Here is a 45,457-nt window from a genome sequence, read left to right as displayed (position 1 = left end):
CACGCGGCCCGCACCACAACGTCCACCTCCCCCACAGACGCCTCCACCCCGACCCGCTCCCGCCGCTTCCCGCTACGGGGGTCGACACTCCAGACAGGCGTGGTAGTCACGTGCGTGCCTCCAAGACGATGAATGATGCCCGATGTGTTCGGTATTTCGGACAGCGTTCCCTATTTCGGACGCCTGCAGGCTATGCTTCTACGGAAAAGCGGTCAAGCACGCCTGCGCCCCATTGACATGCGTTCACCTCCGTCCCTACTGTCGCGGCAGAATTTCGAACGTCTGTCGAAATATCGAACACGACTGGAGCAACCGCCTTGCGCATCACGGGAATCAGCACACATGTGATCGGCACGCCCTGGCGCAATCTCACCTACGTCCAGGTGCACACCGACGAGGGGCTCACCGGCATCGGGGAGACCCGCATGCTGGGCCACACCGACGCGCTGTTGGGGTATCTGCGCGAGGCCGAGGCCAACCACATCACCGGATCCGACCCCTTCGCCGTCGAAGACCTCGTGCGCCGCATGAAGTACGGCGACTACGGGCGCGCCGGCGAGATCGTGATGTCCGGCATCGCGTGCGTCGAGATGGCGTGCTGGGACATCAAGGGCAAGGCCCTCGGCGTGCCTGTCTGGCAGTTGCTCGGCGGCAAGGTCCACGACCGCGTCAAGGCGTACGCCAACGGCTGGTACACCACGGAGCGGACCCCGGAGGCCTATCACAAGGCCGCGCGCACGGTCATGGAGCGCGGCTACCGCGCGCTGAAGATCGACCCGTTCGGCACCGGACACTACGAGCTGTCCCACGAGGAGACCCTCTACTCCGTGTCGCTGATCGAGGCCGTGCGGGACGCCATCGGGCCCGACGCCGAGCTGATGCTCGAGATGCACGGCCGTTTCTCCCCCTCCACCGCCGTACGGCTGGCGAACGAGCTGGCTCCCTTCCGGCCGGCCTGGCTGGAGGAGCCGGTGCCGCCGGAGAACCTCAAGGCCCTGAAGAAGGTGGCGGAGAAGGTCGACATGCCCGTCGCCACCGGTGAGCGCATTCACGACCGCATCGAGTTCCGCGAACTGTTCGAGTCGCAGGCCGCCGACATCCTCCAGCCGGACGTCGGTCACATCGGCGGCATCTGGGAGACCCGCAAGCTCGCCGCCACGGCGGAGACGCACTACATGCTGGTCGCCCCGCACAACGTGGGCGGCCCCGTCCTGACCGCCGCGTCGCTGCAGGTCGGCTTCTCCACACCGAACTTCAAGGTGCTCGAGCACTTCAACGACTTCGCGGACGCCGAGATCAAGAAGGTGGTCAAGGGCGCCCCGCAGGTCGACCCGGAGACCGGTTGCTTCGAGCTGTCCCACGCGCCGGGGCTCGGAGTGGAGCTCGACACCGACGCGGCCGCCGAATTCCCGCAGCAGCAGGCCAGGTTCGACCTGTGGGCCGAGGGCTGGGAGAAGCGCGCCCCGAAGGGGCAGCGGTCGTGAGCCCCGAGCCGGCGGGCGCCGGCGGCACGGCGACCCCCTCGCGGGCGGTCGTGCTCGACGGCCCCGGCCGGTTCCGGCTGGCCGGACACACGCCCCGCCGCCCCGGTCCGGGCGAGGCCCAGGTCCGGGTCGCCGCCGTCGGCATCTGCGGCAGCGACCGGGAGGTGTTCCAGGGCAACCGGCCGGAGGGCTACGTCCGTTACCCCGTCACGCCGGGGCACGAGTGGTCGGGGACGGTCGCGGCCGTCGGGGACGGTGTGCCCGGCTCGCTCGTCGGCCGGAAGGTGGTCGGCGAGGGGTTCCGCAACTGCCAGGTGTGCGACCGCTGCCACGCCGGTGACACCACGCTGTGCGGCGCGGGGTACGAGGAGACGGGATTCACGCAGGCCGGAGCGATGGCCGCGACCCTCACCCTCCCGGCCCGGCTGCTCCACCCGCTGCCCGACGACGCCGATCTGACGGCCGCCGCACTGCTCGAACCCGCCGCGTGCGTCGCCGCGGCGGCCCTCAAGGCGGAGGTGCGGCCCGGTGAGCGGGTCGCCGTCGTGGGCACGGGCACGCTCGGCATGCTCGCCGCGCAGCTGCTCGCCGCCTGCTCCCCCGCCGCCGTGCTGATGGTCGGCACCCGGCCGGACCGTGCCGCACTCGCCCGCTCGTTCGGCGCGACGGAGTACCGCACGGTGGACGAACTGCCCCTGCCGGGCGAGTTCGACGTCGTCGTCGAGGCGGCCGGTTCGGCGACGGCCGCCCGCACCTCCGCCGGTCTGCTGCGGCGTGGCGGTCGTCTGGTGCTCACCGGCATCCCCGCGGCCGGCGCCGCCGGACTCGACCCGACCGATCTGGTGGTGCGCCAGCTGGAGGTGCGGACCGTGTTCGGCGCGACCCCCGCCGCCTGGGCGCACGCGGTGCGGGCCTTCGCCGCCGGGCTGCTCACGCCGCTGCCGCTGGTCACGCACGAGCTGTCGCTCGACGAGTTCGAGCGGGCCATCGGTCTGGTGGGATCGGGCGACCCCGAGGTCGGCAAGGTACTGCTGCACCCCTGAGACGAGGACGCCGGGCGGCGTGACCGCCGCCCGGCCCACACCCAAAGTCTCGAACGTCGTTCGTAATATCGAACCATTTCTTCAGTCGAGGAGATCCATGTCCCCGTCAGCAATGCCTCGCTCTACACCTCGCAGGCCCGGTGAACCCGCCCTCGCCGCCCTGGGGCTCGAGGGTCCGGCCCTCGACCCCGCCGACGCCTCCCCGCACTCCTTCCCCGACGGGGGCCGCTGGCGGGTGGAGATCCCGTCCGTGGAGGGCCCCGAGGCACTGGCCGCGGTGCTCAAGGAGTCGACCCGGCTCGACGTCCCCGTGCACCGCGTCAGCCAGGGCAGCGGGGTCTGGATGCTCGGCGACGACGAGATCACCGAAATGGTGGAGGCGACCGCCGAACGCGACATCGAGCTCTGCCTGTTCACCGGACCGCGCGGTACCTGGGACATCGGCGGCTCCACCCGTACCGACTCGCGTGGCGGCGGGCTGCGTGCCCGGGGGTACGACGCGGTCGCCGGCTGTGTGGAGGACGCCGTCCGCGCCACCGAGCTGGGGGTGCGCTGTCTGCTGGTCGCCGACGAGGGGGTGCTGTGGACCCTGCACCGGGCGCGATCGCGCGGTCTCCTGCCCGCCGGGACGACACTGAAGGTCTCCGCGCTCATCGGCCCCGTCAACCCCGCCGCGTACGCCGTCTACGAACGGCTCGGCGCCGACTCGCTCAATGTGCCCAGCGACCTGACACTGGACCACCTCACCCAGATCCGCCGGGTGAGCGGGGCGCCGATGGACATGTACGTGGAGGCGCCGGACGACCTCGGCGGCTACATCCGGATGTACGAGATCGCCGAGCTGATCCGCCGCGGCGCACCGCTCTACCTCAAGTTCGGCCTCTCCAAGGCCCCGTCGATCTATCCCTCCGGCCTGCACCTGCGGGAGACCGTCCTGAGCACCGCCCGTGAGCGGGTCCGCCGCGGCCGCCTCGTGCTCGACCTGCTGGCCCGGCACGGAGCCGGCGACGCGATGTCGCCGCTCGGTTCGCGGCTGCCGGGCGAGCTGCGGCGCTTCGAGGACGCCGGCGTCTGAGACACCGCGAAGGCCGGGGCGCACCGATCGGTGCGCCCCGGCCTTCGTGCTGCGCGTGCCGGTCAGTAGACGGCCGGCCAGCCGCCGCCCCAGCCCAGCAGGTTGACCCCGAGCTTGGGGGTGCCGCCGTCCTGGCCGTCGTAGTAGTGGTAGACGAGCAGGTGGCCGTCGGCGTCCTTGACGACGGACTGCCCGCCGGGGCCGATCACCCGGCCGTGGGACTCGAGGACGAGCGTGCCGCCGTTGTTCATCATCGGTACGCCGGCGCGGTCGGTGTAGGGCCCGGTGACCCGGCTCGCCCGCCCGACCTTGATCTTGTAGGTGGACGAGGTGCCGGCGCAGCACGTGTCGTAGGAGGCGAAAAGGTAGTAGAGGCCGTTGCGCTTGACCAGTTGGGGCGCCTCGACGGCGCGGCTGCCGGTGGGACGGGAGGCGAGTGAGTACCGCGTCCTGTCGCCGGCGTGCTGCTTGCCCGTGCCGGGGTCGAGGCGGATCATCTTGATCCCGGTCCACCAGGAACCGAAGGTGAGCCACCAGGTTCCGTCGTCGTCGACGAACAGGTTCGGGTCGATGGCGTTGTGGTCGCTCGAGGCGTCCGTGCTGTGCACGATGCCGTGGTCGGTCCAGCTCCCGGGCAGTCCGGTGGAGGACGTCGCGAAGCCGATGGCCGAGGTGTTGGAGCCGAAGCGGGAAACGGCGTAGTACATCAGGTACGTGCCGCCGTGGTACGAGATGTCGGGGGCCCATGCCTCCGGTACGGAGGAGTAGCGGCTCCACCAGGAAGGCACGGTGGGGAACGCGGAGCCTCCGGCGCGGAAGGCGACCCGGTCGGTGGACGAGCGCATGGCGAGTCCGCCGCCGGTGGCGTAGAGCAGGTAGGTGCCGTCGGAACGGCGGACCATGGTGGGGTCGTGCACGACGATGTCGCCGGTCACGTGCCCCGGCGCCGGGTAGGCGAGAGCCGTACCCGGAGCCAGGGCCATCAGTGTGGCCAGGGGGATAGACACCAGTGCGCGTGCGAGCGGGCGGGGCAGGAGTGCTGTGCGGCTCATTGCGATGACTCCTTCTTCGGACAACCGTGTCGACGGGCCCGCTCTTCGGGCCCGTTCTACTGGCCGGCGAGACCCGTGTGCGCGATACCGCGCACGATCTGCCGCTGGAAGAGCGTGAAGACGATCAGCAGGGGCAGTCCGGCGATCACGAGCGCCGCCATGATCTGGGCGTAGCGGACGCCGAACGAGGACTGGACGTTGACCAGGCCGACGGGGAGGGTCATACCGCCCGGGTCGGTGGTCACCAGGAACGGCCAGAGGAAGTTGTTCCAGGTGGAGATGAAGGTGAAGATCGCCACGGCGGCGAGCACCGGCCGGGACAGCGGCATCACGATCGTCCAGAACACCCGCCAGCGTCCGGCGCCGTCGACGAACGCGGCCTCCTCCAGCTCGCGGGGCACTCCCTCGAAGAACTTCACCAGGATGAAGACCATGGCCGGCACGGCGACCTGGGGCAGGATCACACCCCAGCAGGTGTCGACGAGTCCGAGCTGCACCATCTCGGTGAACAGCGGGGCGATGAGCACCTGCGGCGGGACCATGATGCCGGCGAGCACCAGTCCGTAGAGCAGTTTGCGGCCGCGGAAGTCGGTGCGGGTGAAGCCGTACGCGGCCATCGCGCAGGTCAGCACCGTCAGCACGGTCGTCATGACGGAGATGTACGCCGAGTTCATCATCCAGCGCATCAGATCGCCGGACTCCCAGACCTTGGTGTACGCCTCGAACGTGATCCGCGAACCGAACCACTCGAGCGGGGTCTTCGTCGTCTCCCCCTCGGGCTTCAGCGAGGTGGCGACCGCCCAGGCGAGCGGGATCAGCCAGGCCACGGTGAGGAGCAGGGCGACGACGAGCAGGGTGATCCTGCCCGCGCTCCAGCGTGGCCTGCGGCCCGTGGAGCCGGCGTCCGAGCCCGTGCGGGGCGCGCTACGGGGGGTGATGGTGGCGGAACCGCTCACTTTGCGGCCTCCTCAGCTCGGCGCCGGGACAGCATCGGCTGCACCAGGGAGACGATCAGGATCAGGGCGAAGAAGATGTAGGACACCGCGGAGGCGTAACCGATGCGATAGCCGGTGAAGCCCTGCTGGTAGACGTACTGCAGGATCGGCCGGGTCGATTCGTCAGGGCCGCCGCCGGTCATGATGTAGACCTGGTCGAAGATCTTCAGCGACGCCAGCACCTGGAGAACGACCACCAGTCCGGTGGTGCGGCGCAGCATCGGCAGGGTGATGTGCCACAGCCGGTTCCAGGCCCCGGCGCCGTCGAGTTCGGCGGCCTCGTACAGGTGGACCGGGATGGCCTGGAGGGCGGCGAGGTAGAGCAGGAAGTTGAAGCCGACGGTCCACCAGACGGTGGTGGCCACGACGGACAGCATCGCGTAACGCTCGTCGCTGAGCCATCCGATGCCCGGTTCCAGTCCTACGGCGGCCAGCATCTGGTCGGCGAGACCGAAGCCGGACGGGAAGATCATCTGCGCGAAGAGCAGACAGACCACTCCGGACGGGAGCAGGAACGGCGCGAACCAGCTGAGCCGCCACAGCCACTGGACCACCCTCAACTGGTGGGACAGCAGGGCCAGTCCGAGGCCCACGAGGACCAGCGGGACGGTGGAGAGCACGGTGAACCAGACCGTGTTCCACAGCGAGGACCAGACGTCGGGGTCGGCGAGGGCTTCGGCGTAGTTGGCGAAGCCGACGAACTCCCCTTCCCTTCCTGTGATGTTCTCGCTGGTCATGCTCATCCCGAGGCCGGAGAGGAGCGGCCAGATCAGGAACATGGCGTAGACGAGAAGGAACGGGGCGACGAACACCAGGCCGTGCTCGGTCCACTTGCGATGGACGGAGCGGACCGGCCGGCCGGGGGCGGCGGCGCCCTTCGTCACCGGTGACGGCGGAGCCGCGGTGGTGGTGGTCATGACGCGGCTCCGGGGAGTGGGTTGCGGGTGTCGAGGAGGTTCCGGAGGCGGGCCTTGGCCTCCGTGAGGGCGCCGCGCGGGGTGCGGGACCCGGTGAGCACGCCGGAGAAGACGGCGCCGAGTTCGATCCACATCCGGGAGGCGGAGCCGGCGAACCAGGCGGGCTCGTCGAGCGCCACGTCGTCGATCGCACCGCGGTACTCGGACTGCGGCTTCAGTTCGAGATACGCGGGATCCTTGAGTACCGGGAGATACGCCGGCACATGGCCGCCCTCCGCCCAGGCGACGGAGTTGCGGAGCATCCAGGCGACGAGCCGGTGCGCGGCCTCGTTCGTCGCGCCGCCGCGGTCGGCCTGGTGCGGGAGGACGAAGGCGTGGCAGTCGGCCTGGGTGCCGGGCCGGCCGAAGAGCGTGGGCACGGTGGTCATGGAGAACGGGATGCCGGTGGTGCGGAAGGAGGAGATCTCCCATTCGCCGTTGAGGTGGAAGGCGGTCTTTCCGCCGTTGAAGATGCCGACGGAGGCGCCGTAGTCGGCCCGTCGCACCATCAGCCCCTCCTCCGCGAGACCGGCCATGTACTCGAGCACGCGGAGCGCCTTGGTGTCGTCGAGGGCGAGGCGCTTGCCGTCCTCGGAGAGGACCTTGCCGCCGGTCTGCGAGTAGAAGGTGGCGAACAGCCGCCAGGGGGTGATGCAGTCGGGTCCGAGCGTCTCGGTCACGAGGCCGGGCTGACCGGTCACCTTCTTCGCGGCGCGCAGCGCGTCGGCGAACTCCTCGGTTCCCCCGATCGGTTTGAGCCGGCCGCCCGACATGAGTCCGGCCTTCTCGCAGACCTCGGTCTGGTAGTAGAGGACGAAGGGGTGGGTGTCGAGCGGGACGGCGTACTGATCGCCGGCCACCCCGCCGCGCTGCCAGATTCCGGCCGGGAAGTCCTGCTCACGGACCCCGAGGTCGGCCAGGAGGTCGAGGTCGAAGGGGTCGAGGAGCCGGCCGGGGGCGAACCCGGCGAGCCTGGCCAGGTGCAGTACGGCCAGTTCGGGCGCGCGGCCGCCGGCGCCGGCCATGCCGAGCTTCGTGTAGTAGGGGGCACCCCACTGGAGGGTCGCCGCCTCCAAGGAGACGTCCGGGTGCTCGGCGCGGAACGCGTCGAGCATGCCCTGCATGTTGACGCCGTCGCCGCCGCCGAAAAGGTGCCAGAACCGCAGGCGGGTCTGTCCGGGTCCGGCGGCGGTGGCGGGTGCGGCGCAGCCGGACAGCGGGCCGAGGGCCGTGGTGGCGGCCAGGGCGCCGATGCCGCCGGCGAGGGCGCGGCGCCGGCTGAGGCGATGTGGATGCATGGCGGCTCGTCTCCGAGGAAGAAGGGGGTCGGCGTGTGGTGCGGTGTCCCGGGAGGGGGCCGCCCGGCCCCGGTGCCTGACGCGACCGGGGGCGGGCGGCGGCTTGTGCGCGGTCAGGCGCCGGCGGTCAGCCGGATCACGTTCCACGACAGGGGCTCGAGCGTGACGTCGAGGACGCCGTCCGCGAGCACGGCCCCTTCGCCCGCGTGGGGCACGACGCGCTCGGGCTCCGCGAGGGTGTTGCGGGCCTCCGGGTCGGCGTCGCCGAGGACGCTGTGCTCCTCGACGTGGGTGAGGTCCAGCCCGGTGAGGGCGACCTGGAGCGGCAGCGGGTCGCTCTGGCTCCGGTTGACGGCGAAGACGGTGACGGCGCCGGTGTCCTTGTCGCGTACGGCGGTCGCGTGCAGCAGCGGCACCTCGCCGTAGGCGGCGGTCCGGTAGGTGGGCGAGTCGGCGCGTACGTCGAGGACCTCGCCCCGCCCGTAGCGGGACGCCTGGGCGAAGGGGAAGAACGTGGTCTGCCGCCAGGCCGGGCCACCGGGCTCCGTCATGATGGGGGCGATCACGTTGACGAGCTGGGCGAGGCAGGCGACGGTGACCCGGTCGGCGTGGCGGAGCAGGGCGATGAGCAGCGAGCCGAAGACGACGGCGTCGGTGACGCTGTAGTTGTCCTCGAGCAGCCGCGGGGCCTCGGGCCAGTCCAGGGGGTCGGCCTTGCTCTCGGCCTCGAAGCGCTTCATGTACCAGACGTTCCACTCGTCGAAGGAGAGCTGGATGCGCTTCTTCGACTTGAGCCGGGCTCCGACGTGGTCGCAGGTGGCGACGACGTTCTCGATGAACGACTCCATGTCCACGGCGGAGGCGAGGAACGAGTCGCGGTCGCCGTCGATCTCCTCGTAGTAGGCGTGCAGCGAGATGTGGTCGACGAGGTCGTACGTCTCCTGGAGGACGGTCGCCTCCCAGGTGGCGAAGGTCGGCATGGCCTGGCTGGAGCTGCCGCAGGCGACCAGTTCGAGGTCGGGGTCGATCTGCCGCATGGCGCGGGCGGTCTCGGCGGCCAGCCGGCCGTATTCCTCCGCCGTCTTGTGACCGGTCTGCCAGGGGCCGTCCATCTCGTTGCCGAGGCACCAGAGGCGGATGCCGAACGGGTCCTTGTCGCCGTGCGCGACGCGCTGGTCGGAAAGGGCGGTGCCGGCGGGGTGGTTGGCGTACTCCTGGAGCTGGAGCGCCTCGGCCACGCCCCTCGTGCCGAGGTTCACGGCCATCATGGGTTCGGCCTGCGGCCCGATCTTCCCCAGGAAGGCGATGAACTCGCTCAGCCCGAAGCGGTTGGTCTCCGTGGACCGCCAGGCGAGGTCGAGGCGGCGCGGCCGCTCGTCGACGGGTCCGACGGAGTCCTCCCACCGGTAGCCGGAGACGAAGTTGCCTCCCGGGTAGCGAACGGCGGTGACGCCCAGTTCCCGGACCAGGTCGAGGACGTCGGTGCGCAGCCCGGCCTCGTCGGCGGACGGATGGTCCGGCTCGAAGATGCCGGTGTACACGCAGCGGCCCAGGTGCTCGACGAAGGAGCCGAAGAGACGGGGGTTCACCTCGCCCACGGTGAAGGCGGGGTCGAGCGTGAAACGGGCGGTGCTGTCGGGCATGGTGTCCTTCCGGGAGTTCGGGTGGATCAGGGGGTGACGACGGGCCAGCCGTCCTTGCCCCAGCTCAGGGTGTTGAGGCCGAGCTTGGGCACGCCCTCGTCGTCGGCGTCGTAGTAGTGGTAGACGAGGACGTCCCGGCCGCGGTCGCGGAGCACGGACTGACCGCCGGTGCCGAGGTACCGGCCGTGGCCGGCGAGCAGGAGTTCACCGCCGCCGTCGGTCATCGCGGTGCCGTCGCGGTCGTAGTACGGACCGGCGGGGTGCGTGGCGCGTCCGACGCGGATGTTGTAGGTCGAGTCGGTGCCGGCGCAGCAGCGGTCGTAGGAGACGAACAGGTAGTAGCGGCCCTGGCGTTCGACGATGTAGGGCGCCTCGACGGCGTAGGGCTCGTCGGGGCGGGTGGCGAGATGCAGCACCTCGGGGTCGGCGGTGCGGGGCTTGCCCGTGGCGGGGTCGAGCTCGATCATGCGGATGCCGGTCCAGTACGAGCCGAAGGACATCCAGAGCCGGCCGCGCGCCTGGAGGATCGCGGGATCGATGGCGTTGTAGTGGTCGCCGGTGGTGGTGGCGAAGACCTTTCCGCGGTCCTCCCAGGTGCCGGGTCTGCCGGTGCGGGAGGTCGCCAGGCCGATCGCGGAGTGGTTGGAGCCGAAGGAGGAGACGGCGTAGTAGAGCCGGTAGACGCCGTCGTGGTAGGTGACCTCGGGTGCCCAGGGGTCGCCTTCCGCGGAGTAGGCGCGCCACCAGTCGGGGATCTCCGTGAAGGCGGACCCGGCGCGCTGCCATGTCCTGCCGTCGCGTGAGGTGCGGGCCTCGATCTTGCCGTGGGTGGAGTAGACGACGTACGTGCCGTCCTTGAGGCGGACGGCGGAGGGGTCGTGGACCTCGGTGTCGCCGCTGACGGGGCGGGGGTCCGGATAGCCCGCGGTGGTGGCCGGGGCGGCGGGGGCGGCGTGGCCGGGGAGGACGCCGGCGCCGACGAGTGCGGCGGTGGCGGCGGCGGTGGCGAGGACGGCTCCGAGGCGGCGGCCTTGCCGGGCGTGCGGGGCGTTCATGAAGGGCGGCTCCTTCATCGGACGAGGGGGATGCGGGGGTGGAGCCGTCGGTACCTGACGTTCGAAATTTCGACGCTCGCTCGCAACTTCGAACGGGACCGTAGACGCGGTGCATCCGGACGTCAATGACTTTCGCTGAAATGACGAACGGCGTTCGACTCACCGAACAGCGGGGGCCGTTGGGCCCTCGGTCATGCCGGCCCGGGCCCCTGCGCCACACCGGCGGAGGGGCCCGTTCCATACGCTCCGGGTTCAGCCGGATTCAGTCGGCGAAGGCAGGCTGAGCGAGCCCCCGTCCCGCACCGGGCAGCACCAACAGTGAGCCGGACAGCGGGTGCGGCGCGTCCTGCCCCTTGCGGGCGGACGTGACATAGAGGTCGGTGAGTCCCGCACCGCCGAACGCGCAGGCGGTGGGCCGTCGCACGGGGAGCTCCACGACGCGGTCGAGTACGCCCTCCGGCGTGTAGCGGCGCACCGCGGCCCCGTCCCACAGGGCCACCCAGACGCATCCGTCCGCGTCGACGGTGAGTCCGTCCGGGTAGCCCGCGCCGTCCTCGACGACGGCCAGCGGGCGCCGGTTCACCGGCAGGGGCTCACCGGGACGCAGGTCGAACACGTCGATACGGCGGGTCGGTGAGTCGATGTAGTACATCCGGCGGCCGTCGGGGCTCCAGCCGGTGCCGTTGCTGACGGTGACGTCCGCGAGGACGGTGGTCGCCGTGCCGTCCGGCGTGGTCCGGGTGAGCGTTCCGCCGCCCGGCGCCTCGTCGTAGCGCATCGTCCCCGTCCACAGCGAGCCGTCGGGGGCGACAGCGGCGTCGTTGCCCCGGCGTCCCGGGACCGGGTCCCGGTGCAGCCAGCGGAAGGCGCCGTCGCTGCCGTAAAGCCCCACCCCGTCCCGGAGGTTGACGACGATGCCCCCGTCCGCCCGGGGCTTGGCCGCGCCGACGTGCTGCTCGGTGGCCATGACCGTGCGGCGCCCGGTGGCGGGGGCGTACGTGTGGACGCGCGAGCGCAGGATGTCGACCCACAGCAGGCGTTCGGCCGCCGGGTCCCAGGTGGGACCCTCACCGAGCAGCGCGTCGTGGCGTACCGCCACCTCCAGGCCCTTCACGCGGCGGCCCGGTGACCGAGACGCTCGGACAGGTCGGCGGCGCCCTTGGCGGCCAGCGTCTCGAGCTCCGCGCGGCGTTCCTCGCTCCAGCGGATCATCGGCACGGAGATGGACAGCGCGGCGACGACCCGGCCGGAACGGTCCCGCACGGGCGCGGCGACACAGCTGACGTCCGCGTTCGACTCCCGTCGCTCCAGCGCGATGCCGGCTTCCCGCACGGCCGCGAGTTCGGTGCGCAGGACGGCCGGGTCGGTGATGCTGTTGGGCGTCATGGCGACCAGTTCGGTGCCCGGCGCGAGGCGGGCGTCGAGCTCGCTGTCGGGAAGGGAGGCGAGCAGCATCTTGCCCACCGCGGTGCAGTGGGCGGGCAGGCTGCGGCCGGCGGCGGAGACCATGCGGACCGCGTGGGTGGAGTCGACCTTCGCGATGTAGAGGACGTGGGTGCCGTCCAGGATCGCGACGTGGACGGTCTCGTCGCAGGTCTCCGCGACGGAGCGGGCCACCTCCTGGCCCTCGTGGGCGAGGTCGAGCTGCTCCGCGTAGCGGCTGCCCAGCTGGTAGAGGCGCACTCCGAGGCGGTAGCGGCCGGATCGGCCGTCCACCGGCACGATGTAGGAGCGGGCCGCGAGCGTGGTGATCAGTTCGTGCACGGTGGTGCGCGGCAGTTGGAGTTTCCGGACGATATCGGGGGCCGACAGCGTCCCGTCCCCGTCGAGGAAGAGCTCCAGAATGTCGAGAGCACGGGTGACAGCGGGCACGAGGCGTCCCATGGCTTTCCCCTTGTTCGATATATCAACGCTTGATCGGCAGAGCGAACAGTCTATCGCCGGTGGGCGCCCCCGGTAAGGCGTCGGGGATCTTCGTGTTCGACCGTCCGACCCATTGACACCCAGGTGGCTCGATCCTTAACGTCGCCCCAGAATCTCGAACGACGTCCGATATTTCGAACAATAGAGGTTGCTCGTGACCCCTCCCCCCGCTCGAACCTCCGGAGCCCGCCGCCCCGGTGGAGCGGCCCTCGCCGCCCTCGGCCTGGCAGCGCCCGCACAGAACCCCTCGGACGCCTCCGTTCACCGGTTCCCCGACGGCGGCAGCTGGCGCACCGAGATCCCGTCCGTCGAGGGGCCGGAGGTGCTGGCGGTCGTGCTCAAGGAGGCCGCCCGGCTGGACCTGCCGGTCCACCGCATCAGCCAGGGCAGCGGCGTGTGGATGCTCACCGACGACGAGATCACCGAGATGGCCGGCGCCTGCGCCGAACGCGACATCGAACTCTGTCTGTTCACCGGGCCGCGCGGCAGCTGGGACATCGGAGCCTCGACCCGCACCGACTCCGGCGGCTCCGGATTGCGGGCCCGTGGTCACGACGCACTCGCCGGCTGTGTCGAGGACGCTCTCCGCGCCAGTGCCCTCGGCGTGCGCTGCCTCCTCGTCGCCGACGAAGGAGTCCTCTGGTGCCTGCACCGGCTGCGTGAGCAGGGGGTGCTGCCGGCCGACATGACGTTCAAGGTGTCCGCGCTGGTGGGTCCGGTCAATCCGGCCGCGTACGCCGTCCATGAACGTCTCGGCGCCGACTCGGTCAACGTGCCCTCCGACCTGACGCTCGCCCACCTCACCGAGATCCGGCGGGCCAGCGCGGCGCCGATGGACCTCTATGTGGAGGCGCCGGACGACCTCGGCGGCTATGTGCGCATGTACGAGGCGGCCGAGCTCATCCGGCGCGGCGCTCCCCTCTATCTGAAGTTCGGACTCAGCAAGGCGCCCGGCTTCTACCCCTACGGCGCCCAGATGCGCGACACGATGCTGGCCACCGCCCGGGAACGGGTCCGGCGGGGCCGCCTCACCCTCGACCTGCTGGCCCGCCTGGGCGCCGACGGCGGGATGTCGCCGCTCGGCTCGCGTCTCCCCGGTCCCCTGCACCGCTTCCCCCTGACGGACCTCCCCCAGGCCGGTCCGTCCGTCACCGGCCCCGTCGCCACCGATCCGCCCGTCACCGACCTTGCCACCGCCTCTCCGGCGGCCGTGCCCTCACCTAAGGACTGATGAAGATGCGCAACCGCCGAGCCGCGGTCACCGCGGTCACCGCCGCCCTCGCCCTGTCCCTCGCCGCCTGCGGCCAGAGCAGCACGGGCGGCAGCAAGCAGGAGCCGTCAGGAGGCAAGGGATCCACCGTCGGCATCGCCATGCCGACGAAGTCCTCGGAACGCTGGATCGCCGACGGCAACAACATGGCCGCCGAGTTCAAGAAGCTCGGCTACAAGACGGACCTGCAGTACGGCGAGGACGACGTCGACCAGCAGGTCTCCCAGATCGAGAACATGATCACCAAGGGTGTCGACGTCCTCGTCGTCGCGGCCATCGACGGACGGGCCCTCGGTGACGTGCTGCGCCAGGCGAGCGAGCAGGGCGTCAAGGTCATCTCCTACGACCGCCTCATCCTCGGCAGCGAGGCCGTCAGTTACTACGCCTCCTTCGACAACGAGAAGGTCGGCGAGCTCCAGGCCGGCTACATCGTGGACAAGCTGGGACTGAAGGACGGCGGCGCCGAAGGCCCGTTCACCATCGAGCTGTTCGCCGGCTCTCCCGACGACAACAACACCCGCTTCTTCTTCCAGGGCGCCTGGAAGGTCCTCAAGCCGTACATCGACAAGAAGCAGCTCGTCGTCCGCAGCGGACAGACCAGGCTGGAGCAGATCACCACCCTGCGCTGGGACGGCGGCACCGCGCAGAAGCGCATGGACGACCTGCTGACCGGCTCCTACGGTTCGGACACCGTCGACGCGGTGCTCTCCCCGTACGACGGCATATCGATCGGCATCCTCTCCGCGCTCAAGTCGGACGGCTACGGCACCAAGGCCAAGCCGTACCCGGTCGTCACCGGACAGGACGCCGAGGTCGCCTCGGTCAAGTCCATCATCGCCGGGCAGCAGACCCAGACGGTCTACAAGGACACCCGGGCGCTCGCCAAGCAGGCCGTCCAGATGGCCGACGCCGTGCTGAACGACAAGAAGCCCGAGGTCAACGACACCACCACCTACGACAACGAGAAGAAGGTCGTGCCGGCCTTCCTGCTCGACCCGGTCAGCGTCGACGCGACCAACTACAAGAAGGTCCTGGTCGACTCGGGCTACATCAAGGCGAGCGACCTCTGATGCCGGGGGCCCCGGTGGTGGAACCCATCCTGGAGATGCGGTCCATCGGCAAGACGTTCCCGGGGGTGCGGGCCCTGTCCGACGTGACGCTGACCGTCGCGCCGGGCGAGGTCCACGCCATCTGCGGGGAGAACGGCGCCGGCAAGTCGACGCTGATGAAGGTGCTCAGCGGGGTGCACCCGCACGGCAGTTACGAGGGGGACATCCTCTTCCAGGGCGAGACGTGCGCGTTCAAGGACATCCGGGCGAGCGAGGACCGCGGCATCGTGATCATCCACCAGGAGCTCGCCCTGGTGCCGTACCTGTCCATCGCCGAGAACATCTTCCTCGGCAACGAGCACGCCACCCGCGGGATCATCAGCTGGAACGAGACCCTGCGGCACGCCGCCGCGCTGCTCAAGCGCGTCGGCCTCCGCGAGCACCCGCAGACCCGGGTCGCGGACATCGGCGTGGGCAAGCAGCAGCTCGTGGAGATCGCCAAGGCGCTCTCCAAGAAGGTCAAGCTGCTGATCCTCGACGAGCCGACGGCCGCGCTCAACGACGACGACAGCGCCAAACTGCTCTCCCTCATCAAGGAGTTGAGGGAACAGGGCATCGCCTCGATCGTCATCTCGCACAAGCTGGGCGAGATCGCGGAGGTCGCCGACCGGGTCACCGTCATCCGTGACGGCCGCACCATCGAGACCCTCGGTGTGCGCGACGGGGACATGACGGAGGACCGCATCATCCGCGGCATGGTGGGCCGGGATCTCGACCACCGCTTCCCCGAACGCACCCCGTACACCGGTGAACCCGGTGAGCACCCGGCGCTCGAGATCCGCGACTGGACCGTGCACCATCCGATCGACCAGCAGCGCAAGGTCGTGGACCAGGTGTCGGTCAACGTCCGCAGGGGCGAGATCGTGGGCATCGCGGGGCTGATGGGCGCGGGCCGTACCGAGCTCGCGATGAGCGTGTTCGGACGCTCCTACGGGCGCAACATCAGCGGCACCGTCCTCAAGGACGGCAAGGAGATCCGCACCCGCACCGTCCCGGAGGCGGTGGGCCACGGCATCGCGTACGTCACGGAGGACCGCAAGCACTACGGCCTCAACCTGATCGACACCATCGGCCGGAACATCACCATGAGCGCCCTGTCCAAGGTCGCCCGGCGCGGTGTCGTGGACGAACACGCGGAGCGGCGGGTCGCCGAGTCCTACCGGCGCAGCATGAACATCAAGGCGCCCACGGTCTTCGAGCAGGTGGGCCGGCTCTCCGGCGGCAACCAGCAGAAGGTCGTCCTCAGCAAGTGGATCTTCGCCGGGCCCGATGTGCTGATCCTCGACGAGCCGACGCGCGGCATCGACGTGGGCGCCAAGTTCGAGATCTACACCGTCATCGACCGGCTCGCCGCGGAGGGCAAGGCCGTCGTCTTCATCTCCTCCGAACTCCCCGAACTCCTCGGCATGTGCGACCGCATCTACACGATGTCCGCGGGCCGCCTCACCGGCGAGGTCCCCCGCGGCCGGGCGACCCAGGAAGTTCTCATGCGCCACATGACCAGCACCAGCGACAAGAGGTAACCGACATGGGCCCGGCCACCACCGACGCGCCGACCAGCGCCTCCCCCAGCACGCCCCCGCCGACGCGCCACGGCACGAAGGAACTGCTGCTCGACGCGGCACGGCGCAACATGCGGCAGTACGGAATGCTCGTCGCACTGGCGCTCATCGTCGTGCTGTTCCAGATATGGACCGACGGCGTCCTGCTGCTGCCGAACAACGTCACCAACCTCGTCCTCCAGAACAGCTACATCCTCGTGCTCGGCATCGGCATGATGATCGTCATCATCTCGGGCCACATCGACCTGTCCGTCGGCTCGCTGGCGGCCTTCGTCTCCGCCGCGGCCGCGGTGATGATGGTCGAACACGATGTGCCCTGGGTGCTCGCGCTCGTCCTGTCCCTCGCGATCGGCGCTCTCGCCGGAGCGTGGCAGGGCTTCTGGATCGCGTACGTGGGCATCCCGTCGTTCATCGTCACGCTGGCGGGCATGCTGCTGTTCCGCGGCGGGACGCAGATCCTGCTCGGCAGCCGCTCCCTGGGGCCGTTCCCCGAGGGCTTCCAGAAGATCGCCACCGGCTATCTGCCGGAGGTCGGGCCGGTCACCAACTACCACAACCTCACTCTGCTGATGGGCTTCGCGCTGCTCGCGTTCGCCCTGTGGCAGGAGGTCAGGGACCGCCGCCGGCAGCAGAAGTACGAGCTCGACGTCCTGCCCAGGAACCTCTTCATCGCCAAGTGCGCCGCGCTCGGCGCCGCGGTCATGGCCTTCACCCTCACCCTCGCCAGCTACCGGGGAGCCCCGGTCGTGCTGCTGCTCCTCGCGGCCCTGCTCGTCGGCTTCGGATTCGTGATGCGCAACGCGGTCGTGGGGCGTCATGTGTACGCGCTCGGCGGCAACCAGGCGGCGGCCAAGCTCTCGGGCGTGAAGGACAAGCGCGTCACCTTCCTCGTCTTCGTGAACATGGGCGTGCTCGCGGCCCTCGCGGGTGTCGTCTACGCCGCCCGCCTCAACGCGGGCGTCCCGCAGGCCGGCGTGAACTTCGAACTCGAGGCGATCGCCGCGGCCTTCATCGGCGGCGCGTCGATGAGCGGCGGCGTCGGAACGGTGTTCGGCGCGATCATCGGCGGCCTGGTCCTCGGCGTGCTGAACAACGGCATGTCGCTCGTCGGCATCGGCAGCGACTACCAGCAGGTCATCAAGGGACTGGTGCTGCTGGCAGCCGTCGGGTTCGACGTCTGGAACAAGCGGAAGGTCGGCTCCTGACGGCCGGCCCGACGCGGCACCGTGCCCCGGCCCTCCCGATGCGGAGGGCCGGGGCACGGTGCTGTGGGCGTCCCGCTCAGAGCGTGCCGAAGGAGTGCACGGTCGAGGACCGGTAGGTCCGTCCCGGGCGGAGCACGGTGGTGGGGAACGAGGGCCGGTTGGGCGAGTCGGGGAAGTGCTGGGTCTCCAGGCAGAATCCGTCGCCCTGCCGGTACACCCGGCCCGAGGTGCCCTTCAGGGTGCCGTCGAGGAAGTTGCCGCTGTAGAACTGCAGGCCCGGTTCCGTGGTGGCGATGGTCATGACCCGGCCCGACGTGGGCTCGGTGACCGTGACGGCCTTCTGCGGCCGCTCGGTGATCCCCTTGTCGAGCACGAAGTTGTGGTCGTAGCCCTGCCCCAGGAGGATCTGCTCGTGCCCATGGCGGAGGTCCTCGCCGATCGGCTTGCCCAACCGGAAGTCGAAGGGGGTCCGGGCGACGCGGGCCAGGGCGCCCGTCGGGATGAGGGTGGCGTCCACCGGCGTGTAGCGGGAGGCGTCGATACGCAGCCGGTGGTCGTGGACGGTGCCGTTTCCCTCGCCCGCGAGGTTGAAGTACGTGTGGTTGGTGAGGTTCACGACGGTGGCGCGGTCCGTCGTCGCCTCGTAGTCGACGCGGAACTCCCCCCGCGCGGTGAGGGTGTAGTCGACCCGGACGGTGAGGGTGCCGGGGTACCCCATCTCGCCGTCGGGGCTGACGCGCCGCAGGGTGAGGCCGGTGTCGGCGCCGCGCCGGAACGGTTCGACGTCCCACACCCGCTTGTCGAAGCCCTGGTCCCCGCCGTGCAGGCTGTTGGGGCCGTCGTTCACCGGGAGCCTGTAGGTGGTCCCGTCCAGCGTGAACGTGCCGCCGGCGACGCGGTTGCCGTAACGGCCGATCACCGCACCGAAGTACGGGCTCTTCGCCACGTAGTCGTCCAGGTTGTCGAAGCCGAGGGACACGTTCGCCCACCTTCCCCGGCGGTCGGGCACCTCGAGCCCCTGGACGATGCCGCCGTAGGACAGGACGCGCAGCCGGATGCCGTCGTTCTCCAGCGTCCACAGGTCGACGCCGGTGCCGTCGGCCAGGGACCCGAACCGCTGCCGGACCGGGCCGCGAGTGCCGCTTGTCCCCCGCGGGGCCGTCGTCGCGCCGGCGGCCGCGGCAGGCGTCGTCACCGCTGTCGCCGCTGTCGCCGCGGCTCCCGCCGCCGCTGTCAGCACGGCGCGTCTGCTGGTCGTCATGGTCGTCTCGCTCTCGTGGTCGGCCGCACGACGGCGGCTCGTTCGGTATGTCGGTCTTCGTTCGGACCGGTCGGCGCGGAAACGGTGGAGGCGCTCGCGCATCCGTGTCGGCCGCGGGCCGGGAGGGTGAGGGCGCGTGCGGGGTGCGCGCGCCTGGCGCGCACCCCGCACGCGTTCCTCACTCGGTCCTGATCCTCATGAAGGTCACGGAATGGGCCGGGAAGGTGTACGAGAAGGTGCTGCCGACTCCCTCGAAGGTCGAGGACCGCGGCTGGACCGGCCGCTCGTCGGCCGTGTTCTGCGCGGCCGGGTCGGCCGCCAGGGTGGTGACCCGGGCGGTCGGCGCCACCTCGGTCCCCGCACCGAGGTCGATCGCCGTCCGGGCCGGTGCGGCCTGTGCGTTGACGACCTTGACGATGAGGTCACCGGTGGCCGCGTCACGGGTGACGACCTGACGGAAGGGCTCGGCGACCTTGTCGTCGGTGAACCCGCCCCACTTCTGTCCGTCGACGTACAGCGCCACCTGCCGTCCGCGCACCTCTACATGGAGGTCGTAGGTGCGGCCGGTCTCGATGGTCGTGCCGTTCTCCGTCATGGTCTGTTTGGCCCCGCCGACGGTCTTCTCGACAGCGGAGCGGGTGTTGTTCCAGCCGCCCAGGTTCCACCAGTAGTAATTGCCGGTGTCCTTGACGCCGAAGGCGACGAGGAAGCCCTCCCTGCCGGACTTCTTGGTGGCCTTCACCCTGAGGTCGTAGTTCTGCCAGGCCGTGTCGCCGGCGGTCACGAGGGTGTTCTCCGCCGCCTCGTCGCTCTGGACGTACGCGCCGTCCTGGACGGCCCAGGACCCGGTGCCGGTGGCCTTCGTCCACCGGCCGTCACCGCCCGAGAAGTCGTCGGACAGCAGGGCCGTGCCGTCGGAGCCGGTGACCCTGACGTCGTCGTACGCGGCGCTGGTCGCCCACGTCGACAGGCCGACGGCGCCGGTGATGGGCCCCGAGGTGGTCGGTGTGGCGGACGCGGTGGAGGGGACGACCTCGTCACCCACGTTGGTCATGAAGAGCTTCTGCGTCTCGTAGTTGGCAGATCCCCAGGACCTCGCGTTGTCGAACCAGATCATGTCCGGCTGCCACTGCACGTAGTCCTTGTTCGCCAGCAGCGGCGCGTACGAGGCGAGTTTCACGATGTCGGCGTTGCGTTCCAGGCCGGTCATGAAGGCGGCTTCCGCGAGGGCGTTGCCGAAGGTGTTGCCCTGGGAGGCGTACTCGCCGAGGAAGACCTCGGGGCCGCCCCGGTCGTAGCCGTCGTAGCGCTCGTTGTTCTCGAGGAACCACTGGGGGCTGTTGTAGTAGTGCTCGTCGACCATGTCCACACCGGACTCGCGGCTGAGCCGCCAGGCCTCGTCGAAGGTCGTCCCGGCGTCGTCGGGGCCGGAGTTGGCGATCACGGTGATGCCCGGGTGGGCGGCCTCGATCGCGGTGCGGAACTGCTGGAAGCGGGCGAAGAACTCCTTGGGCAGGTTCTCCTCGTTGCCCACGCCGATGTGGGTGAGGCGGAACGGCTCCGGGTGTCCCATTTCCGCGCGCTTGGCGCCCCACTCCGAGCTCACCGGCCCGTTGGCGAACTCGATGAGGTCCAGGGTGTCCTGGATGTGCCGGCGCAGCAGGGCGGGGTCGTCGGTGGCCCGGTTCTGACCGCACCCGGTGACCAGGGCGGGGACGACGGGCAGCGGCATCGCGCCGATGTCCTCGGCGAACTGGAAGTACTCGTAATAGCCGAGGCCGTAACTCTGGTTGTAGCCCCAGAAGTTGCTGTTGGTCGCCCGCTCCTCGACCGGGCCGACGGTGTCCTTCCACTGGTACGAGCGGCGGCGCTCCCAGCCGGACGCCTCGTCGTACCCCTCATGGCTGCCGGTGTTGACCAGGCAGCCACCGGGGAAGCGGAGGAAGCCCGGACGGAGGGCCTCGATCTTCTCCGCGAGGTCCTTGCGGAGGCCGTTCTCGCGGCCCTTGTAGGTGTCCCGGGGGAAGAGGGAGACCATGTCGAGCGCCGCCGGCCGTGCGGCGGCGACGGTGAGGCGGCCCGTGGTGGAGGTGCGGCGCGCGGTGAACGTCGCCGTGTACTTCGCCCAGCCGCCGCGTGCGACGACCCGGCGGCCTTCGGCGAGCTCGCCACCCGCGTCGTGCAGGGTGACGGTCAGCGGCGCCGCCCTGCCCGCCCGGGCCCAGACGGAGAAGGCGTACCGCTTCCCCTTCTCCACCGCGATGCCGGTGTTGTAGCCGGCGTTCGTGACCGAGGCGCCGCCGTCCATCGACAGGTAGGTGCGGTTGCGCTCGCCCAGGCGCCCGCCGTCCTCGGCGGCTCTCGCGCCGCCGGCGACGGTCCACGAGGTCAGTGGCGTGTACGCGGCGTTGTCCGCGGGCCGGTACTCGAAGGAGCGGTTCTGCACGAGCTCGGCGTAGAGCCCGCCGTCGGCGGCGCGGTTGATGTCCTCGTAGAAGACGCCGTACATCGTGTCGTCGATCTTCGCGCCCGTACCGGCGGCGTCGACGGAGATCGTGTAGTCGGCCGGTTCGGCCGCCGCGCCGGGTCCTGCGCCGAGAGTCCCGGCGAGCAGGGCCCCCAGGGTGAGCCCGAGCCGCCATCGTCTGCGTGCCATACGCACATCCTCGAAATCGTTCGATATACCGGACAGTGCTCAGAACTTCGAACGGCACCCTAGGAACCGGGACGGTGGCCGTCAACGCTTTGCGCACAACCCGGCACGGTTGGTCGACCAGCGTTCGCGATGCCGAACGAAACGGGGTCGGAGCGTCGACCCGTCGAACCGGGGCGCACATTCGGCCCCGCATGCGGAACGGGGCTTGTCGCACCGCGGCGGCGACCATAGGCTGACGATCCAGCAAGCGCTTTCTACGCATGTTCGCTCGAGGAGTCCCTCTTCATGACACGTCCCCGCGGCCCTCTGCGTGCCGCCGTCGTCGGCACCGGAGCCATCGCCCACGGCAGCCACCTCCCCGCCCTGGCCGACCACGCCGGTGAGGTGCAACTGGTCGCCGCCGTCGACGTGAACACCGCGCAGCTCGACGCCTTCCGCGCCGCCGCCGGGGACGGGGTCGACGGCTTCACCCGTCTCGACGAGATGCTCGCCACCGCCCGCCCCGACCTGGTGCTGCTCGGCTCTCCGCCCGCCTTCCACCGCGACCAGACCGTCGAGGCCCTGCGGGCGGGCGCCTGGGTGCTGTGCGAGAAGCCGCTGTGCCTTTCGCTCGCCGAGTACGACGCCATCGCCGCGGCCGAGGGCCCCGACGGCTCCCCCGGACCCTACGCGTCCGTGATCTTCCAGCACCGCTACGGCTCCGGGGCCGCGCACGCCCGCGAACTGCTCACCACCGGACGGCTGGGCACGCCGCTCGTCGCGCACTGCCAGACGACCTGGTTCCGCGACAGCGCCTACTACGCCGTCCCCTGGCGGGGCCGCTGGGCCACGGAGGGCGGCGGGCCCGCCATGGGACACGGCATCCACCAGATGGACCTGCTGCTGCATCTGCTCGGCGACTGGACCGAGATACGGGCGATGGCGGGCCGGCTCGTGCACGCCGTCGAGAGCGAGGACGTCTCGACGGCGCTCGTCCGCTTCGCGAACGGCACGATGGCCACCGTCGTCAACAGCGTCGTGTCCCCGCACGAGGTCAGCCGGATCCGTATCGACTGCTCCGACGCCACCGTCGAACTCACCCATCTGTACGGCCACTCCAACGACGACTGGGTCTACACCCCCGCCCCGCACGCCGCCGCCCACGAACGCCGCGTCGAGGCATGGCGGACGCCCGCCGCCGACCGGCCCAGCTCTCACTCCGCGCAACTGGAGGGCGTCCTCGCGGCGATGCGTGCCGGGACCCGCCCTCCGGGCAGCGGCCGCGACGCGCGGCGGACACTGGAGTTCGTCGCCGCCCTCTACAAGGCGGCCTTCACCGGCATGCCCGTCCGGGCCGGTGAGATCACGTCCGACGATCCCTACTACAACGCCATGCACGGCGGACACCCCGCCTGGGCCCCCGCGGACACGGCCGGCGGACACCGATGAGCGCACCGGTCACGGTGACCCACACGCACGGTGAGAAGGTCGTCGTCTCGCACGGCGGTGCGGACCTGATGACGTACGTCTACCGCCCCGACCCGGAGCCCTTCGAGTCCCGCAAGCCGTACGTGCACCCGCTGCGGACCCTCTCGGGCCGGCTGGTGACGGGGTACCGGCCGAGCGACCACCGCTGGCACAAGGGTCTGCAGATGACCGCGAGCCATCTGTCGGGGCAGAACTTCTGGGGCGGCAACTCCTATGTCCCCGGCGAGGGTTATGTGGCGCTCCCAGACCGGATCGGGTGGATGCGGCACGACGGCTTCGACGCCGTCCACGTGGCCGAGGACCGGCTGACGATGCGGGAGCGGCTCACCTGGATCGAGAACGGCGGAGCACATTGGGCGCGGGAGCGGCGCACGCTCACCGTTCACTCCGTCGAGCCGGCGGAAGGCTCCTGGGCGCTCGACTGGTCGATCCACCTCACCAACACCCGCGCGGAGCCCCTGCGGTTCGGCTCACCGACGACCGCCGGACGGCAGGCGGCCGGTTACACCGGGCTGCACTGGCGCGGGCCCCGCGACCTCACCGGCGGCGACGTCATGGGCCCGGACGGGCACGGCGGCGCCGGAGAGGCGGGGGCCGCGGACATGATGGGCCGCGCCGCGCCCTGGCTCGCGTTCACCGGCGAGCACGACGGCGTCGACGCGCACAGCACCCTGGTCTTCGCCCACGCCCCGGAGAACGAGGCCGCCGTCGGCCCCTCCCACTGGTTCGTACGGTCGGAGCCGACCCCGACGGTCGCCTTCTCCTGGGCGTTCTTCGAGGAGTTCACGCTCCCGCCGGGTGCCGCCTTCTCGTACCGCTACCGGATCGTGGTGGCCGACGGCGCCCTGGACCGCAGGCGGATCGAGTCCCACCTGCGGTCCTGGTGACGGTTCGGCGCCCTACGGCATCCGGTCCCCGACCAGCGCGAGGTTCTCGATGGCCGCGAGCCCGTACAGCGCGGTGTCGTTGGTGTAGACCCAGTTGGCCTCGCTGCCCGGCACCAGGGTGACGGGCCCGCCGACCTCCTCCGTGGCCCACGGCGCCGATTCCCGGTAGCCGTCGCTGTTGTAGAACTTTTCCCAGGCACGGCGCGCCAGCTTCTCGTCACCGGTCTGCACGGCCGCGTACGCGTCCAGCCTGGAGTGGCCCTGGAAGAGGATCAGCGAGCCGAAGTGGGAGCCGTAGCGCGCCGCCTGCTCCGCTTTGGTGGCGTTGAAGTAGCGGCAGTAGTCGAGATACGCCTCGCGGAACGCCGGCATGTCGACCAGGTCGATCAGCTCCGCGCAGAGTTCGTTCAGACCGAAGACGGCGGACAGGTGCGAGACGCCGACCTTGGCCTCCTTCTCGACGGCGAACCGGCCGGTGTCGAGGTCGTACAGGCCGCTGCCCTGGACGAAACCGTTGGGCTGGGCTGCGATCGTCTCCATCGTGGACAGGATCCTGGCCTTCGCCTTCGCCGCCTTGGGACCGCCGCGTTCCCACTCGGTGAGCCATGCGGAGACCAGTCCGCTCCAGTCGGTGCCGAAGCCGATGGACAGGGCGTGCCGGTCGGGTGTGTAGGGCTCCGTGCGGATCTTCCGGATCGGGTCGAGGACCAGGAAGGTCTCGTCGGAGTCCACGTTGGCGTGCATGAGGTCGCCGGTGCGTTCGTCGGCGGTGAGGAAGTAGTAGAAGCGACGGTAGGTGGTGTTGGCGATGCGCTGCTGCTTGGCGCTGTCGGCGTAGTGCTGGATGCCGTGCCGGGTGCCGAGGCCGGCCCACTTGCCCAGGTGGTAGACGTCGACCTCACCGGTGTGGCGGGTCATGGCCTCGGCGAACCGGAAGATGTCGGCGCGGCCGGAGCGGAGGTAGGCGTACCAGAGCCACAGGTCGGGAGAGAGCTCGGAGTTGTCCCACGCGTAGCCGCCGACGTCGTACCGCCACTGGTGCCTGGCCGGGTCGTAGCTGTGCATGATGTCGCCGTAGTCCCAGAAGCCGTACCAGCGCCGCATGTCCACCTGGTCGCGGTAGTACGTGAACAGGAAGTCGAGGTGGTCCTCGATCCTGGCCTTGGCGGCGGTGGACCGGTCGGGTTCGGAGAACAGGCCGCCGAAGACCTTGGCCGCGACCATGTGGGCGGGCGGGGCGGCCAGTTGGGGCGGGGTGCGGACTGCGGACGTCTCCTTGGCCAGGGTCCCCGCCTCGGGTGTCGAGTCGTGGGCCCAGAAGAGGAGTTCGCTGGTGCGGGCGATGCCGTACGGGGTGCCGAAGCCGGGCTCGTAGTCCTCGTAGGTGATGTTCAGGCCCTCGAGCTGCTCGGCGTAGGTGTCCTGGCCGAGGCCGTCGTGGTAGAAGCGCAGGTCCATGGGCTGCGCCTCGGGCGACCAGAGCCAGAGGGTGACTTCGGCGCTGTCGGTGTGCGCGTCACGGATGTCGAGGCCGGCGGGGTGCTTCTCCCAGAAGTCGCGGAGACCGAAGGACAGTCCGCCGCTCACGCCGCCGACATAGCCGAACCCGGACGCCCGGCGCCCGCCGCCGGCCGCGATCCAGCCGTGCCCCTTCTTGGTGCGCTTGCGCAGGGTGAACCCGTCGGCGGAGAGCTGGCTGAGGGTGTAGTCGCCCCACTCGGGGATCAGGTGCAGACGGCTGGTGACGCGCTGGTCCCAGGTGGCCGGATCGGGAAGTTCTCGTCCCTCGAACTGGGCCGCCTGGACGGCCGCTCCCGGGTCGCGGCGCAGTCCGGTGATGCCCTTGACGGCCTCCCGGAGCAGTCCGGTGCCGTCGCCGCCGATCCGGATGTGCCGGTCGTACGAGGGGTCCCGCATCGGCACGGTGAAGCGGACGCCGAGTCCGCGGATGAAGTCGCCGTCGGCCCGGCCGGGCTCCTGGGTGCCGTCGTAGGTGATCGTGTGCACCATGCGGAACGACTCGGCGCCGGCGTAGAAGTAGAGACGGACGGAGAACGGCAGCCAACTCCGGTTGCCCCGGCGATGTTTGCCGTCGATGCGGACGACGGCCCGTACGGGCCCGTCCTGTTCGACCTCGGTCTCGTGGATGGCGCTCTCGAAGCGGTCGTAGGATTCCCGCCCCTGGTCGCCGTCCTCGATCTCGCCCTGGCGGAGCAGCACGAGCCGCCCGTTCGTGGCGATCTCGGTGGTGCCGCGTGTCACGGACTTGACGAGGGAGGACCCGCTGGTGCCGAGGCGGGCGGTGATGACGCCGGTGGAGACGTCGACCGTGCCCCCCTTGGTGGTGACGGTGATCCGCCGGGCGGGTGCGGCGGGCTCCCCCGCGGTGAGCGTGAAGCTCTCCGCCGTGGTCTCGGGACCGATGGCATGAGCGGTCCACTTCAGGGAGCCGTCGGGCCACTGGGCGAGCGGCCACGACTGGACCGGCACCTGCTTGCCGTCGGCGGTGGCCAGCGAGAACGTCTGGTCCTCGGCGTACGCGCCCTTCGGCCACGGCACGCCGAGGGTGGTGCCGGGGGCGGCACCGAGCCCGTCGTCCTCCAGCCACTTCAGTGTCACCGGTTCGGGCCCGGCGGCCGCCGGGCGTGGCGCCGCCTGGGCAGTGGTACTGCCGAGGGCCCAGCTGAACTGGGCGGCCGCGCCTGCGGCCGCCGCCGCGGAGAGCAGGGACCTGCGGGAGATCGGAGACATGACGATTCCTTCTGTGAGACCTGGGCGGTAAGGGACGGGGAACCTTGAGCAGGGCAGAGCAGAAGTGCGCGGGTTCGCCGTGGTCCGGGCGTACGCGTTCGCCGCGGTGTCCCGGCGTACGGTTCAAGGTGGTGCGGGCGGACGGCCTTGCGGCGGTGCGGGCATGCGGACCGGCGCGGGTACGGACGTGCGGACTGGCGGCGGTGCGGACGTGCGGACTGGCGGCGGTGCAGGCGTGCGGCGGTGCGGACGTGCGGTTTCGCTGCGGTGCGGACGTGCGGATTTCGCGGTGCAGGCATGCGGACGTGCGGATTTCGCGGGTGCGGGCACGGGCCCGGGTGCGGGCACCGGCCCCGTCAGCGGGCGGCGTACCGTGCTTCGACGGCAACCGCCGCAGCCGCGACCGCGCCCGTCACCGGGACCGCCAGCGGGGCCACGGCCCAGGCGGTCCCCGCCACCACCGCGAACCCGCCCACCAGCAACAGTGATCCGGCCGGGTCGCGCACGGTGCGCCGGGCGGCACCGCGCAGCAACACGGTCCAGGACGCGCCGGGCTCCCATACGGCCGCCGCCCGGAGCACCGCGACCACGGCCCCGATGGCGGCGAGGACCGCGACCGTGCCCACGAACGCTCCGCCGGGCAACCCCGCGCGCACGGCGGTGAGGTTGAGCCAGAGCAGCCAGAGGACCACCGGGCCGGACAGACCGACGAGCCAGCCGCCTCGGACGGCGGCACGGAAGTCACGTGCGAAGTGCCGCCCGCCCGTCACCTCGTGCCGCAGGTGGCGCCGCAGATGGCGGACGCCGGCGGCGAAGGCCGCCGGTGCCGTCACCAGCGGCAGGGCGGCGACGGTCATCCACACGCCGGTGAGCAGGCATTCGGCGAAGACGCCGAAGCCGGTGGAGAGCCGGGACCCCTGCTGCGTCAGGGTGCGCGCTGCCATGCCGGTCAGCCCTTCAGGCCCGAGGTCGCCATGCCGTCGATCAGATGGCGCTGGAAGGCGAGGAAGAACGCCAGCACGGGCAGCAGCGCGACGAGCGACATGGCGATCATGCCGCCGTAGTCGGCGACGGCGTCCTGGTCGATGAACATCTTCAGCCCGAGCGAGACCGTGTACTTCTCCGGCTCGTTCAGATAGATCAGCGGGCCCATGAAGTCGTTCCACGCGTTGATGAAGGTGAAGATGGCGCTGGTGATCAGGGCGGGCCGGCACAGCGGCAGCACGATCGACCAGTAGATGCGCAGATGCCCGCAGCCGTCCAGCCGGGCGGCCTCGTCCAGCTCTCTCGGAAGGTTCCGCATGAACTGCAGCATGAGGAACACGAAGAAGGCGTCGGTGGCGAGGTACTTGCCGAGCAGCAGCGGCACATAGGTGTTGATCAGTTCCAGCTTCTGGAACAGCACGTACTGCGGGATCAGGAGCACGTGGTACGGCAGCAGCAGCGTGCCGATCATCAGCGCGAACATCAGATTCCGCCCGGGGAACCGGATCTTGGCGAAGGCGTAGGCCGCGAGTGAGCACGACAGCAGCACGCCGGCCACCGAACCGAGCGCCAGGAACGTGGAGTTGACGAAGAAGGTGGTGATGGGGATGTCGGCGATGCCGTCGGTCAGCCGCCGGTAGTTCGCGACGACGGGCTCGGTCGGGAACAGGTCCAGGCTGCCGATGATGTCGTCGCTGGGCTTCAGCGAGCCGCCGATGACCCAGATCACCGGGTAGAGGACCACGGCGAGCAGTGCCAGGGCCCCGAGGTGCCAGAGCAGCGAGCCGCTGCCGCGGCGCGCGCGGGTGGTGATCGTGCCGCTCATCGGGCTGCCTCCTCGTAGTGCACCCAGCGTCGCTGGGACCAGAACAGCACCGCGGTGACCAGGCCGACGGCGATCAGCAGCATCCAGGCCATGGCGGAGGCGAAGCCCATCCGGCTGTTCTCGAAGCCTTGTTGGTACAGGTAGCAGGTGTAGACGAGCGTGGCGTCCGCCGGTCCGCAGCTGCCGTTGCTCATGATGTAGGCCGATCCGAAGATCTGGAACGAGTGGATGGTCTCCAGCAGGACGTTGAAGAACATCACCGGCGAGATCATCGGCAGGGTGATGTGCCAGAAGCGCCGCCACGGACCGGCGCCGTCGACCTGGGCCGCCTCGTACAGCTCCTTGGGAACCTGCTTGAGCCCGGCCAGGAAGATGACCATCGGCGCGCCGAACTGCCAGACGGTGAGCGCCACCAGGCAGTAGAGGATCCAGGCGGGGTCGCCGATCCAGCCGCCGACGTCCATGCCGAGGAACGTCTGCGCCCGGTCCACCACCGCGTCGTCGGAGAACAGCGCGCGCCACACGATGGCGACGGACACGCTGGCGCCGACGAGCGAGGGGGCGTAGAAGGCGGCCCGGTAGAAGGCCTGTCCGCGCCGGCTCTGGGCCAGCAGCAGCGCGACGCCGAGGGCGAGGAGCAGCTTCAACGGGGTCCCGATGAGGACGTACTTGGCGGTCACTTCGACCGATGTGCGCCAGCGCGGGTCGGCGAACATCTCGGAGAAGTTGCCGAGGCCGATCCACTTCGGGGAGTCGAAGAGGTTGTAGTCGGTGAAGGCGAAGTAGAGGGAGGCGACCATCGGTCCCGCGGTGAGCAGCAGGAAGCCGGCGATCCAGGGCGACATGAACAGATAGCCGATCAGGCCGTCCTTGCCTCCGCGGCGGCGGACGGGCGAGGGCGTCGTGCCGGCGGCAGGGGCCTTGTCCGCCACCTGCCGCACGGAGTCCTCGAGCTGAGTCATGGGGGGCGTTCCCATCAGGAGCCGAGCGCCGTCTTCGCCTCGGTGAAGAACTGCTTCGCGGAGTCCTCGACGGGTGCCTTGCCGAGCGCCATGTCGGCGGCGATCCGCAGGAACGCGGCCTCGACGACGTCCGCGCCGGCGGGGTGGGGGGTGATGGTCTCCAGCGTGCCGGCGGCGGCTATCTGCTTCTCGTACGCGGCGATCTTCTTGCTGACCGGGTCGGTGGGCCGGAACGCCTCGTACTGCTCGTTGGTGGCGAGCACTCCGCGGTCGTACCCCATGATCCGGCCGACCTCGGGGTCATGGACCATGAAGTCGATGAAGGTCGCCACCTCCGCGGGGTGCTTGGTGCGGGCGCTGCCGCTGAGCATCAGTGAACCGAGGTACTGGCCGGTCTTCTTGCCGTCGCCGGTGGGGATCGGGGCGATCGCGTACGAGCTCTTGCCTTCGGCGGAGTATCGCGCCGTGAAGTTGTCCCAGGTGAACTCGCCGCCGGAGAGCCCGGCCGCGAGGGCGGACTTGGGCTTGACCTGCTCGACCTTCTTCTGGTCCGCGTACAGCCCCGTCCTGACGCGCTTCATTGCTTCGGTCCAGTAGGGGACGAGGTCGCTCTCGGTGAATCCGAGGCCCTTCTCGGTGAAGAAGGCCTTGCCGTTCTGGCGGAGGATCAGGTCGTAGAGGTACATGACGCCGAAGGGGCCCGAGTCGCCCGCGACGCCGGCCTTGTCGTGGATCTTGACGAGGGCGTCGTCCCAGTCGCTCCACGTCCAGCCCGGTGCCGGGGTGACGCCCGCCTTCTCGAAGACCCGCTCGTCGATGATCAGACCCATGGAGTTGGAGCCGACCGGTACGCCGAGCAGTCTGCCGTCCACCTCGCCGAACTTCTCGAGGCCGGCCCGGAAGTCGCCCAGGTCCAGGTTGCCCTTCTTCGCCTGCGTATGGAGGTCGAGCAGGACCCGCTTGGCGTCGTACTTCCGCAGGAAGCCGATGGCGTTCTGGAAGACGTCCGGCGGATTGCCGCCCGCCGCCTGGGTGTTGAACTTCTTCCAGAAGTCGCCGTACTGCTGGAAGTCCGTCTTGACCTTGATCTTCGGGTGCTTCTTCTCGAAGAGGGCGACGGTCTGGTTGATCTTCTTCGCCCGGTCGTCCGCGCCCCACCAGGCATAGCGGATGGTGACGGGCCCGCCGGACGAGCCGCTGCCGGCGCCGCAGCCGGCGGCGGTGAGCCCGGCACCGGCCAGGGTCGCGCCGGCCGCCCTGAGGAAGGTCCGCCTCTCCACATGCCTGGACATACGCATGATGCACCCTCTCGCCAATGATGTATGGATGGTGAATGAATCGTTTCAGGAAAGCGCTTGCCACGAAATGTAGGGGTGGCGGCGAACCGCGTCAACGGTTTGGACGGTCGCGAATCGGCCTCGAGTCGTTCGATATGGCGAACAGCATGCGACACCCCGGACGGCAGACCGTAATCCAGCCGACCCGCCGGACACCAGCCCCCGAGGCCCAGAATGTTCGACATGCCGAACATTGCACAAAACTTCGGACACTTGGCCGGAGCCTCTTGCAGAACCCGTGCCCGACGGCGGAGGGTTGAGATCCCCCGTCACCCCTCCCCGGCCGCCGCCTTCGTGCCCGTCCGGGACCGAGTGCTGCCCCAGGAGAGCCATGTCCCCCTCGTACGTCGACGATGTCCGGCCCGGCAGCGGGCCGCTCCCGCCCCGCGCCCGGTACGCCACCTCGGACGCGGCATCCCTTTCGCTGAACGGGAATTGGCGCTTCCGGCTCTCCGCGACCGCCGACGCCGAAGACGACTCCTTCGCCGTGCCCGGTCACGACGCCTCGGGCTGGGACGAGGTGCGGGTGCCCGGCCACTGGGTGCTCCAGGGCCACGGCGCGCCCGTCTACACCAACCACCTCTACCCCTTCCCGGTCGACCCGCCGCGCGTGCCGACCGAGAACCCGACCGGCGACCACCTGCGGTGCTTCGACCTGCCGGAGGACTGGGGCACCGGCGGCGACGCGCTGCTCCGCTTCGACGGCGTGGAGTCCTGCGCGCGCGTCTGGCTGAACGGCCGCGAGCTGGGCGAGTTCAAGGGCAGCCGGCTGCCCCACGAGTTCGCGGTCGGACATCTGCTGCGCCCCGAAGGGAACGTGCTCGCGGTCCGCGTCCACCAGTGGTCCTCCGGGTCCTACCTCGAGGACCAGGACCAGTGGTGGCTGCCCGGGATCTTCCGGGACGTGACCCTCCTGCACCGGCCGGCCGGCTGCGCGGGGGACTTCTTCGTGCACGCCTCCTACGACCACCACCGCGCGGAGGGCACCCTGCGGGTCGATTCCGACACGGCCGGCCGGGTCACCGTGCCGGAGCTGGGCATCGACGTCGCGACGGGCGAGCCGGTCACCGTGCCGGTGCGGCCCTGGACGGCGGAGACGCCCCGCCTCTACGACGGGACACTGGCTCTCGCGGGCGAACGGGTCCCGCTGCGCATCGGTTTCCGCACGGTCGCCGTCGAGGACGGTGTCATCAAGGTCAACGGTGAGCGGATCCTGTTCCGCGGCGTGAACCGGCACGAGTTCCACCCGGACACCGGCCGCGCCCTCGACGCCGCGACCATGCGCCGGGACGCCGAGCTGATGAAGCGGCACAACATCAACGCCGTCCGCACCTCCCACTACCCACCGCATCCCCACTTCCTCGACCTCTGCGACGAGCTGGGCCTGTGGGTGATCGACGAGTGCGATCTGGAGACCCACGGCTTCGTCGAGCAGGACTGGCACGACAACCCCGTCGACGACGACCGCTGGACACCGGCACTCCTCGACCGCGCCGCGCGGATGGTCGAGCGGGACAAGAACCACCCGTCCGTGATCATCTGGTCGCTCGGCAACGAGGCGGGCACCGGACGCGGTCTGACGGCGATGGCCAAGTGGATCCGCGCCCGCGACCCCGAGCGGCTCATCCACTACGAGGGCGACCCGGGCTGCCGTGACACGGACATGTACTCGCGGATGTACCCGCCTCACGACGAGGTGGACAGGATCGGCCGCGGCCTCGACGGCGGACCGGCCGGGCGCCGCGAGCTCCCCTTCGTCCTGTGCGAGTACGGGCACGCGATGGGCAACGGTCCGGGCGGCCTCGCCGACTACCAGCGGCTCTTCGAGGCGCACCCGCGCAACCAGGGCGGCTTCATCTGGGAGTGGATCGACCACGGTCTGACCGACGCGCGGTACGGCTTCGCCTACGGCGGCGACTTCGGCGAGGAGCTCCACGACGGGAACTTCGTCTGCGACGGCCTGCTGTTCCCGGACCGGACCCCCTCCCCCGGCCTGATCGAGTACAAGAAGGTGATCGAGCCGGTCCGTATCGAACCGGCCCCCGCCGACGGCGGCGCGGCCACCGTGCGCGTCACCAACCTCCACGACTTCGCCGACCTCTCCCATCTCTCCTTCGAATGGTCCCTTCAGAGCGGCGGAGAGACCGTGGCGCACGGCCCGCTGACCGTCCCACCGACGGCGCCCGGCACGTGGGCCGAAGTCCGGTTGCCTGAACCGCCGGCGGCCGGGCGGGGCACGGAGAGTCTCTGGACGGTACGGGCACTGCTGGCAGAGGACACTCCGTGGGGCAGGCGGGGTCACGAGGTCGCCTGGGGACAGCTGGAAGCCGGCCGCCCGGCCCCCGCGGAGGTCCCGTGCGGTGACCGCCCCGCCCGCGGCCGGAGCGTCCTCACTCTCGGCCCTGCCTCCTTCGATGCCCGCACCGGCGAACCGCGCACCATCGGCCCGGTCGCCGTCACCGGCGCCAGGCTCAACGTGTGGCGCGCGCCGACGGACAACGACAACGGCGCGCCCTGGCAGCCCGACCCGCGCAGCGGACCGCTGTGGCGCGCCCTCGGCCTGCACCGCATGCGGCACCGCCTGGACGCGGTCGAGGTGACGGACGACGCGCTGAGGGTACGCACGCGGGTGGCGCCGGCCGGCCGTGACGTGGGGCTGCTCACCGACTACCGCTGGACGTCCGACGGTGTCCGGCTGCGCCTGACGGTGTCCGTGATCCCGGAGGGCCACTGGCAGCTCCCGCTCCCGCGTCTCGGGATCCGTCTGGGCCTTCCGGCGTCGTACGCGGGCGTCCGCTGGTACGGCGGCGGACCGGGCGAGGCCTACCCGGACAGCAGGGCGGCCGCCCGGCTCGGCCTGTGGCACGCCGATGTCGACGCGATGCAGACCCCGTACGTCCGTCCGCAGGAGAACGGCGCGCGGGCCGATGTGCGCTGGGCCGAACTCGTCTCCCCGGAAGCGGGGTTGCGGATCGACGGCGACCCGGCCTTCTGGCTGACCGCACGCCGTTGGACGACCGAGCAGCTCGACGCGGCCGAGCACCTGACGGACCTCGTTCCCTCGGGTGAGACGGTGTGGGTGGAGCTCGACCACCGGCAGCACGGCCTCGGCAGCCAGTCCTGCGGACCCGGGGTGCTTCCCGAGTACCGACTGCACGCTTCGCCCGCCGAGTTCTCGTTCGTGTTCACACCGCTCGACGGTTCCTGACCTGCGTGGCCGTACGCGCCCCGGCCGGAGCCGGGGCGCGTGCGGCGTCGGTCCCGCACGGCGCGGTGTCAGCGGTGGCCCAGCCAGTTCGCGGCGGGCAGCAGCCTGTTGTCGTAGTCGAAGAGGGCCTGGTTCTCCCAGCCGTTGCCGGACGACGGGTCGGCCGGGTCCCAGCCGTTGCCGGTGACGGCCGTCCAGGTGGGCTCCCAGTAGACGACGCCGAGGCCACGGCCGTTCGGCACGGCCTCGACCACGTTCATCACATCGCGCAGCCAGGCCGCCTGGCCGGCCGGGCTCGCCGGGTACCCGGGCATCAGCTCGCCGGGCAGGTCGATGATGTTCTCGTGGCCGTCCTTGCTGTCGAGCCGGAAGGGGTAGGCGGTCTCGACGACCATGACGGGCTTGGCGTAGCGGGCGGAGACGTCGTCCAGGTTCGCCTGGAGATCGGAGAGCGCTCCATGCCAGTAGCCGTAGAAGGACACGGCGATGACGTCGAAGGTCACGCCCCGGGCGGTGGCGTTGTCGAACCACCAGCGGTACAGGCCGTTGTCGCCGCCGTGCGCGAGGTGCAGCGCGATCCGGGTGGAGGACGAGACGGCCTTCGCCGCGGAGATGCCCGACGTGAGCAGCCCGGCGGTCCGGTCCCAGTTCTCCGTGGAGCCCTCCGGCCAGAGCATGCCGGTGTTGATCTCGTTGCCGATCTGGACCATGTCGGCGGTGGTGCCCTGGGCCTTGAGGGCGTTCAGGACGTCGTAGGTGTGGTCGTGGACGTCCTTCCTGAGCTGGTCGTAGGAGTGCGAGGACCAGGCGGCGGGCTTCGTCTGGGCGCCCGGGTCGGCCCAGATGTCGGAGTAGTGGAAGTCGACCAGCAGTTTCATGCCCTGGGCCTTGATCCGCTTGGCGGTCTCCAGCACGCGGGCCTTGTTGTTGTAGCCGTCCGCGGGGTCCACCCAGACCTTGAGCCGGCCGTAGTTGGCCCCCGCCGACCTCAGGATGCCGAGCCCGTCGCCGGTGGCCCCGGTGGCCGTGCGGTAGACGCCGCCGAGGTCCTCGCTCTTCTTCAGTGTGGAGACGTCGACGCCTTTGAGGCTCAGCCCGGTCGAGCCGGGGGTGAAGGTGAGATCGTCGACGTTCAGCCAGTTGCCCGCCCTGGCGTCGGAGTTGATGCTGACCGTGCACTGTCCGCCGGTCACCCTGACGGACGTGACGAGGCGTACCCACTTGCCGTCCGGCGTGGGCGGCAGGTCGGTGCGCTGCTCCGGGGAGCCGCAGTTGCGCAGCGCCAGGTAGGCGGCGTTCTGGCCGCCGCTCGAGCGCACCCAGGCGCTCAGCTTGTACGTCCCGTCGGTGAGTCCGGACAGGTACTGGTACGTCTCCACCTTGTACGCGGAGGACGACCAGTGGCTGAGGCGGTTGCTGCCGCTGTGCCCGCCGGCCTCGGTGTAGGACGCCGCCTGCCGGCCCGTCGCGGAGTAGGTCGACCAGCCGGAAGTGCCCGATTCGAAACCGGTGTTGGTGAGCGTCGCCGCCGCGCTGACCGGTTGTCCGGGCAGTGCCGTGATCAGCAGGGCGCCGAGCGCGGGGAGGACGGCGGTTCTGAGCAGTCTGCGGAAGGGGCGTGGGGCCGTGTGCATCGTCGAGTCCCTTCGACGGTGGTGGGCGGGGGTGGGCGGTGCGATGCACCCGGGGGCGGCCGGCGAACCGGCGGCCGCGCCCGGGGGTCCTGGTGTCGTCAGGCGTCGAGCCGTACGACCTTGACGGCGCCGGCCGGGACGGTGAGGTGTCCGGCGGTGTGCTCGCCGCTGAGCAGTTCGGTGCCGGGGCGCTCGAGGGGGACCTTGGTGTCGTGCGGGGTGTGGTTCACGGCGAAGAGGTAGTCGCCGCCGTCACCGGAGCGGCGTACCACCTCGACGTCGCGGGGCAGTTCGCTGCGGGGCGCGATGCCGGCGTCCTCGCAGGCGCTCTCGAGGACCGCGTCCAGCGCGAGGGGGCCGAGCCGGGAGGAGACGTACCAGGCGGTGCCGCCGCCCAGACGGTGACGGGTGACGGCGGGGCCGCCGGCGGCGGGTCCGTCGGCGTACGTCCACACCGTCTCGGCCCCGCGCGGCACGACGAATTCGGTCCACACGTCGCCGGTGACCGAGGCGCCCTGCGGCCCGGTGATCCGCACGCTCTCGCCCGCGCGGAGCGGTGACCACTCCTCGACGGTCAGGCCGAGCACGTCGCGCAGCACACCCGGGTAGGGGCCGGGGTGCACGGCGTCGTGCTCGTCGACGATGCCGGAGAAGTACGAGACGACGAGGGTGCCGCCGTTCTCGACGTAGGCGCGCAGAGTGCGGCCCGCCTCCTCGGAGGCGAGATAGAGGGCGGGGACGACGACCAGGGGGTAGGCGGAAAGGTCGGCCCCGGGACGGGCGAAGTCGACGGTCAGGTGCCGGTCGTAGAGCGCCTCGTAGAAGCTGTCGGCGCGCTCGCGGGCGTCGTGGTCCTCGCTGGGCCGCCATTCGAGGCCCTGCGCCCACCAGGAGTGCCAGTCCCACACCATGCCGACGTCGGGGACGGTGCGTGTCCCCATCAGTTCGGCGAGCGAGCCGATGTCGGCCCCGAGCCGCACCACCTCGCGCCAGATCCGGGTGTCGGTCCCGGCGTGCGGCAGCATCGCGGAGTGGAACTTCTCGGCGCCCTTCCGGGACTGGCGCCACTGGAAGAACATGGCCCCCTCGGAGCCGCGGGCCACATGGGCGAGCGAGTTGCGCGCCATCTCGCCGGGTCGCTTGGCCGGGTTGCGCGGCTGCCAGCTGACGCCGCTGGTGGAGTGTTCGAGCAGCAGCCAGGGGGCGCCGCCGGCGACGGAGCGCGTGAGGTCGGCGGCCATCGCGAGGTTGACGTGGGTGCGGCGGCCGTCGGTCATCAGGTAGTGGTCGTTGGTGACGATGTCGACCTCGCGGCCCCAGGCCCAGTAGTCGATCGTGTCGCACTGGCTGAGCGCGGTCATGAAGTTGGTGGTGACGGGGACGCCGGGCGCGAGCCGGTGGAGGATGTCCCGCTCCATGCGGAAGTTCTCGCGCATCGTGTCGTCGGCGAAGCGGCGGTGGTCGAGCTGCTGGGCGGGGTTGCCGACGGTCGGGGTCAGCCGCGGCGGGTCGATCTCGTCGAAGGACCGGTAGCGCAGGCCCCAGAAGGCGGTGCCCCAGGCGTCGTTGACCGCCTCGACCGTTTCGTAGCGGGCCTCGAGCCAGCGGCGGAAGTGGGCGGCGCAGTTGTCGCAGTAGCAGGCGCTGACGGGAACGCCGTACTCGTTGTGGACGTGCCACATGGCCAGGGCGGGGTGGCCGGCGTACCGCCGGCCGAGCTCGGTGGTGATCCGTGCGGCGGCCTCACGGTAGGCGGGACTGCTGTGGCAGATCGCGGCGCGCGAGCCGAAGGCGTAGCGCACGCCCTCCCGGCTGACGGGCAGCGCGTCGGGATGAGCCCGGTAGAACCAGGCCGGCGGGGAGGCGGTGGGCGTGCCGAGGTCGGCACGGACACCGTTCTCGTGGAGCAGGTCGAGGACCCGGTCGAGCCAGCCGAAGTCGTAGGCGCCGGGCTCTGGTTCGAGCAGTGCCCAGGAGAAGATCCCGACGCTCACCATGGTGACCCCGGCCTCGCGCATCAGCCGGACGTCCTCTTGCCAGACACCTTCCGGCCACTGCTCGGGGTTGTAGTCCCCACCGAACGCGAGCCGGTCCAGGCCCTTGGGAGTGGTCTCCGGCATGAATATCTCCTGAAGCGTCAAAATGTCGAACATCTGGGAACGTGCACACATCGCCGTCGATGCAGTGATGCAACATAACCGCACAGGAACAACCATTGACAAGTGTCCGGGATGTTTCCCTACTGTGAACGCTCACAGATGCAGGGCCGGCCTCCGCCACCGAGCGGGAGGCCCCTTCGGTCAGGGAGAAGCACCCATGTCCACCACGCTGCACCGCCGCCTCGCGGCCACCGCCACAGCCGTCGCCCTCGGGGCGACGGCGCTCACCGCCTGCGGTTCCCAGGACGGCGGCGACCAGGCGGATTCCGGACCGGTCTCGCTGACCTACTGGGCCTGGGCGCCCGGCATGGACAAGGTGGCGGCCATCTGGAACAAGAAGAACCCGGACATCAAGGTCACCGTCCAGAAGCAGGCCTCCGGCGACGACCTGGTCACCAAGATCATCACGGCCTCCAAGGCGAAGAAGGCCCCGGATCTCGTCCAGGCCGAGTACCAGGCGCTGCCGACCCTCGTCAGCAACGGCGCCCTCGCCGACATCTCGGAGGAGGTCGGCGGCATCAAGGACGAGTTCGCCCCGGGCGTGTGGCAGCAGACCACGCTCGGCACGGACGCCGTGTACGCGGTGCCGCAGGACTCCGGGCCGATGATGTTCTACTACCGCGCCGACCTCTTCGAGGAGTACGGGCTGAACGTTCCCGCCACCTGGGAGCAGTTCGCCGAGACCGCACGCGCGCTGAAGAAGAAGGCCCCTGACAAGGCGCTGACCACCTTCTCCTCCAACGACTCCGGCCTCTTCGCCGGTCTCGCCCAGCAGGCCGGCGCCAAGTGGTGGACCGTCGAGGGCCAGAAGTGGAAGGTCGCCATCGACGACCCGGCGACCAAGAAGGTCGCGGACTTCTGGGGCGGCCTGGTCAAGGAGGGCGCCGTCGACAACCAGCCCATGTACACCCCCGCCTGGAACAAGGCGCTGAACACGGGCAAGCAGATCGCCTGGGTGAGCGCGGTCTGGGCGCCCGGCACGCTCACCACGGCCGCCCCCGACACCAAGGGCAAGTGGAAGATGGCCCCGCTCCCCCAGTGGTACGACACCAAGAACGTCACCGGCAGCTGGGGCGGCTCCACGACGGCCGTCACCACGGACTCGAAGCACAAGGACGCCGCCGCGAAGTTCGCCACCTGGCTCAACACGGACCCGGAGGCGCTGGCCGCCCTGGTCAAGGAGGGCGGCATCTACCCCGCCGCCACATCGGCCCAGACCAGCGGAGCCCTGGTGCAGGCGCCGGACTTCTTCGCCGACCAGCCCGACTTCTACACCGAGGCCGCCGAGATAGCGGAGACCGCGGCGCCCGCCTACTGGGGGCCGAACGTCAACGTCGCGTACGCCGCCTTCAAGGACGAGTTCGGCAAGGCGGCCAAGGCCAGGTCGGACTTCGGCGCCTCCCTCCGCAGGATGCAGGACACCACCGTCGCCGACCTGAAGAAGCAGGGCTTCGAGGTCGCGCAGTGACCCTGACCCGTACCCGCCGCGAGGCGAACGGTCGTCGGCGGCCGTACGGGGCGAGGTCCGCCCCGTACGGCTTCCTGGCGCCGGCCGTCGTCCTGTTCGCCCTGTTCTTCGCGCTGCCCATCGGCTACGCCCTGTGGCTCAGCCTCCACAAGATCGACGTCCAGGGCCTGGGCCTTGGCAAGGACGCCCGGACCGAGGTCTGGGCGGGCCTTTCCAACTACACCGCCGCGCTCACCGATTCCGAACTCGGCCGGAGCGCCCTGCGTGTCCTCGGCTACGGGGCGATCGTCGTGCCCGTCATGCTCGGCCTCGCGCTGCTGTTCGCACTGCTGCTGGACACCGAACGGGTCCGGGCACGCGCCTTCTCCCGGCTCACGATCTTCCTGCCGTACGCCGTCCCCGGGGTGGTCGCCGCCCTGCTGTGGGGCTTCCTCTATCTGCCGGACGTCAGCCCGTTCCACCACGTCCTCGGCCGGCTGGGGCTGCCGCGGCCCGACCTCCTGGACGGCGGGCCGCTGTTCCTGGCGCTGGCGAACATCGCCGTGTGGGGCGGCACCGGATTCAACATGATCGTGATCTACACCTCGCTGCGGTCCATCCCGGCCGAGGTGTACGAGGCGGCGAAGCTGGACGGCGCCACACCCCTGCAGATCGCGCTGCGGATCAAGATCCCGATGGTGGTGCCCTCGCTGGTGCTGACCTTCTTCTTCTCTGTCATCGCCACCCTCCAGGTCTTCAGCGAGCCGACCACTCTCAAACCCCTGACCAACGGCATCTCCACCACCTGGAGCCCGCTGATGAAGGTGTACAACGACGCCTTCGTGGCCGGGAACGTGTACGCGGCCTCCGCCACCGCCGTGGTCCTGGCAGCCGCCACCTTCGCCCTGTCCTTCGCCCTGCTCAGGGCCTCCAACTCCCGTGCCAAGCACCAAGGATCCCGATGAGCACGCCCACGATCCCCGCCCGGCGCCGACGTGCCGCCCCGGCCGCCGGCAGCACCCCCGGCACCTCCCAGGGACCGCCGCGGAGACGCCGAGCCGCCCTCCTGCCCACCGCCGCACTGCTGCTCGGCGCGCTGTACTGCCTGCTGCCCGTCGCCTGGGTCCTGGTCGCCTCAACCAAGTCGGGCACGGAGCTGTTCTCCACCTTCACCTTCCTGCCCGGCAGCGGCTTCGGCGACAACCTCGCCGACCTCGGCGCCTACCGCGACGGCATCTACTGGCGGTGGATGGGCAACTCTGCCCTCTACGCCGGACTGGGCGCCGTGCTGTCCACGATGGTCTCCGCCGTCTCCGGCTACGCGCTCGCGATCTACCGCTTCCGCGGCCGTGAGGCGATCTTCAACGTGCTGCTCGCCGGTGTGCTCATGCCGCCGGTCATCCTCGCCGTCCCCCAGTACCTGCTGATGGCGAAGGCCGACATGACGGACTCCTATCTGTCCGTGCTGCTGCCGCTGGTCCTGTCCCCGTACGGCGTCTACCTCGGCCGGATCTACGCTCAGGCCGCGATCCCCATGGAACTCGTCGAGGCGGGCCGGATGGACGGCGCGGGTGAGTGGCGCATCTTCCTGCGGGTCGGCGTCCCGATGATGTCGCCGGGCCTGGTGACGATCTTCCTCTTCCAGTTCGTGGCGATCTGGAACAACTTCCTGCTGCCGTACATCATGCTCAGCGACGACACCAAGTTCCCCATGACGGTCGGCCTGTTCACGCTGCTCGCCCAGGGGTCCAGCACGCCCGCCCTCTACACGCTGGTCATCACCGGCGCCCTGCTCGCGATCGTCCCGCTGATCGCCCTCTTCCTGGTCGTCCAGCGGTTCTGGAGTCTCGACCTGCTGTCCGGGGCCGTAAAGTCATGACGTCAGGGGAACGAGGGGACACAGCATGAACCGCGGCCCGGACGGCAAGCGCCGATCGGTGACGATCCACGACGTCGCACGTGAGGCGGGAGTCTCCCGCGGGACCGTCTCACGCGTCCTCAACGGAGGTCACTACGTCAGCCCGGCGGCACAGACGGCAGTCAACAACGCGATCCGCCGGACGGGTTACGTCGTCAACCGGCACGCCCGCTCGCTGATCACCGGAAGGTCCGACTCGGTCGCGTTCCTGCTGACCGAGCCGCAGGAGCGCTTCTTCGAGGACCCCAACTTCAATGTGCTGCTGCGTTCCTGCACCCAGGAGCTCGCCGCACAGGACATTCCGCTGCTGTTGATGATCGCCGGCAGCGAGGACGAACGCCGGCGCAATCTGCGGTACATCCAGGCCGGACACGTGGACGGCGTCCTGCTCGTCTCCAGCCACTCCGGCGATCCGGTGGCCGGAGAACTCCAGGCCGCCGGCGTGCCGGTGGTCGCCTGCGGGAAGCCCCTCGGGCAGCAGGCCAGGATCGGTTACGTGGCGGCGGACGACCGGGAAGGCGCCCGCGACATGGTGCGCTACCTGCACGCGTCGGGCCGCCGCCGGATCGCCACGGTGTCCGGCCCATCGGACACCCCCGGCGGTGTCGAACGCCTCGCCGGCTACCGGGAGACGCTGGCCGAGTGCGGGCTGCCCGCCGACGACCTGTTGATCGCCACGGGCGACTACAGCAGGACCAGCGGCGAGCAGGCCGCGGAACTGCTCCTCGAGCGGGCCCCGGACCTCGACGCCGTCTTCGTGGCGTCGGACCTGATGGCCCAGGGCGTCCTCGACGCCCTGTCCCGGGCCGGCCGCAGAGTGCCCGAGGACATCGCCGTGGGCGGCTTCGACGACTCGCCCGCCGCCCTGTCGACCCGCCCCCGGCTCACCACGATCCGACAGCCGTGGGACCGGATCAGCAAGGAGATGGTGCGGATGCTGCTGGCCCGGATCGGCGGGGAGGAACCGGCCGCGCTCATCCTGCCGACGGAACTGGTACGCCGGGACTCCGCCTGACCCGCCCGCCCCGCCTCCCCGGCGCCGTCACACATCCCGCGTCCCCCGTGTCGCGCGCGGCGGACCAGGGCAACCGGGAGTGAACGGGCGCACGGCACGGCGCGCCGGTACGGGGCCTGATGGGTTGTCCGGGAAGGTTTCGCCCATGGTGGACGTCAACGGATTCACTGACCTGCTGGACCCTCCGGTGTACCTCGTCACGGCGGCCTCGGAGGGGCGGCGGGCCGGTTGCCTGGTCGGATTCGCCTCCCAGTCCTCACTGAACCCGGTGCGGTTCGTGGTGTGGCTGTCCAAGGTGAACCACACCTATCGCATGGCGTGCCGGGCCGCGTACCTGGGCGTGCATCTGCTCGGCCGCGAGCAGCACGGGCTGGCCCGGCTGTTCGGCGGCGAGAGCGGCGACCGCGTCGACAAGTTCGGACTCACGCAGTGGGAGCCGGGGGCGCACGGCGTTCCCGTACTGGCCGACGCCTGCGCCTGGTTCATCGGCAGGGTGGAGGAGCGGGCCGACTGGGGGGACCATGTGGGGTTCTGCCTCACCCCCGTCGACGGTTCGGCGGAACCGCTGCCCCGTGGCGAGGTGTTGCGCCTGAGCGATGTCATCGATCTGAGCCCTGGGCACCCGGCACCCTGATCACGGAGGCACCGCCCGGCCACCGGGGCGCCGCCGGCGTCACGGCACGGTGCTGTGCGGGAGCGCCCCGTCGGCCTGCGTCGGAACGAAGGGCCGGACGAAGTCCGAGTCGGCGCCGACCTCGCCGTAGCTGCTCTCGGGGAACTCGGTCCACACCCCGGGCAGTCCGCTCAGCGGCTCCGACACCACAAGGCGGGTGTCCTCGGAGAGCCCCCTCAGGAACTTCATGTCGGGGTGCAGCGAGCGCAGTGTCTCGACCTCTGCGCTGTAGTACAGGGAGCGTGAGCGGTGCTCGCTGGAGTAGCGGAAGGCCCACAGCCGCTCCCCGTCGGCCACCGCGACGGTCATCTGGAGCGGGAAGTCCACGCCGTGCCGGCGGCCCAGCGACTCCACATGGCCCGCCATACGGGCGACGGCCGTCGGCGGGTCCTGGTCCAGACCGAACGTGAGCGCCAGGAAGAACATCACCTCGGAGTCCGTCGAGCCCTCGATGTCGGCGAACAGCGACGGGTCGATGACCATGCAGAGGTCCCTGCGCAAGCGGTGGAAGTCGGCGATGGCGCCGTTGTGCATCCACAGCCACCGCCCGTGCCGGAACGGATGGCAGTTCGTCTGCTGGATGGCCGAGCCGGTCGACGCCCGGATGTGGGCGAAGAAGAGGTGGGAGCGGATGTGCGCCGAGATCTCCCGCAGATTGCGGTTGTTCCACGCGGGTCCGGTGTCCCGGATCACCGCCGGAGTGCCGCCCTCTGGCGTGTACCAGCCGATGCCGAACCCGTCGCCGTTGGTGGTCTCGACGCCCATCCGGGAGTGCAGGCTCTGGTCGATCAGGGAGTGTGCGGGGCGGTAGAGCAGCGAGTCGAGGAGGACCGGCGTTCCCGTATAGGCCACCCATCGGCACATATGGACCCTCTCCCCTGCTCGAGGCGCGCGGGCCTTTCCATCATCACGCGCCGTTTCCCTTGATCGCCACGTGGGCCGGCAGGGGCCCGGCGCCGGAAGCGTGAACACCGTGCCTCGGGGCACCCGGGGGGCGTCGCGCACGGCGCCCCCCGCAGCCTTGAGTCCGACCCGCAGCCTTGAGATCGACCGCTGAGGTCGGCACGGATCCCTGCCGTCGGCTCAGGCGCGCTGGATCCAGTCCGCGTCCAGGCGGTCGGCCAGGCCGGCGGCGGCGAACGCGGCTTCCAACTCGTCGCGCCCCTCCGTGAAGTGGGCCCAGCTGTCGTGGTGGACGGGGACGACGCGGCGTGCGCCGAGGATCTCGGTCGCCTGCGCGGCCTGGGCGCTGTCCAGGACGAGCAGCCCACCGTCGAAGAGCACGGGGAAGCGAGGGGCTCCGGCGAAGAGGACGGCGGTGTCCACCGGGGCGAAGCGCGCCGCTGTCTCCTTGACCGCGTCCAGTGAGGCGTTGTCGCCGCTGACGTAGACGGTGGGCAGGCCCTCTCCGGTCAGCACGAAGCCGACGACCTGGCCGGTTATCGGCTCGACCTGCTCGCGCGGGCCGGGGCCGTGCACGGCGGGGACGCCGGTGACGGTGATCGTGCCGCCGTCGGGGCGGTTCAGCTCGACGGACTCCCAGTCGGCCAGGCCCTTGGCCGTTTCCCCGAGACGCTCCCCAGCGCCGGGGGTGGTGAGGGTGAGGGGGACGTCGGCGAGCAGGGCCCGGCCGCAGGTGTCGAGGTTGTCGGCGTGCTCGTCGTGCGAGAGCAGGACCACGTCGATGGGGCCGAGGTCGGCGGGGACGGTGGCGGAGGGGGCGGTCTTGGTCAGGACCGGGCCGTGCGAGGGGTAGTCGCCCGGGCCGTCGAAGGTCGGGTCGGTCAGGAAGCGCAGGCCGCCGTACTCGAAGAGGGCGGTCGGGCCGCCGAGAACACGCACCGGGAACTGGTCGGTCGTTCCGGAAAGAGCAGACACGGGGAAACACCTCACGGATAGATGCGGATTAACCGTGAGATGACGTTAGCCGCTTCTCACGGATGAGCACAAGCCGTACCATGAGGAACATGAAGGAGTCCGAGATCGCAGAACCCGTTGTGCCGCCCGCACAGGGCGAGGAAGAGCACCTTTCCCTTGCCCTCGCCAACAGCGCGATGGCGCTGCCCGGCGGGCACACGCTCGATCTCCTGGGGACTCCCGCGCAGGCGAACCATTGGCTGACAGCACATGGTCTTGCCCCCGTCGACGTCGGCATGCGGGAGATGTGCGCGACGCAGGTGCGCTCGCTGCGCGAACAGGTCAGGTCGCTGTTCGCCTCCCGCGCCGCCGGGCTTCCCGCCGTCCCGGCCGCCGTCACCGCCGTCAACGACGCGATGACCCGCGTCCCCACCGCGCCGCTGCTGCAGTGGGACGACAAGAACGGCCCCTACCGAGCCACCCCTCATCCCACGACCGCGATCGTCGACCACGCCCTGGCGACCCTCGCCGCGGACGCTGCGGACCTTCTCACCGGCCCTGACGCCGAGCGCCTCACCGCCTGTGGCTCCGCCCCCTGCAACCGCTACCTGCTCCGTCACGGCCGCCGCCACTGGTGCTCCACCCGCTGCGGGGTGCCGTGCCGGTTCCGCGCTCGCGTTCATGACGGGCCGTGGACCGCTCGGCCAGTGATGCCGGCTCGACCGACCCAGCACGGAGCAGCGCT

General features: G+C 70.5%; 35 protein-coding genes. 16 read left to right on the top strand and 19 right to left on the bottom strand.

All coding sequences use genetic code 11. The features are described from left to right. Nucleotides 1-317 precede the first annotated feature (317 nt). From AB0K36_RS29250 to AB0K36_RS29240, 3 genes are all read left to right on the top strand, one after another. Nucleotides 318-1,484, top strand: coding sequence for a mandelate racemase/muconate lactonizing enzyme family protein (locus AB0K36_RS29250; protein WP_364600053.1), 1,167 nt, complete (start codon nucleotides 318-320; stop codon nucleotides 1,482-1,484). Further along, the gene (locus tag AB0K36_RS29245; protein ID WP_364600051.1) at nucleotides 1,481-2,527 is read left to right on the top strand and encodes a zinc-dependent alcohol dehydrogenase; all 1,047 of its coding nucleotides are present in this window, start codon (nucleotides 1,481-1,483) and stop codon (nucleotides 2,525-2,527) included. The genes AB0K36_RS29250 and AB0K36_RS29245 overlap by 4 nt, the downstream gene beginning before the upstream one ends. Nucleotides 2,528-2,624: 97 nt before the next feature. Continuing rightward, nucleotides 2,625-3,602 carry a hypothetical protein gene (locus AB0K36_RS29240; protein WP_364600049.1) on the top strand — a complete coding sequence of 326 codons (978 nt, stop codon included), beginning with the start codon at nucleotides 2,625-2,627 and terminating at the stop codon, nucleotides 3,600-3,602. Nucleotides 3,603-3,664: 62 nt separating this feature from the next. On the opposite strand, the gene AB0K36_RS29235 is transcribed toward AB0K36_RS29240, so the two are convergent. From AB0K36_RS29235 to AB0K36_RS29200, 8 genes are all read right to left on the bottom strand, one after another. Further along, complete coding sequence (locus AB0K36_RS29235) at nucleotides 3,665-4,654, bottom strand: arabinan endo-1,5-alpha-L-arabinosidase (RefSeq protein WP_364600047.1); 990 nt, start codon at nucleotides 4,652-4,654, stop codon at nucleotides 3,665-3,667. Nucleotides 4,655-4,710: 56 nt separating this feature from the next. Next, a complete protein-coding gene (locus AB0K36_RS29230; protein WP_364600045.1) occupies nucleotides 4,711-5,610 on the bottom strand; it encodes a carbohydrate ABC transporter permease in 900 nt (299 codons plus the stop codon). Next, complete coding sequence (locus AB0K36_RS29225) at nucleotides 5,607-6,566, bottom strand: carbohydrate ABC transporter permease (RefSeq protein WP_364600043.1); 960 nt, start codon at nucleotides 6,564-6,566, stop codon at nucleotides 5,607-5,609. Before AB0K36_RS29225 ends, AB0K36_RS29230 begins: the two co-directional genes overlap by 4 nt. Next, nucleotides 6,563-7,903 carry an extracellular solute-binding protein gene (locus AB0K36_RS29220; RefSeq protein WP_364600041.1) on the bottom strand — a complete coding sequence of 447 codons (1,341 nt, stop codon included), beginning with the start codon at nucleotides 7,901-7,903 and terminating at the stop codon, nucleotides 6,563-6,565. Before AB0K36_RS29220 ends, AB0K36_RS29225 begins: the two co-directional genes overlap by 4 nt. Nucleotides 7,904-8,016: 113 nt before the next feature. Next, nucleotides 8,017-9,546, bottom strand: coding sequence for an arabinosylfuranosidase ArfA (gene arfA / locus AB0K36_RS29215; protein WP_364600039.1), 1,530 nt, complete (start codon nucleotides 9,544-9,546; stop codon nucleotides 8,017-8,019). A 26-nt stretch (nucleotides 9,547-9,572) separates the two neighbouring features. After that, nucleotides 9,573-10,601: an arabinan endo-1,5-alpha-L-arabinosidase gene (locus tag AB0K36_RS29210; RefSeq protein WP_364600037.1), complete on the bottom strand. Its 1,029-nt coding sequence runs from the start codon at nucleotides 10,599-10,601 to the stop codon at nucleotides 9,573-9,575. 262 nt (nucleotides 10,602-10,863) lie between these two features. Further along, on the bottom strand, nucleotides 10,864-11,706 hold the full coding sequence (locus AB0K36_RS29205) for an SMP-30/gluconolactonase/LRE family protein (RefSeq protein WP_364600057.1): 843 nt from the start codon (nucleotides 11,704-11,706) through the stop codon (nucleotides 10,864-10,866). Nucleotides 11,707-11,711: 5 nt separating this feature from the next. Next, a complete protein-coding gene (locus AB0K36_RS29200) occupies nucleotides 11,712-12,485 on the bottom strand; it encodes an IclR family transcriptional regulator (RefSeq protein WP_364600035.1) in 774 nt (257 codons plus the stop codon). A gap of 193 nt (nucleotides 12,486-12,678) precedes the next feature. Here AB0K36_RS29200 and AB0K36_RS29195 point away from each other — a divergent pair, with 193 nt between their 5' ends. From AB0K36_RS29195 to mmsB, 4 genes are read left to right on the top strand one after another with little or no spacing between them, the layout of a single operon-like run. Continuing rightward, on the top strand, nucleotides 12,679-13,755 hold the full coding sequence (locus AB0K36_RS29195; protein ID WP_364600033.1) for a hypothetical protein: 1,077 nt from the start codon (nucleotides 12,679-12,681) through the stop codon (nucleotides 13,753-13,755). A 5-nt stretch (nucleotides 13,756-13,760) separates the two neighbouring features. Further along, complete coding sequence (chvE, locus tag AB0K36_RS29190; protein WP_364600031.1) at nucleotides 13,761-14,864, top strand: multiple monosaccharide ABC transporter substrate-binding protein; 1,104 nt, start codon at nucleotides 13,761-13,763, stop codon at nucleotides 14,862-14,864. Nucleotides 14,865-14,878: 14 nt separating this feature from the next. After that, a complete protein-coding gene (gene mmsA / locus AB0K36_RS29185) occupies nucleotides 14,879-16,426 on the top strand; it encodes a multiple monosaccharide ABC transporter ATP-binding protein (protein WP_364600029.1) in 1,548 nt (515 codons plus the stop codon). 5 nt (nucleotides 16,427-16,431) lie between these two features. Further along, nucleotides 16,432-17,670 carry a multiple monosaccharide ABC transporter permease gene (mmsB, locus tag AB0K36_RS29180; protein ID WP_364600027.1) on the top strand — a complete coding sequence of 413 codons (1,239 nt, stop codon included), beginning with the start codon at nucleotides 16,432-16,434 and terminating at the stop codon, nucleotides 17,668-17,670. 76 nt (nucleotides 17,671-17,746) lie between these two features. On the opposite strand, the gene AB0K36_RS29175 is transcribed toward mmsB, so the two are convergent. Together AB0K36_RS29175 and AB0K36_RS29170 are read right to left on the bottom strand one after the other, a co-directional pair. Beyond that, nucleotides 17,747-18,931, bottom strand: coding sequence for an aldose epimerase family protein (locus AB0K36_RS29175; RefSeq protein WP_364600025.1), 1,185 nt, complete (start codon nucleotides 18,929-18,931; stop codon nucleotides 17,747-17,749). A gap of 178 nt (nucleotides 18,932-19,109) precedes the next feature. Continuing rightward, nucleotides 19,110-21,587: an alpha-L-arabinofuranosidase family protein gene (locus AB0K36_RS29170; RefSeq protein WP_364600023.1), complete on the bottom strand. Its 2,478-nt coding sequence runs from the start codon at nucleotides 21,585-21,587 to the stop codon at nucleotides 19,110-19,112. Between the two features lie 285 nt (nucleotides 21,588-21,872). On the opposite strand from AB0K36_RS29170, the gene AB0K36_RS29165 reads away from it, so the two are divergent. Both AB0K36_RS29165 and AB0K36_RS29160 read left to right on the top strand, forming a co-directional pair. Next, nucleotides 21,873-23,015, top strand: a complete 1,143-nt coding sequence (locus AB0K36_RS29165) for a Gfo/Idh/MocA family protein (protein ID WP_364600021.1) — start codon at nucleotides 21,873-21,875, stop codon at nucleotides 23,013-23,015. Then, nucleotides 23,012-23,941, top strand: coding sequence for a DUF6807 domain-containing protein (locus AB0K36_RS29160; protein ID WP_364600019.1), 930 nt, complete (start codon nucleotides 23,012-23,014; stop codon nucleotides 23,939-23,941). The genes AB0K36_RS29165 and AB0K36_RS29160 overlap by 4 nt, the downstream gene beginning before the upstream one ends. A 12-nt stretch (nucleotides 23,942-23,953) precedes the next feature. On the opposite strand, the gene AB0K36_RS29155 is transcribed toward AB0K36_RS29160, so the two are convergent. From AB0K36_RS29155 to AB0K36_RS29135, 5 genes are all read right to left on the bottom strand, one after another. Beyond that, nucleotides 23,954-26,692, bottom strand: coding sequence for an exo-rhamnogalacturonan lyase family protein (locus AB0K36_RS29155; protein ID WP_364600017.1), 2,739 nt, complete (start codon nucleotides 26,690-26,692; stop codon nucleotides 23,954-23,956). Nucleotides 26,693-27,048: 356 nt separating this feature from the next. Continuing rightward, complete coding sequence (locus tag AB0K36_RS29150) at nucleotides 27,049-27,636, bottom strand: hypothetical protein (RefSeq protein WP_364600015.1); 588 nt, start codon at nucleotides 27,634-27,636, stop codon at nucleotides 27,049-27,051. A 5-nt stretch (nucleotides 27,637-27,641) separates the two neighbouring features. Next, nucleotides 27,642-28,502, bottom strand: coding sequence for a carbohydrate ABC transporter permease (locus tag AB0K36_RS29145; RefSeq protein ID WP_364600013.1), 861 nt, complete (start codon nucleotides 28,500-28,502; stop codon nucleotides 27,642-27,644). Next, complete coding sequence (locus AB0K36_RS29140; RefSeq protein WP_364600011.1) at nucleotides 28,499-29,479, bottom strand: carbohydrate ABC transporter permease; 981 nt, start codon at nucleotides 29,477-29,479, stop codon at nucleotides 28,499-28,501. The genes AB0K36_RS29145 and AB0K36_RS29140 overlap by 4 nt, the downstream gene beginning before the upstream one ends. Continuing rightward, nucleotides 29,479-30,762, bottom strand: a complete 1,284-nt coding sequence (locus AB0K36_RS29135) for an ABC transporter substrate-binding protein (RefSeq protein ID WP_364600009.1) — start codon at nucleotides 30,760-30,762, stop codon at nucleotides 29,479-29,481. Before AB0K36_RS29135 ends, AB0K36_RS29140 begins: the two co-directional genes overlap by 1 nt. Before the next feature lie 370 nt (nucleotides 30,763-31,132). On the opposite strand from AB0K36_RS29135, the gene AB0K36_RS29130 reads away from it, so the two are divergent. Beyond that, a complete protein-coding gene (locus AB0K36_RS29130) occupies nucleotides 31,133-34,009 on the top strand; it encodes a glycoside hydrolase family 2 TIM barrel-domain containing protein (protein ID WP_364600007.1) in 2,877 nt (958 codons plus the stop codon). Nucleotides 34,010-34,077: 68 nt separating this feature from the next. Here AB0K36_RS29130 and AB0K36_RS29125 read toward each other — a convergent pair whose 3' ends face one another. Continuing rightward, nucleotides 34,078-35,643 (bottom strand): glycosyl hydrolase 53 family protein, encoded by a 1,566-nt coding sequence (locus tag AB0K36_RS29125; RefSeq protein WP_364600005.1) that lies wholly within the window; start codon nucleotides 35,641-35,643, stop codon nucleotides 34,078-34,080. 98 nt (nucleotides 35,644-35,741) lie between these two features. Further along, entirely contained in the window at nucleotides 35,742-37,763 is a 2,022-nt protein-coding gene (locus AB0K36_RS29120; protein WP_364600003.1) for a beta-galactosidase, read from the bottom strand. Between the two features lie 196 nt (nucleotides 37,764-37,959). Here AB0K36_RS29120 and AB0K36_RS29115 point away from each other — a divergent pair, with 196 nt between their 5' ends. The 5 genes from AB0K36_RS29115 to AB0K36_RS29095 all read left to right on the top strand — a co-directional run bounded on the left by AB0K36_RS29115 (nucleotide 37,960) and on the right by AB0K36_RS29095 (nucleotide 42,816). After that, entirely contained in the window at nucleotides 37,960-39,270 is a 1,311-nt protein-coding gene (locus AB0K36_RS29115) for an ABC transporter substrate-binding protein (RefSeq protein ID WP_364600001.1), read from the top strand. 2 nt (nucleotides 39,271-39,272) lie between these two features. After that, nucleotides 39,273-40,214, top strand: a complete 942-nt coding sequence (locus AB0K36_RS29110; protein ID WP_364600055.1) for a carbohydrate ABC transporter permease — start codon at nucleotides 39,273-39,275, stop codon at nucleotides 40,212-40,214. After that, nucleotides 40,211-41,128 carry a carbohydrate ABC transporter permease gene (locus tag AB0K36_RS29105; protein WP_364599999.1) on the top strand — a complete coding sequence of 306 codons (918 nt, stop codon included), beginning with the start codon at nucleotides 40,211-40,213 and terminating at the stop codon, nucleotides 41,126-41,128. The genes AB0K36_RS29110 and AB0K36_RS29105 overlap by 4 nt, the downstream gene beginning before the upstream one ends. Before the next feature lie 25 nt (nucleotides 41,129-41,153). Further along, on the top strand, nucleotides 41,154-42,182 hold the full coding sequence (locus tag AB0K36_RS29100) for a LacI family DNA-binding transcriptional regulator (RefSeq protein ID WP_364599997.1): 1,029 nt from the start codon (nucleotides 41,154-41,156) through the stop codon (nucleotides 42,180-42,182). A gap of 145 nt (nucleotides 42,183-42,327) precedes the next feature. Further along, entirely contained in the window at nucleotides 42,328-42,816 is a 489-nt protein-coding gene (locus AB0K36_RS29095) for a flavin reductase family protein (protein ID WP_364599995.1), read from the top strand. Nucleotides 42,817-42,855: 39 nt separating this feature from the next. Here the strand turns inward: AB0K36_RS29095 and AB0K36_RS29090 are convergent, their stop codons facing one another. Continuing rightward, on the bottom strand, nucleotides 42,856-43,719 hold the full coding sequence (locus AB0K36_RS29090; RefSeq protein ID WP_364599993.1) for a class II glutamine amidotransferase: 864 nt from the start codon (nucleotides 43,717-43,719) through the stop codon (nucleotides 42,856-42,858). Nucleotides 43,720-43,938: 219 nt separating this feature from the next. After that, nucleotides 43,939-44,733, bottom strand: a complete 795-nt coding sequence (locus tag AB0K36_RS29085) for an MBL fold metallo-hydrolase (RefSeq protein ID WP_364599991.1) — start codon at nucleotides 44,731-44,733, stop codon at nucleotides 43,939-43,941. 89 nt (nucleotides 44,734-44,822) lie between these two features. On the opposite strand from AB0K36_RS29085, the gene AB0K36_RS29080 reads away from it, so the two are divergent. Next, the coding region (locus tag AB0K36_RS29080; protein WP_435877955.1) for a CGNR zinc finger domain-containing protein at nucleotides 44,823-45,457 on the top strand (635 nt) is incomplete at its 3' end.

The sequence above is a fragment of the Streptomyces kurssanovii genome (assembly GCF_040677245.1).
Lineage (GTDB): Bacteria > Actinomycetota > Actinomycetes > Streptomycetales > Streptomycetaceae > Streptomyces > Streptomyces kurssanovii.
This window is presented reverse-complemented; position numbering and strand designations above follow the sequence as displayed.

Bases quoted from the DNA above. Each gene is read 5' to 3' on its own strand.
- AB0K36_RS29160 (WP_364600019.1), top strand. From the start codon at position 23,012: ATGAGCGCACCGGTCACGGTGACCCACACGCACGGTGAGAAGGTCGTC.
- AB0K36_RS29225 (WP_364600043.1), bottom strand. From the start codon at position 6,566: ATGACCACCACCACCGCGGCTCCGCCGTCACCGGTGACGAAGGGCGCC.
- AB0K36_RS29210 (WP_364600037.1), bottom strand. From the start codon at position 10,601: ATGAACGCCCCGCACGCCCGGCAAGGCCGCCGCCTCGGAGCCGTCCTC.
- AB0K36_RS29170 (WP_364600023.1), bottom strand. From the start codon at position 21,587: ATGGCACGCAGACGATGGCGGCTCGGGCTCACCCTGGGGGCCCTGCTC.
- arfA (WP_364600039.1), bottom strand. From the start codon at position 9,546: ATGCCCGACAGCACCGCCCGTTTCACGCTCGACCCCGCCTTCACCGTG.
- chvE (WP_364600031.1), top strand. From the start codon at position 13,761: ATGCGCAACCGCCGAGCCGCGGTCACCGCGGTCACCGCCGCCCTCGCC.
- AB0K36_RS29220 (WP_364600041.1), bottom strand. From the start codon at position 7,903: ATGCATCCACATCGCCTCAGCCGGCGCCGCGCCCTCGCCGGCGGCATC.
- AB0K36_RS29105 (WP_364599999.1), top strand. From the start codon at position 40,211: ATGAGCACGCCCACGATCCCCGCCCGGCGCCGACGTGCCGCCCCGGCC.
- AB0K36_RS29200 (WP_364600035.1), bottom strand. From the start codon at position 12,485: ATGGGACGCCTCGTGCCCGCTGTCACCCGTGCTCTCGACATTCTGGAG.
- AB0K36_RS29165 (WP_364600021.1), top strand. From the start codon at position 21,873: ATGACACGTCCCCGCGGCCCTCTGCGTGCCGCCGTCGTCGGCACCGGA.
- AB0K36_RS29120 (WP_364600003.1), bottom strand. From the start codon at position 37,763: ATGCCGGAGACCACTCCCAAGGGCCTGGACCGGCTCGCGTTCGGTGGG.
- AB0K36_RS29235 (WP_364600047.1), bottom strand. From the start codon at position 4,654: ATGAGCCGCACAGCACTCCTGCCCCGCCCGCTCGCACGCGCACTGGTG.
- AB0K36_RS29100 (WP_364599997.1), top strand. From the start codon at position 41,154: ATGAACCGCGGCCCGGACGGCAAGCGCCGATCGGTGACGATCCACGAC.
- AB0K36_RS29150 (WP_364600015.1), bottom strand. From the start codon at position 27,636: ATGGCAGCGCGCACCCTGACGCAGCAGGGGTCCCGGCTCTCCACCGGC.
- AB0K36_RS29090 (WP_364599993.1), bottom strand. From the start codon at position 43,719: ATGTGCCGATGGGTGGCCTATACGGGAACGCCGGTCCTCCTCGACTCG.
- AB0K36_RS29140 (WP_364600011.1), bottom strand. From the start codon at position 29,479: ATGGGAACGCCCCCCATGACTCAGCTCGAGGACTCCGTGCGGCAGGTG.
- AB0K36_RS29130 (WP_364600007.1), top strand. From the start codon at position 31,133: ATGTCCCCCTCGTACGTCGACGATGTCCGGCCCGGCAGCGGGCCGCTC.
- AB0K36_RS29135 (WP_364600009.1), bottom strand. From the start codon at position 30,762: ATGCGTATGTCCAGGCATGTGGAGAGGCGGACCTTCCTCAGGGCGGCC.
- AB0K36_RS29240 (WP_364600049.1), top strand. From the start codon at position 2,625: ATGTCCCCGTCAGCAATGCCTCGCTCTACACCTCGCAGGCCCGGTGAA.
- mmsB (WP_364600027.1), top strand. From the start codon at position 16,432: ATGGGCCCGGCCACCACCGACGCGCCGACCAGCGCCTCCCCCAGCACG.
- AB0K36_RS29155 (WP_364600017.1), bottom strand. From the start codon at position 26,692: ATGTCTCCGATCTCCCGCAGGTCCCTGCTCTCCGCGGCGGCGGCCGCA.
- AB0K36_RS29145 (WP_364600013.1), bottom strand. From the start codon at position 28,502: ATGAGCGGCACGATCACCACCCGCGCGCGCCGCGGCAGCGGCTCGCTG.
- AB0K36_RS29175 (WP_364600025.1), bottom strand. From the start codon at position 18,931: ATGACGACCAGCAGACGCGCCGTGCTGACAGCGGCGGCGGGAGCCGCG.
- AB0K36_RS29125 (WP_364600005.1), bottom strand. From the start codon at position 35,643: ATGCACACGGCCCCACGCCCCTTCCGCAGACTGCTCAGAACCGCCGTC.
- AB0K36_RS29115 (WP_364600001.1), top strand. From the start codon at position 37,960: ATGTCCACCACGCTGCACCGCCGCCTCGCGGCCACCGCCACAGCCGTC.
- AB0K36_RS29095 (WP_364599995.1), top strand. From the start codon at position 42,328: ATGGTGGACGTCAACGGATTCACTGACCTGCTGGACCCTCCGGTGTAC.